Here is a 55831-nt window from a genome sequence, read left to right on the forward strand (position 1 = left end):
TCTGATAGGTATTTATCTACCCATCCCAAATAACACCGTTTTGACTGTAAGGAAAAGAATCTTCACTTCCATCATCCAGTTTTGGTGTTTGATATAGTAGACATCGTATTTATGCTTCCAAATAGCGTCTTCTACCGATGCGCCGTAAGGATATTTTACTTGAGCTAGGCCAGTGACCCCAGGTTTAACGGCGTGACGAAAGCGATAGTAAGGAATGGCTTTTTCCAACTCAGAGATGAACACTTCACGTTCTGGGCGAGGGCCAACCATCGACATCTCTCCCTTTAGTACGTTGATTAACTGAGGGAGCTCATCAATGCGAGTTTTACGAATAAAACAGCCGACTTTCGTTACGCGAGCGTCATTTTTGGTTGCCCATTGGGCTCCGTTCTTTTCTGCATCGTTCCGCATAGAGCGAAACTTAATCACTTCAAACTCTTCATTATACTGGCCGGTACGACGCTGTTTAAAGAATACCGGACCTGGCGATTCAAGCTTAATGAGTAGTGCCGTAATAAGCCCTACTGGAATAGCAACCCATGACAGCATGAAAACAAACAACAGATCGATGAAGCGTTTTTGCCAGCTGTTCTTACGATTAGAAAGGATAGAAAAAGCTTTTTGGTGTAAGAAGTAGCCGCTGTGCAAAAGCTCAGTTTCAGTATATCCGAGTGAACGGTCAAAATAGCTCACTAATGGCTCAACCCAAGCACCTAGCTCTGTCGCCGCGACAAGAAACGCTTGCTGTTCAGGATCTAGATGCGAGCTTTTGAAGTGGCAAAGCGTTTTGCTCTTGAAGTCTCTAAGAGAATAGTTATTAACCTGAGCGTTAATCTCAGGATGCCTCTTAAGTACTTGAGCAATTTTTGCTTCGTCTTCTTTTGGACAGTAGATATAAAGGCAAGCATTTGATTCACTTGCGGATAACTCGTCCAATGCTGATGTTATGCTGATAGAATTATGCTTAGTTAATTCAGAAGCTTCTCGTTCTTGAAGCGTGTCGCTCATACTGTCTGTCATAGGAATGGAATAAGTTGTTATCGACTAGCCAATTGCTTACAAGTCGGCGATTATAATTTATTTCGTATAGAAATTATATCCCTGAATCCAGAACATGCTCATAACTTTGTTAATTTTCTTGAACCTGAGTCCTTGTTCATGACTTGTTTTTGAATCTTAACGTAATTATATCAATGAACTCGAAAAACTATGTTTGCGATATATTATATTGCCTCGAAATTAAATGATTGTTCATTTCACTATATAACGCAGTTATATCCGAGGGTTATCAGTTGTTGATAAAGCGTTCTTTTCGACTCCTGTTCACCATGAATAAGGTGAACTTCTTTCGGAGGAGTTGGAATGCCAGAAACAAACTGTATTAAATCGTCCCTATCCGCATGTGCAGAGTAACCTGACATGGTATGTACTTGAGCCTCCACTCTAACGCGCTTTCCTTCAATCAAGATGCTCTCTTCTCCATCCTGAATTCGCCGACCTAACGTCCCTTCTGCTTGATAGCCTGCAAATAACACATCATTTCTTTTATCTGGCAGCAATGCTTCTAAATAATTGACGACACGTCCACCTTCACACATACCAGAGGCCGCAACCACGATAGCAGCTTCTGCCGTGCTCGCGAGTCGATTGACGAGCTTTAAATGGTCAGTGTGGCTTTCGACGGTAATACATTGATCAAACGCAAGAGGGTGTCGGTGATGCTCGAGCCGCTCTTTCGCTTCAGCTCCCCAAAGCTTTTTAAATTGCCTATAGGTAGTAGTTACCTTTTTAGCCAAAGGAGAATCGAGAATAATAGGCAGAGAATCTTGCAAGGCGTGCTCATGAATAAGCTTTTCTATATCAAACAGTAACTCTTGAGTTCTCCCGACGCTAAAAGCAGGTATAACAATTACGCCACCATCCTGAAGTGCGTGCTCAATAATAGAAAGCAATCGCCTACTGCGAGACTCAACATCTTCGTGAACTTTATTGCCGTATGTTGACTCGATAAACAAATAGTCAGCTTTTTCAGGCGATACCGGGTCAGGTAGGAGAGGCGTGTTGCGAGGTCCCAAATCCCCTGAGAACACAACAACTTCATTGTTTGATAAATGAAACTCAACATATGCAGACCCTAAAATGTGTCCTGCTGGTTGAAAGCGAAGATAGGTATGTTCTTCTATCTCTATCCATTGGGAGTAAGAGCAAGGGCGAATAAGCGTTCGAATAAAATCGAGCAAGCTTTCCCTTTGATGGCGCCTCATGCCTAATTGGAGCTTTAATCCATCTTCTAACATAAGCGGTACGAGCTCAGCGGTGGCTTCCGTACAGTAGATAGGTCCCTTATAACCTGCAGCCAATAGCCAAGGTAGCCGACCAACATGATCGATATGAGAATGGGTTAGAGCAACCGCTTTGAGATCAGAGATAGAAAAGTCGATATTCAAACTCTCCTGCTGAGCATTATCTTGACCTTGTAGCAAACCACAGTCGATCAGCACACTTCCATTTTGTAATACGAGCTCGTGACAAGAGCCTGTAACCGTATTTTTCCCACCGTGGTGCAGTACTTTCATAACGAAACGACGCCTTTTCCTTTGTTAACCCACGCTTACGAGTATTTGCTTTTATATAGCGACACCTCGCGACGTAAAGACGGCTCAGTCAATCGCGCAATGAACAAGGTAAGCAGAAAGTGGTGAATAAGTGAGCGCATTGTAGGCAAGGATAATGAGAGTAAGAAAACAGCAAAACCGAAAGTTTAGAGAGACTTAGATATTCGTCATAAATTTGACTGTGTAGCATTGCAACCTGTTGTGATGCAATTCATATTATTGCAACTATTTTCACTTAGGCTTCTGAGATTAACGCGCTAGCTACACAAACATCAGCTATGCCGGAAGGAGTTTAATAATTAGTAAGCCAACAAAAAAAAGCGTCACGTTTATGCCGAGTTAAGTGTCAGAAAAAAGACATTTTTTTGCAAGCTTTTTACACGTTCTACTTTTAGTTGCAACGTGTTTACTATACAATTCGTCTCCTGTTTGGAAACGCAACCATTAAACACTACGTCTAAAACTTGCTTCTAGGAGCCAGACCTAGGGGCGGTAGCGTGCCCAAATCGTCTGTTGGCCTCTTTCCTACTAGAAAAGAAACCAAGCAAGATAATTTTTAATAATAATAAGCACCTAAGTGCATTTCTGGCAAGATTGATTTATAAAAAACGAGAACTATTACAAATTTATGTAATTCCCTTTTGTCAGAGGGACGCTCAAAGCTAACAAAGTGGCGAGCAAATGTTGGTTAGGCATAGGTTACAATTTAAATCTCCATTTCTCATACCTATCAAAACCAAATACTAGGTTTATAGAAGTACATAACTACTGGCCCAAACCGTTAGTTAGTATGTTCAGCTTTGTATTTGGCCTGCCTATAAAAGGCTGAGAACCGATGACCGTCACGAGCTAGTGTCGGTGGAACTCAGTTACTTACATATTCAATATTAGAAATTAGCGTTTGCAATGCGTTACAACCCACGTTGGCTAATGTGGTTTTGTCACGCCAAAAAATCACCTGCTCATTCTTAGAGTTCGGCGTGTCTAGATACGAGCGAAGCAAGAATCAGCAGTATCGGACCTGTGATGCAATGGAATCCGTAAAGGGAATCAGTCGGATGCGTTATAGATTTACCTCAAACTTATTTAATAACACAGTTGGCTACCATGAATAATGCATATTTATTTGTATTTATTTTGTCGTTCGTTCTACTTTTTGTTATGCGCAAAGTTGCTAAGCGCGTAGGTCTAGTAGATAAACCCAATGCAAGAAAGCTCCACCAAGGAGTAGTACCCCTTGTAGGAGGCATCTCCATTTTCTCTACTATACTGGTCGGGTTCCTTCTGTTCCTACCAATGAATGACAACCTATCACTCTACTTATCTTGTTCGGCTGTGCTTATAGTGCTCGGCGCATTAGATGACTACTACGATGTAAGTTTCAAAATTCGTCTTATTATCCAAGCCGGAATATCCCTTGCGATGATTTACATCGGAGGCCACAGCTTACACGATTTAGGCTACTTAATGGGGAGCGAAACCATTGCCCTTAATGAAGTCGCTGGCGCAGTGATCACCGTTATTGCGGTAATAGGCGCAATTAACGCATTTAATATGGTTGATGGCATAGACGGCTTGCTGGGCGGGTTAGCCTCGGTCACCTTTACAGCATTAGGTATTGTATTTGCCTACAACGGAAACGAATATTTAGCTACGATCTGTTTATTGATCGTAACTGCGATGCTTCCTTATATCTTCCTAAACTTAGGTTTCCCACTTGGTCGTCGCTTTAAGATCTTTATGGGTGATGCAGGCAGTATGTTCATCGGCTTTACTGTGGTCTGGATGCTGATTCGCGGCACACAAGAGCCAGGAGCTGTAGCTTTTAAGCCAGTTACAGCGCTGTGGTTGATAGCTTTACCATTGATGGACATGGCAACCATTATGATCCGTCGTATTCGTAAAGGTCAGTCACCATTCCAACCAGACAGAGAACATCTACACCATATTTGTCAGCGTATTGGGCTGTCTCCAGGTGCAACGTTAATTTTCATCTGTTCGATGGCATCAATTTGTGCCGCTATCGGTTTGTGGGCTGATTTTGTTGGTATTAGCGAATCAATAATGTTTAGTGCTTTCTTGATTTTGTTTACATGCTACTTTTCGATAATTAGTCATATTTGGCGCATTTCTTCTTGGTTAAATAAATTGAAAAAGCGCCAAAGAATGACCAGTGAACAAATATGAATTATATTTATTTGTTCCAACATAATTTTATACTTTGTTAGGGAAAAATAGAGTGACTATAAAAAAAATTCTAACAGTTTTTGGTACGCGCCCAGAAGCTATAAAAATGGCACCTTTAGTTCATGCTTTATCAAGCGATCAACGTTTTGAATCTAAATGTTGTGTTACCGCACAGCATAGAGAGATGTTAGATCAAGTATTAGAATTATTTGAGATCAAGCCAGACTATGACCTTAATTTAATGAAGGTAGGGCAAACGCTTAATGATGTAACAGCTCGAATTGTGCAAGAGCTCAAGCCTGTATTTGAAGATTTCAAGCCCGACATTGTTCTTGTTCATGGTGATACAGCTACCACTTTTGCTGCCAGTCTTGCTGCCTATTACGAGCAAATTGAAGTAGGGCATGTTGAAGCAGGTCTTCGTACAGGAAATATATACTCCCCTTGGCCAGAAGAGGCTAATCGGCGTCTAACTGGGGTTTTGACGAAATATCATTTTTCTCCTACAGAGACATCGAGAGATAACTTGCTTCGAGAAAACTTTTGTTCCGAAGATATATATGTAACAGGGAATACAGTAATCGATGCATTATTAATGGTCAGAGAAAAAATTGAAACCAACAAAGAGCTAAAATCTCAGCTAGAGAAACAGTTTCCGTTCTTAGACGAGAGTAAAAAGTTGATTTTGGTTACAGGGCATCGACGAGAGAGTTTTGGCGGTGGCTTTGAGAGAATTTGTGAAGCATTAGCGCAAACTGCGACAAGTAATCCAGATGTCCAAATTTTATATCCAATGCACTTAAACCCAAACGTACGTGAGCCAGTAAATAGGATTTTAGGTAATATTGAAAATGTTTTACTGATAGAGCCTCAGCAGTATTTACCATTTATTTATTTAATGGATAAGGCGTATATCATCTTAACGGACTCTGGTGGTATTCAAGAAGAAGCCCCTTCACTTGGAAAGCCTGTATTAGTTATGCGCGATACAACAGAAAGGCCTGAAGCTGTTAAGGCAGGGACAGTAAAGTTAGTCGGTACAAATACGGATAAAATAATTACTGCGTTAGAAATCTTATTAAAAGATGAAGTTAAATATAAAGAGATGAGCTATGCACATAACCCATATGGGGATGGTCACGCTTGTCAAATGATTTTAGATATATTAGCAAAATAAAATTAAATATTGGAATGAAAAATGTCATTTGAAACAATTTCAGTTATTGGTTTAGGGTATATTGGCTTACCAACAGCAGCAATGTTTGCTTCTCGCAAGAAAAAAGTGATTGGTGTTGATGTTAATCAGCATGCAGTAGACACAATTAATCGCGGCGAGATCCATATCGTTGAACCGGATCTGGATATGTTGGTGAGTGCTGCAGTACAGCAAGAATATTTGAAAGCGGTAACAACGCCTGAACCAGCAGATGCTTTTTTAATAGCAGTACCGACACCTTTTAAGCCTTGTGAAAAAGGAGATATTCCAGAGCCAGATTTGACTTATATCGAGTCGGCTGCAAAAGCTATCGCTCCTGTTTTGAAGAAAGGTAACTTGATTATTCTTGAGTCGACGTCACCTGTCGGTGCTACAGAGCAGATGGCAGCATGGCTTGCTGAAGCTCGCAAGGATTTGACCTTTCCACAAACGGCAGGGGAATTTGCGGATGTAAATATTGCGCATTGCCCTGAACGTGTATTGCCGGGGAAAGTTGTCACAGAATTAGTTCAGAATGACCGAGTAATTGGCGGAATGAGCAAGCGCTGTTCTGAGCGTAGCGTTGAACTATATAAAACGTTTGTTATGGGTGAGTGTGTTGTAACCAATGCTCGAACGGCGGAAATGGCAAAGTTAACTGAAAACAGCTCTCGCGACGTCCAAATAGCTTTTGCTAATGAGTTATCAATGATATGTGATGAGTTGGATATTGACGTTTGGGAGTTAATATCTCTAGCTAACCGTCACCCAAGGGTCAATATTCTTCAGCCTGGACCGGGTGTTGGCGGTCACTGTATTGCAGTTGACCCTTGGTTTATTGTCTCCAAGACGCCAGAGACCGCTAAAGTTATTCATATGGCAAGAAGTGTAAATGATTATAAGCCTGAGTGGGTTATTAATAAAGTTAAGATGGCGGTAGCAGACTTCCTTAATGCAAACCCGACAAAGACAGCACAAGATGTCACTATTGCATGCTATGGCCTCGCATTTAAACCAGATATTGACGATTTACGTGAAAGTCCAGCGCTCGACATTACAAAGTCGATTGCAGATAGCCATGTTGGCAAAGTGTTGGCTATCGAGCCAAATATTAGCTCCATTAATATTGATAACATTAACCTAGTGTCACTTGATGAATCTCTCTCCAGAACAGACATTCATGTAATGCTCGTTGATCATAAACAATTCAAAAAAATAAAACTAAACGATGCTTTTGTTATCGATACGAAAGGTATTTGGTTATAAAAGTAAGATAAAAGTTACTCGAAGATACAAAGCTCCATAAAAATGGAGCTTTGTTTTTGGGGATGATTTTGAAAAAAAATATATATGCGATACTGTCCGCCGTAATGCCGGGAGCGTATCGTTTAATCGCGATTTACATGCTAAATATGTTGTTGCTCTCTGATGGGAGCGATTTGGTCGTCAGCCAGTTTGTTTTGGTGACGGGCTTATGTATGTTTAGCAGTTTAGGGATCTCAACGTCGTATATTAAACAGGCAGGGGGCGAAGAGCTGCATGCCCACGCAAACACGGTGTATATAACCCATCTTGCATCATTGCTGCTGATATCACTGTGTGTGGCGTTGGCAAGTGTGCTGTTTCACTTAGTCCCTGTTGAAAACGCGGCCGTTTTCACTCTTGCTCTCTTAGCAATCGGTGCTTATCAGCTTGAGCGACATTACTATCTTGCTAGTAATGAGTTGCATAAACTATTTCAGATGGACTGCCTATTGGTCGTTATCACTGCGATCGGCTTTGTCATTGGGCCAAACAGTAACGGTTTATTGCTGATTGCGGGGGCGAATGGGGTTGCCTTACTTATCAGCATCTTAATCAGCCGAAGGTATGCGATAAAAGACGTGCAATGGTATAATCCACAGACGTTAATCATGGGAGTGAAACTCGGTTATTCCAACCTGGTCAGTGGCGGGGTGATGTATATTCTTCCTACATTGATGTTAACGGTAGCCAGTGATCGTTTGGTGTCTATGCTGTCAATGGTGGTGGCAATTTCAGGCGCAGCGCTTGTATTACCACGTGCCGTCTTCAATACAAAAATTCAAAAAATTGCTTCAGATGCAAGGGATGGGAAGGTAGACAATGACTTCTATGCAAAAACAAATAAACAGATTGGCTTAATCTGTCTGCTGTCTCTCCCAGCCATTTTACTGCTTTCCCTCATTTATTTGTATATCAATGGTTATCACATCATGAATGAGGCTCCATTGATGCTTGGTGTTATTACAGTCATGCTGTTTGTTTTGGTTGTTGGTCAACTATCGCTGCTGGACTCCATGCTTGTTATTTTCCTCAATAAAGAAAATGTTGCCCTGAAATATAACACTATCACTTTCGTTGTCATGTTGCTTTGTTATGTGGGATTTTCGATATTTAAGGTCAGCAGCGATTATGCAATTATATCAATGGTGGCAATTATCTTACTGATATTAATTTGTTATGTCGTTCGTCTGTATAAGTTTAAAAAAGTAATCAATTAAAGGGGCTAGGATGAACTGGTTAAATATCAATGCAGGGGAGTTCCCTTCATACATCGCGGCGTTATCAAACCGTGCTGAGGCAATAATGCATGGACATGTAGTTGTGCATTATGATGGACGCCTTTGGCAAGGAAATAGCCCAATAAGTGAAAAAGAAGCGTCGACACTGATTGTTAGCGGATGGTTTATTTATCAAGATGAGCGCAATAATTTGGATACACTCCACGCTGATATTCTTAAGCTAGGCTTGTGCACTGTACTGAAAAATATTGAAGCTGGGGTCTTTATCGGTTGGTATGAAGACAAGTCTGGTAAGCAGTCTGTGTTCAATGATTACTTTGGTTTGTCTTCGCATTATTACACGACCGAAGACGAATTTAAGCTGTCACCTTCAGCCCAACAGATCGGGGGTAATATTGATCCTAAATGGCAGACCATTATTCAAAAGAAAGGCCATGCTTGGGGATGCCATACTAAGTATCAGAGTGTAAGTAAATTGCTACCAGGTATGATTCTTGACGTTGCATCCCGCGAAACAACAGGGTACGTCGACTATTCAAAAGTGAATTCTATTTCGCTGAGTGATATACCTCGTTATCTCGAAAAAATAGCGGCTTACTTTCAGCCAGTTGAGAAGTTTGTTGCGTTGTCGGCAGGCTTTGATTCTCGTCTATTGGCCATGAAAGGTGATCCATCTTCTTCTTATACTTGGGGGCCGGTTAACTCAAAAGATGTGCGCAACGCTGCCATTATTTCAAAGCAATTAGACACTCAGCACCAATCATTCTTATTCAAGCAAACATTAGTTAAAGATGAACATGTTGCGATAAATGAATGGTTATTTGATGGACAGAATCAAGCGATTAACCCACAGTTCATAGCAAATTATGAGTATGCGTCATCACTGATGGGACAAGCTTATGTGTCTCTGGACGGCTATTTAGGAGATGTTCTTCAGCGGGGGGTTTATCTTCACTATGGAGGTGTGGAAGGTGAGTTGAATAAGCTTTTTCCATGGTTAGTGGAGAAGAAAGAATCCTACCAAACCATTTTGGATAACCGTTATGCCTGTTTGAATAGTGAGGAGCGAGATTTGTTACATCGGGATATAGGTATGATCCAGTCCCTAAATTTGCATTGCGATCCGTTACAAAATGCGACTGCTTTCGAGTTTCTTTATGGTCGTGGTTTTACTGCTATGTCATGTGGAGGTGTGGTTTTAAACGGTTTGTTCAATATCGTGTTGCCGCTGTTTGCTACTCCTGTTGTTTTTAAATCTTGTATTGAGGCTGAAGTTCACGAAGTGTTGAATTATCGTGTATTTAAAGATATTTGGGCCACTGAGAATAGTCCTTTGTCTTCGTTAAATTCTGAGGGGTTGTATTCACCTAAAACGCCGCACACTCTTATTCCTTTCTTGAATTTAGCTGGCCGAGTTCTGACCAATTATGTGCCTAAATATTATAACTACGGTAAAGAGTAGTTGAGGAAGTTATGGATAAGAAGCCATCATTAAAGATCTTTAGTACCGCATTAAAATCAGGTAAAGGTGGGATTAGCACCGCTCTTGTTGGCTACGTCTCGACAATGCAAGACAGAGTTGATTTAAGTTTTATTGATACTCATGCGGAAGGCAGTAAATTATCTCGCTTTTGGAATGCCGTAAAGGAAGCGACCAAGGTGAAGCCTAGTGACTATTGTTGGTTCCACATTGGCCCTTGGTTCTCTATGGTTCGGAAGCTATTTCTTATATGTATCTGTCACTTGAAGCATGCAACCGTAATAAGTCACTTACACTCTCCACGTGTATATGACTACTTGTCTTCGAGACGATATAAATGGCTATTGGAGTTGATCGTCAAATTGTCTGATAAGGTCATCGTACTTACGCCATGGTGGAAGTCTTTATTGACTGAAGCTTTCCCTCAATATCAGGATAAGTTTGTAATTTCGTCAAACCCTGCGGATGAGCAGTTAGAATCGTTGGCTATGCAAGATATCCGAAGGAAACGCGGAGAAAAAATAAAAGTTCTTTCAATGGCACGTCTAGAGGTTGGGAAAGGCGTTGATAAGACCGTACTTGCGTTCAAGCATTTACCTGAAAATTATACTTTGACAATCGCTGGAACGGGTAATCAAGAGGCTGAACTGAAACAAATCATTGCAGAGAACCATCTTGAGCATAAAGTGTCTATGTTGGGATGGATAGATTATGAAGAAAAAACCAAGCTTTTATCTTCAACAGATGTATTTTGTTTACCGTCTAAGCTAGATTCATTCGGTATGGTATACATTGAAGCCATGGCGGCAAACTTACCGATTGTAGCTTTAAATTATCAGGCTATTCCTGATGTAGTGCCAGCATTCGCAGGCAAATTAATTGATAGTGACGACGAGTCAACAATTGCTCATGCCATTATACAAGCCAGTGATATGTGCTTTTCCGATGCTAACCCCAAACCATCTGAATTTGTAATGAAAAAATATAATTCAGAAAAAATTACCAAAGAGTTTTTAAAAAATGTCTGTTGTTGAAACTGTTAAGATTTATGACTTTGATGTGAAGTGTTATAACGGCGTTGAACATGCCGCAAACGATATTTTTGCGCATCATTTAAATTCTAGCTCGATTGGCGTGGCAATCAACCCTGAGAAAATTGTTTCATCGATGGAAAATCCATCTACCTATCAAGCATTAGAGATCGCAAACTTACGCTATTTAGACGGGATTGGAACAGTAAAGTTAGCGGAAAAAAAGTTGGGTTCATCCATATCACGCGTCCCTGGTTGTGAACTTTGGGAAGCCTTGATGAAAAAGGCTGGTGAAGAGCAAACCCCTGTGTATGTCCTTGGTGCTACGGATTCTGTTTTGAAGCGTACTGTGGAGAAACTTCAGCAAGAATATCGAGTTAATGTAGTTGGATCGCATGATGGCTATTTTGATGATGAAGAAGTGATGATTAATTCTATATTATCAGTGAATCCACGTATTGTAACCGTTGCGTTAGGTTCACCACGCCAGGAGCTTTTCATGAAGCGCTGCAAGGAAATGGGAGCAGACTTTTTTATGATGGGGGTTGGCGGAACTTACAACGTCTATACCGGCGCTGTAGCTAGAGCACCAAAGATGTGGTGTGATATGGGGCTGGAGTGGTTATATCGTTTACTAAAAGAGCCAAAACGTATTTTTCGTCAAGTTAAACTGATTTATTTTATTTTTCTTTCGTTGAGGAATAAGCTTTAAATTTATTCATCCAGCCTAGAAGTTGCTTATAGAGAGTATCTTGAATGTTGAATAAAAATAGACTCGCCTTATTCTTATTTACAGTTTTTTTTGTTGTCTCATATTTCTTGGTTCTACCTGCTATATTTATCTTTGAACAAGAGTATGGGCTATATCATGGCGTGTCATATCTTGACTACCTTTTGACACTTTGGTATAGCGTCCCATTTATTTTTTGTGTTTACTTTGGCTATTTTATTTTCGGTAGATTACTTAAAGGTAGTGATTGCAATCTTTTAAAAAAAGCAGTGAATACTCCTCGTAATCTAAAATTTTTCTTTTATTTCTCTATTGTTCCTCCATTAGCATGCCTAATCTTTTTGCTTCTGACGAAAGGTATCACTATTGGTCATGGTGGATATGGAGATCAACTTGAAGCAAATGCGGGTAATGGAGTGTACCTTCTATTTTTGTATTCATATTCTCCTTGCGCGTTAATTTACTTATTGTCTGGTAGGTTATCAAATTCTAGAATTTTAATAACACTTTCTATTATGATAATTTTTGGTTCGCTAGTTTTTTTGATTACTGGTGGTTCGAGAAATATAGCTGCTGGAGGTATTGTTTCACTTGCTCTTTATCTACTGTACTTTAAACGTATTAGTTTAAAAGTATTTGGTACTTTTTCTATAACTATGATGATAGGTGTTACACTACTGGCATTCTTCCGATACTCTAATAGCCTTTCTTCTTCAGAAGCGTCATATTTGTTTTTTTTGTATACTTTAGATAGTTTTTCACCTATTAATAGTTTGTATCAAGTTATTCACAAGTTTGAATATTCTTCTGATTTTGTGTTGGTTTTTTTTGATAATTTTTTCACGCAATTTTACACCTTTATACCAAGAGCGATTTGGGCAGATAAACCTATTTTGTTAATGACTAATGGAAAGTTTATTACGACTGAAGTGCTTGGTTTGAATGGTAGGTTTATTGTTTCCCCTTCTGTTATTGGCACTGCTGTTGTAATGTTGGGGTATTTTTATTTCTTTATAGGAGTCTTTGTCGGTATCGTATTAAGGATAAACGATCTTTTTATTTCGAGCTCATCTCCGTTATTTAAGGTAATAGGTTTTATTTTACTTCCCTCTGTCTTTTTGCTCTCTAGAGAGAATCTTGAGTTCTATATATATAAAGTTATAATGATCTCAGTTACAATATTTTTTGTTTATTTTGTTTTTAGGCTTTTCATTTGGATGCCTAGCAAGGTAAATAAGCGAAGATGTTCTTGATATTAAAATTTCAATCGTCAGATAAACACAAGGTAGTGATAATACAACAATGAAAAAAAAAATGAACATCGTTGGGCTGGTAGCGTGTTCGTTGCCTTTGTCTATCAGTGCAACCAATATAACCTTTCCTTTGGATAGCTTACCCTCCAATCAGAGCTTTACTGGATTAGTTTTTACTCCAAATGCACATTCATTAGAGTATGGAGATTTTTCGTTTACATTCGCGCAAGGTTTACCTTGGGAAAATAATATCCATGATCTCGATTCGCTTAAGTTCTCTTTTGGCTTACTGGAAGGCTTAGAAGCACATGCTCGTATTGTGACGAAAACTTATAACTGTAGAAGCTTTTTAGAGCCTGATTGCGGTGGGGTTCGTGACCTATCAATGTCATTCAAATACCAGCTACCTAAATGGTGGGATATTGACAGCTTAAATCTTGCTGTTGGTATTCAGGATTTGGGAGGAGCCGCAAACAAGTTTAATACCAACTACATTGTAGCTGACTATACAGCTGATTTTGCACCAGTTCGTTTTTCTGCTGGGTATGGTGTGTCAGATATTGATCTTGGGGTCATGAATGGAGTATTTGTCGGTGTAGAATACCAGCCACTAAGTTTTTTACAGTTTACTGGTGAATACGATGCTGTCGAGTTTAACTCATCAGTGAAAGTGTTCACGCCAGAAGATACCTTACCTTATGACATGACAGCCTCGTTGAGTTACCAGCTTTATTCTGGCCATGAGACGGATGAACAGACAATTTGGAATGCCGCATTGTCTATTCCGCTCATTGGCGATTATACCCGCTCTCGTGAGTATGCTCGTAGTAATATTTCTCTGAAGGAGAGGCTATCTCTAGAACAAGGTAAAGCTAATAACGCATCGGTCTCGGCCTTGATAAATTCGTTGTATAATGAAGGTTTCGTTAACGTTAAAGTGGGCACGGCCGAAGGTAGGGCCGTGGTGGCTTTAGAGAATCGTCGCTACAATCATAATCAAGCTGATGGATTAGGCGTGGCTCTAGGGATTGTGTCGAGCCACTTAGGTCAAAATACGGCGCAAGATATTGGCGCTGCATCTGATCAATTTGAAGTTGTGATGCTTGCTAACCAAAAACCAGTGGTCAGCGTTTTGTCTAACTCTAACTGCTATCAAAGTTTTGTCAATGGCAGCGCATCTTGTGATGACATGCAGTTTATCACGCGCGATTTGTCGGAAAGGTTAGACATGGTTACTTGGAAAACGGAGCGAGTCAATTCAGGCACTTTAGATTCGCAGATAGTACTTTCCCCTATGGTAAGGCATGGCGTAGCAACCGAGTACGGTGTGTATGATTACTCTTTTGCTATGTCTAGCAACTTATACACCTATCTATGGCCTGGCGCGGCAATTGATGTTCGTCATATTTTACCTTTAGCAGAAAGTGATGATTTTGAGGAGGGCGGGTATTTTGAAGACAGCGCGTATGAGAGCGAGATTGATCGTGCAATGGTACATCAGTTCTTCCGTTTACCGTATGTCGATATAGCAAACCAGGTATCTCTAGGCTTGGTTAAATCGGACTATATCGGTGCGCGCAGTGAATCAGCTTGGTTCTCTCAATCGGGCAACCATGAGTTGGGATTAGAGATGAGCTATTTCCAACATCAAGACGAAAAAGACAAAAATGGTTATGTGAACCCAGATCGCCAAATCTTTTTAACTCGTTACACATTCTCTATGCCAGAGTGGGGTTGGCAGTTTAACGCAACTGCTGGAGAGTTTTGGAAAGGTGATGTTGGCGCAAAATTCACGACATCACATTGGTTTGAAGACATAGAAGTATCGGCAAGTTATCAGGTGACAAAGTTTAACGATACAGATGAAGAGCAGTTTGTCACTGTGTCAGTAAAGCTGCCCTTAACGCCATGGCGTGATATGTCACCGGGAGTAATACAGATTCGTGGCAACGAAGCCTATGATTTCAACATTACGACACGAGTGGGTAATGATTATAACTACTTAGTGGCAGGCCAGGGTGATGAACTCGTTATGGATAATAGTATGCTTCGCCGTTACTTTAACCGAGGTCGTTATGGTCAAGAGTACTTTGAACAGAACAAGCTGCGCATCCGCAACGCTTATTTGCGTTACTTGGGGACTCAATTGAATTAATTTGTGTAGCTAGTTAGGCTTTTAGTAAATCACCGCACTCTACCGAGAGTGTCGGTGTTTTGATATGCTAGCGTCAGTTAAATAATAGGAAATAAAAATGAAAATTGCTGTCGCAGGCACGGGCTACGTCGGTTTGTCCAATGCATTGTTATTGTCACAAAACCATGAGGTTTTGGCGGTTGATATTATCCAAGAAAAAGTGGATTTGTTGAATAACAAGCAATCTCCAATTGTGGATGCCGAAATTGAGGATTTTTTAACAAACAAAGAGTTAAATTTTGTCGCGACGCTAGATAAAGAGCTGGCTTACAAAGACGCAGAGTTTGTTGTCATTGCCACACCAACGGATTATGACCCTCAAACGAACTACTTTAACACCTCTTCAGTTGAAGCTGTGATTAAAGATGTGATGGCGATTAACCCAGATGCGGTTATGGTGATTAAGTCGACTGTACCTGTGGGTTATACTGCGCGCATTAAAGAAGAACTCGGTTGTCAGAATGTAATGTTCTCTCCAGAGTTTCTTCGTGAAGGTAAAGCACTTTACGATAACCTCCACCCGTCTCGCATCATCGTTGGTGAGCGTAGCGAACGTGCAGAGAAGTTCGCTAATCTTTTGGTCGAAGGTGCGGTAAAAGAAGATATCTCGGTTCTGTTTACTAACTCTACAGAAGCAGAAGCGGTTAAGTTGTTTTCAAACACTTACCTTGCGATGCGCGTGGCTTACTTCAATGAACTGGATTCTTATGCTGAAGCACATAACCTTGATGCGCGCCAAATTATTGAAGGTGTAGGCTTAGACCCTCGTATTGGTAACCACTACAACAACCCTTCATTCGGTTACGGCGGGTACTGTTTACCGAAAGATACAAAGCAACTGTTAGCAAACTATCAGGATGTTCCAAATAACATTATTGGAGCTATTGTTGATGCAAACCGCACTCGTAAAGATTTTGTCGCAGAGTCTATTCTCAAGCGAGAACCAAAAGTTGTGGGCATTTATCGCTTAGTTATGAAAGCTGGCTCAGACAATTTCCGCGCTTCGTCTATTCAAGGCATTATGAAGCGTATTAAGGCAAAAGGCATCGAAGTCGTGGTATATGAACCAGTACTTCAGGAAGATGAGTTTTTTAACTCACGTGTAATCAAAGATATGAATGAGTTTAAACAAAGTGCAGATGTGATTGTCTCTAACCGTATGGTTGAAGAGCTTGCTGATGTGGCTGATAAAGTTTATACCCGTGACCTGTTTGGTAGCGATTAATTAGTATTTATACTCAAATAATATAATAGGCTCCCTTAAGGGAGCTTTTTTTAGTTGGTAATGGTTATGATTAAAAAATGTTTATTCCCAGCGGCGGGTTACGGCACACGTTTCCTTCCTGCAACTAAGTCGATGCCGAAAGAAATGATGCCTGTGGTGAACAAGCCATTGATTGAATACGGTGTCGAAGAAGCGATTGAAGCCGGTATGGACGGTATGTGCATCGTCACCGGTCGTGGTAAGCACTCGTTAATGGATCACTTTGATAAAAATTATGAGTTAGAGCATCAAATTAGCGGTACAAGTAAAGAAGCGCTGCTTGATGATATTCGTTCTTTGATTGATTCTGCGAGTTACACTTACATTCGTCAGCGTGAAATGAAAGGCTTAGGTCACGCTATTCTTACGGGACGTGAACTGGTAGGTGATGAACCGTTTGCTGTTGTGCTCGCGGATGACCTTTGTGTGAATGAGGACCAAGGCGTTCTAGCTCAAATGGTTGAGCTGTACAAACAGTTCCGCTGTTCAATCGTTGCCGTACAAGAAGTTCCGGAATCAGAAACGCATAAGTACGGTGTGATTGCTGGCGAGATGATCAAAGATGATATCTTCCGCATTGATAACATGGTTGAAAAGCCAGAGCCAGGCACTGCACCTAGCAATCTAGCGATTATTGGTCGCTATATTCTGACACCTGATATCTTTGAACTGATTGAAAATACAGAGCCAGGTAAAGGTGGTGAGATTCAAATCACCGATGCGCTGATGCAACAAGCTCAATCTGGTTGTGTTTTGGCATACAAATTTAAAGGTCAGCGCTTTGATTGCGGTAGCGTAGAAGGCTACATTGAAGCCACAAATTACTGCTACGAGAACCTTTATAAGAAGGATTCCAGTGCGGAGCTCGCGAAAAAACCAACCGTGAAAATTGCCGAGCCAGCGTAAGTCGGAACTTCCTATTAGGTACTCCGACGGTACAACACAAACAAAAAGGGATGCATGATGCATCCCTTTGTTATTTTTACTCTCAGTAAAAACGAGATTAAGCTTTTGCTTTAGCCGCTGCTTTAGCGATTGCCGCGAAGCTTTTCGCGTCTAGAGAAGCGCCGCCAACTAGAGCACCGTCGATGTCTGGTTGTGAGAAGTAAGCTTCAGCGTTTTCTGGCTTAACAGAACCACCGTATTGGATGATTACTTGTGCTGCAACTGCTTCGTCTTTCGCTGCGATTAGTGCGCGGATAGAAGCGTGGATGCGTTGTGCATCTTCAGCGGTTGCTGCTTTACCAGTACCGATAGCCCAGATTGGTTCGTAAGCGATGATTGCGCCGTTTAGAGCTTCAACACCGTAAGTGTCGATAACTGCGTTGATTTGACGTGCACATACAGCTTCAGTTTCGCCAGCTTCGTTTTGCGCTTCAGACTCACCGATACAGAAAACAGGTGTTAGGCCGTTTTCTTTTAGGAAGTTGAATTTCTTAGCGATAAACTCGTCAGATTCGTTGTGGTATTCACGACGCTCTGAGTGACCGATGATGATGTGAGTAGCACCGAAATCTTTCAGCATTTCTGGAGACATATCGCCAGTGAACGCACCGCTGTTGTTTAGGTCAGTGTTTTGAGCACCTAGGATGATCTTGTTACCGCCTTCAGCGATTACGCGCTCTGCTAGGTCGATGTAAAGTGCTGGTGGAGCGACCGCTACGTCAACACCTTCAACGCCTTCAAGTTCTGCGTTAAGACCAGTTAGCAGCTCAGTTACCATTGCTTTGCTGCCATTTAGTTTCCAGTTACCCATCACTACAGGACGACGCATAGGAATATCTCCCTTATCTTTTATGTAAATAGTCAATTAATGTAAAAAATCTACGTAGGAATATAACAGAATAATGTGAACAGATCATGATTGGCGTCATGTCTTGTCCGGCTTTCTTTACTGATTCGACCAAGCATCGATCCTGTTATTTTTGTTAAAAGCAACCGATTGGTGATCGCGTAGACAGAATGATAGTTCATTCCTCGGAAATTGCTGCTGAGATTGGTATTACTACGCGCTGGAATTAATTGTTGTAGAAAGGAATCAAAATGCCAAATCTCGTTTTAGAGTATTCAAACTCGGTGGAGGAACGCGTCAATGTTCAGGGGTTGCTGGAGGATTTACATAAAACGGCGTTAGAAAGTGGCCTTTTTGAACTCGCGTCAGTGAAATCTAGAACGCTCCGGTGCCACAATTGGTTAATAGGAGAGGAGGGTGATAGCCTCGACTTTATCCATATCAACTTTGATTTGTTATCTGGTCGCTCCCAAGAACAAAAGCGAGAACTGTCACGATCCTTGATGGCGACACTTCAAGAGCAAGCCAGTCACGTGCACAGTTTAACGGTCAATATCCGAGACATGGATATAGATAGCTTCCAAAAGGTAGTGAACTAGGTGGTGCTGGATTGCCCGAGAATAGCGAGGGGTTATTGTTACGAATTCTCAGCCTGGCTCTGCTTGTTATATGGACGTTGTGGGCACCCAAGCTATCGGTGTCCTTTCCAAACTATATCGACTCGGCTAATCTATAACCTTTCTACTTTGGGGTAAAATTTGATGTCGACTAAAGAGTTACTGTTTTCTTTTCAAGGACGTATAAACCGTAAAACCTACTGGATTTGGAACGTCATTTACTATGTGTCCATTCTAGGCTTTGGTGCCGGTATCAGCCAACTGCTTCCTACTCTCTCCTATGTGCTTCTTCCTATTTTCTTGGTGGTTCTGTTGCTCCCTGATTTGGCGATAACTACCAAGCGTTGGCACGACCGCAACAAATCGATCTATTGGCTAGCACTGAATATTCCGTTGATTATCGGACGAATTGCCACGCCAATGACCAGCCCAGCCGTGCAAGAGCCGTCGACCCCACAGATGTTCGTCGCTTCCATTTCTCTGATTTGTGGTTTATGGATTCTAATTGAATGTGGTCTCTTAAAGGGGACATCAGGACCAAACCAATATGGCCCTGAGCCGGAGTAATCGCTTCAAGTACCGCGCGTGCTGAAAGTAGATTCTTAGTCTCGCTACGGCTCGCTAGAATGACGAGCTCTTTTTATTTAGAGGCTCTTAAAGTCATCGTCATTCTGAACAACGAGGAACGAGTGTGATTCAGAATCTATCATCCGATTGTACGGTGGTTTAGGTGAATGGGAAAGAATAGGAGCTTGCTGTTACGAGATTTTTAGTCTCGCTAAGGCTCGCTAGAATGACGATCCTTTTTGGTTTGGAGGCTGTTAAAGTCATCATCATTCTGAACAGCGAGGGACGAGTGTGATTCAGAATCTATCGTCCGCTTGAGCCCTGGTTAAGCTGTGTGTGAAAGAGTAGGAGTTTGCTGTTACCAGATCCTTAGTCTCGCTAAGGCTCGCTAGAATGACGAACTCTTTTGATTTAGAGGCTGTTAAACTCACCGTCATTCTGAACTGCGAGGGACGAGCGTGATTCAGAATCTATCGTCCGGTTGAGCAGTGGTTAAGCTGAGCGGGAAAGAATAGGAGCTTGCTGTGACGAGATTTTTAGTCTCGCTAAGGCTCGCTAGAATGACGAACTCTTTTGATTTAGAAACTGTTAAAGCCATCGTCATTCTGAACAGCGAGGAACGAGGTGATTCAGAATCTATCGTCCGGTTGAGCAGTGGTGAAGCTGAGCGGGAAAGAATAGGAGCTTGCTGATACCAGATTCTTAGTTTCGCTGCGGCTCGCTAGAATGACGGACTCTTTTGATTTAGAGGCTGTTAAAGCCACTGTCATTCTGAACAGCGAGGAATGAGCGTGGTCCAGAATCTATCGTCCGGTTGAGCAGTAGTTAAGCTGAGCGGGAAAGAATAGGAGCTTGCTGTTACCAGATTCTTAGTTTCGCTAAAGCTCGATTGAGTGACGAGCTCCTTTGATTTAGAGTCTGTGAAAGCCACCGTCATTCTGAACAGCGAGGAATGAGCGTGATCCAGAATCTATCGTCCGGTTGAGCAGTGGTGAAGCTGAGCGGGAAAGAATAGGAGCTTGCTGATACCAGATTCTTAGTTTCGCTGCGGCTCGCTAGAATGACGGACTCTTTTGATTTAGAGGCTGTTAAAGCCACTGTCATTTTGAACAGCGAAGAATGAGCGTGGTCCAGAATCTATCATCCGGTTGAGCAGTGGCTAAGGTGAGAGCAAAAGAATAGGAGCCTTGTTGTTACGCGATTCTTAGTCTCGCTAAGGCTCGCTAGCATGACGAACGCTTTTGACATAGAGCTTATTAAAGTCACCGTCATTCTGAACAACGAGGAACGAGTGTGATTCAGAATCTACGCATAGAGCGCTCCGAGTTCGAAATAAACTGACTGAGCTTGCGAATTACAATGGAAAAGTAACAGCGAATAATGAAGGAGAATGAATCATCGATAAGACACCTTGCGTTTATATCCTAACGTCAAATAACAACGCCGTTCTCTACATAGGTGTTACCAGTCAGCTGCCCCAAAGAATATGGCAACATAAAAATGGAGTAGTGGAAGGATTTACTAAGAAATACAACGTTCATAAGCTCGTTTACTTTGAGTTATTCGACGATATGGCTAATGCTATAAACCGAGAAAAGCAGCTCAAGCAGTGGAAGCGTGAGTGGAAGTTAGCCTTGGTAAGAGAAACGAACCCTAACTTTCTCGATCTATCTACTGAGTATCAGTAAAAGTCATTCCTATCTTTAAACGCATTTAAGCTAACCACATCCGCTTTTTGTGTCGGTGCCGCTTCCCCTTCTAGCGCTGCTTTGAACTTCACGACCTGTTTTTGCAACTCGTTCATCAATACCACATTGGTGTGATGAGGGTTTTTACACGTGCTGATGACTCTATCAATGTGGCTTTGTTGAGCCCACAATCTTTCTTTCATATCTTCTGATGCGCTTTCGATCATCTCTTTCGCCATCTCATGACGAAATTGCTCAAAAGCTTCTGGATCTCGCTCTGCCATTCGAACCATTTCATCGAATGGAGGAAGCGTTTGGGACGGGATATGACGTAGATTAGACATCGATGCTCTCCAAATCCTTATGGAAATTGCCTTTAGTTACTAAAAGCCTATACCACTAGAAAGAGGAGAGAGGATGAATTCTTCAGCCGTCTCACTTATAAGAGAAGCTTTCAAGCTTGAGATTGAATAAGTGCGGCATGTCGATGTTTGGTTGTGGTGGTTACTGCAGTTGTTGGATGCGGTAAACGCAGCGTCTTTGGCCACTAATGATGTGCTCGGTACGCTCTACTTTGGTGTCACGTCCAAGTAAAGACTGAAAGACACTTAATTCTGATTGGCACAAGCTTGGGCAGCGAGTTGCGGCTTTACAAATCGGACAGTGATTTTCGATCAAGATGAATCCGTTCTCATCTTTCTCGAGCTCTGCCATATAGCCTTCTTGCTCTCTTAATGTGACGAGTGTTTCTAGTTTGCTTTGCAGAGAGTCGCATTGCTCAAGATGCTGACGATAACTTTGTAACGTGAGTTTTTCCCTTTCTGATGTGACTTTTTCCAGTCCATCTTTGCCAAAGATATGTTCGACAGCTTCTATAAACTGAATGGTCAACTCACCGTGACGGTCAGCAAATTGCTCATGACCTTTTTGAGTGAGAGACCAATGACGAGCAGGGCGACCAACTTTTACTTTTACGTCATGGATAGAAAGAATGCCATCATCTTCTAAACTTTGCAGGTGCTGACGAGCCCCCATGGTTGTCATACCTAGCTCAGAGGAGAGTTGTTTTGCAGTGACGGAGCCATCACGCTTAACGATTTGCAATATCCTATCTACGGTCTTCATATACCCACCATTTATACGTCAGTACATATTATGCGCGATAGGGTTAGTAAAGAAAAGTGTTGACTTAATTTGAGTGTGGATTTGTAGGGGCTATGTTCATATGAGCCAATATATGTCGTCATTCTGAACGGCGAGGGACGAGGTGATTCAGAATCTATCTTTTGGTTGAGCAGTGGTTAAGGTGGTCAGGAAAGAATAGGAGCTTGTTACTATTAGATTCTTAGTCTCGCTGGAGCTCGCTAGAATGACGAGTTCTTTTAATTTAGAGCTTATTAAAGTCACCGTCATTCTGAACAACGAGGAACGAGTGTGATTCAGAATCTACTGTCCGGCTGTGCAGTGGCTTAGTTGAGCGGGAAAGAAGCGGAGTTTGCTGTTACCAGATTCTTAGTCTCGCTGGAGCTCGCTAGAATGACGAGTTTTTTCGATTTAGAGCTTGCTATGGTAGCCGTCATTCTGAACAGCGAGGAACGAGGTGATTCAGAATCTATCGTCCGGTTGAGCAGTGGTTAAGGTGACCAGCAAAGAATAGGAGCCTGCTGTTACCAGATTCTTAGTCTCGCTGGAGCTTGCTAGAATGACGAGTTCTTTTGATTTAGAGCTTATTAAAGTCACCGTCATTCTGAACAACGAGGAACGAGAGTGATTCAGAATCTAGTGTCCGGTTGTGCGAAAAGAAAGGCTCACACTCAGATTGAGCGAGAGCCTCGAGAAATGCTTAAAGAATAATATCACGCACTTCTGGATCTTTACGATCTAAGTAGTGAGTCGATTTGATGCGGCGAATAGTTCGGCATCGACCGCGTACGAGCAGCGTTTCTGTGGTTGCAATATTGCCTTGACGAGAGATACCTTCCAGCAAGTCACCTTTAGTGATGCCTGTAGCTGAAAATACCACATTGTCGCTACGAGCCATGTCTTCCATTTTGAGGACAACATTCGCTTTTACGCCCATTTCATCGCAGCGTTTTAGTTCATCTGCGCCGTAAATGCGGTTTTCTTCAGTATCGCCTTTTACTTCGTGACGAGGAAGCAGGCGACCGTGCATATCACCGTCTAGCGCTCGAATTACCGCTGCTGATACTACACCTTCTGGCGCGCCACCAATACAGTACATCATGTCCACTTCACTGTCTGGCATACAAGTCAGAATAGAGGCAGCCACGTCACCATCAGGCACCGCAAAGACACGCACGCCCATTGCTTGCATTTCTGCAATAACGTTATCGTGGCGAGGTTTCGCAAGGGTAATAACGACTAGGGTATCAAGTGGCTTGTTCAGGGCTTTTGCTACGTTCTCTAGGTTTTCTTTTAACGGCTTATCTAAGTCAATTACGCCTTTTGCACCAGGGCCAACAACCAGTTTTTCCATGTACATATCTGGCGCTTTAAGAAAGCTGCCTTTCTCACCTGCGGCAAGTACGGCTAGTGCATTCGATTGTCCCATTGCCGTCATACGCGTTCCTTCAATCGGGTCGACTGCAATATCCACTTCATCACCACCAATACCCACTTGCTCACCAATGTACAGCATTGGCGCATCATCGATTTCACCCTCACCAATGACAATTTCACCACTGATATCTGTTTTGTTCAGTAGCGTGCGCATAACTTCAACAGCTGCGCCATCGGCTGCGTTTTTATCGCCACGGCCAAGCCATTTGTAACCAGCCAGAGCTGCACCTTCAGTCACACGGGAAAATGCCATTGCTAAATCGCGTTTCATGATGTCTCCAAGTAAGCAAGAGGGAAGAAAAATTTGCGCGGCGATTCTATCACAAGGTCGAGTAAACGTTTGCCTTTTTGCGAGGCTTTTACTTTATCTAACTTGAATTTGATCAATACTTAGGGCGATTTTCAGCGTAGCGGGACGCAAAATCCTTGCTCAAAAATGCTTCGGCGACAAGAAAAGTCAGCGTTTAGTGAGATTGCGCTGATTTTTTGACCGAATGATGCAAAATATCGAATATAGTGAGTGTTTCTCATCGCGACGCTGAGTAGAATGAACCTTATATAGGTTAGGTGTGCATCAATCTCGCACATCGTCCCAACGGAATAACATAGGTAGGCCAAGATGTCTTTTGAAGTACTAGAACAACTAGAATCTAAAATTCAAACTGCAGTTGACACAATCACTCTTCTTCAGATGGAAGTCGAAGAGCTGAAAGAAGATAAAGCTAAACTTGCGGAAGAAGCGAACGAGCTTCGCTCTCAACGTGAAGAGCTAGAGCAAAAAGCACAACAAGCACAGCAAGAGCACGCACAATGGCAAGAGCGCATTCGTGCACTACTTGGCAAAATGGACGAAGTGGAATAATTCAGCTTCTTCATTCCAAATTAAAAACACCCGCGCTAAGCGGGTGTTTGTGTTTTAGGGAAGTAGAAAATGTTAAGACAAGGCTAGGCGCTGATAGCTAAGAGAAGACCCTATAACTTAGACACCTAAGACTCGCTATGCTTCTTCATCCAACTCTAAATCAATATTCAATGGTTCAGGCGACAGGATAATTCCGGTGCTATCAGCATAAATATAATCTTCAGGTAAGAAGCTGACGCCGCCAAAGTTGACTGGTACATCCAATTCGCCAATACCCTGACTTGTCGCTCCAACAGGAATAGAAGCGAGGGCTTGAATGCCTAAGTTCATATCTTCAAGTTCATCTACTTCACGAACACAGCCGTAAACGACAATGCCTTCCCACTCGTTTTCTTCCGCAATGGTTGCGATTTCTGCATCGATAAGGGCTTTACGTAGGGAACCGCCACCGTCAATTAACAAAACGCGACCAAGTCCATCTTGCTCTAATGTCTCGCGGATCAACGAATTATCTTCAAAACACTTGATGGTGGTGATTTGCCCGGCAAATGAAGCGCGACCGCCAAAGTTACTGAACATTGGTTCAACCACATCTACCTGATCGAGGTAGATATCACAGAGTGCTGAGGTATTGTATTCCATAGCGTACCTTTCTAAACAGAAATTGGTTGTCTTTGAGTATATCTAGGCATTAAGTCAATGCAATGACAATCCTTTTTTAACTTACTAGAGTTTGAGCTACCACAATTGTTGCAAACAAAACGTTGGTGACTAGAGAGCATTTCACGATGACTGGCATCATTGGTGCTATTTGAGCAGGCTTTTGTGTATGCCAAACCGCTTTACCATGATCGGCCACGAAATAAATACTAAGTAAGAATGGCAAGCTAATCCAAACGGGTTTGTCTTGAATTAACAAGTAAGCCGCAAAGGCAAGGATAGCTCCGCCAAGTAAAATAAAGTGGTACTGTTTGGCTTTACGTTGACCTAAGCGTACCGCCACCGTGCGTTTACCACACTCTCGGTCGTTCTCTATATCACGCATATTGTTGATATTGAGTACTGCAACGGCGAGTAAACCGCAGCCTAAAGCAGGTAAGAATAGCGTGGTGTCTACGTGACCGGTATGCAAGAAGTAGGTACCGGATACGCCGAGTAAACCAAAAAACAAGAACACTGATATATCGCCAAGCCCCACGTAACCGTATGGTTTGCTACCCATGGTATAAGCAATGGCTGCGAGAATGGCCAGAATTCCCAGCCCGATAAAAGTAACAATGCTTTCCAGTGAACTTAGTGAATAGAAAACCAACACCAAGCCTGAAATGGCGGTCAGAACGATGTTAAAGATAATCGCTTGTTTCATCTGTTTAGCACTTACCGCGCCTGACTGCATCGCTCGTAATGGGCCGAGGCGTTTGTCGTTATCTGTACCTTGAACGGCATCGCCATAGTCGTTTGCCAGGTTGGACAGAATTTGCAGCAACGTCGCGGTTACGAAAGCCATGATGGCAATTGTCAGTGAAAAATGACCTGCCGAGTAGGCGAGCACGCTACCTGTTAAGATAGAGACCAATGCCAGAGGTAATGTTTTTGGACGAGCGGCTTCAAGCCAGATCTGTAGAGATTGTTTCATGGAAATTTCGTGCTAGTAACCAATGTGCCCAGTATAAGCACAAAGAGGCAGATACGCTATTGACCTAAAACAACTCAACTAGAAGTCAAAGGGCGATTCAGAATCTATCGTCCGGTTGTGCAGTGATGAAGGTGAGTGGGAAAGAAAGGCGTTTGCTGTTAGCAGATTCTTAGTCTCGCTTGAGCTCGCTAGAATGACGAGATCTTTTGATTTAGATGTTGTCAAAGTCACCGTCATTCTGAACAACGAGGAACGAGTGTGATTCAGAACCCATCGTCCGGTTGTGCAGTGGTTAAGGTGAATGGGAAAGAATAGGCGTCTGCTGTTAGCAGATTCTTAGTCTCGTTATAATGACGAGATCCTTTGATTTAAATGTTGTCTAAGTCACCGTCATTCTGAACAGCAAGGAACGAGTGTGATTCAGAATCTATCGTCCGTTTGTGAAGTGGTTAAGGTGAGTGGGAAAGAATAGGCGCCTGTTGTTACCAGATTCTTAGTCTCGCTTGAGCTCGCTAGAATGACGAGACCTTTTTGATTTAGGTGTTGTCACAGTAACCGTCATTCTGAACAGCGAGGAACGAGGGTGATTCAGAATCTATCGTCCCAATAGTGCCGTGGTTAAGGTGAGTTGGAAAGAATAGGCGTCTGCTGTTAGCAGATTCTTAGTCTCGCTTGAGCTCTTAGAATGACGAGATCCTTGATTTGGGTATTGTCAAAGTCACCGTCATTCTGAACAACGAGTGTGATTCAGAATCGATCATCCGATTGTGCGGTGGTTAAGGTGAGTGGGGAAGAATAGGCGTTTGCTGTTAGCAGATTCTTAGTCTCGCTTAAGCTCGCTAGAATGACGAGAGCTTTTGATCTAGATGTTGTCTAAGTCACCGTCATTCTGAACAGCGAGGAACGAGTGTGATTCAGAATCTATCATCCGATTGTGAAGTGTTACGGTGAGAGAGAAAGAATAGGCGTCTGCTGTTACTAGATTCTTAGTCTCGCTTGAGCTCGCTAGAATGACGAGATCTTTTTTGATTTAGGTGTTGTCACAGTAACCGTCATTCTGAACAGCGAGGAACGAGGTGATTCAGAATCTATCGTCCCAATAGTGCCGTGGTTAAGGTGAGTTGGAAAGAATAGGCGTCTGCTGTTAGCAGATTCTTAGTCTCACTTGAGCTCGCTAGAATGACGAGAACTTTTGATTTAGGTGTTGTCACAGTGGCCGTCATTCTATACAAAAAGCCCAGAAACAAGGTTCTGGGCTTTGGTAAAATAGATTGCGATTAAAGAATAAAGCGGCTTAGATCTTCATCTTCAATTGTGTCGCCTAAGCGTGCTTTCACATAAGCGGAATCAATAACGAATTTAGCGCCAGATTGCTCCGCTGCGTCGTAAGAGATTTCATCCATTAAGCGTTCCATAACGGTGTGTAAGCGACGAGCACCGATGTTTTCTGTGCTTTCGTTGACCGTCCATGCAGCTTCCGCGATTTGCGTGATACCGTCTTCTGTGAATTCGATGTCCACATCTTCCGTTTTCATCAACGCAACGTACTGCTCTGTTAGAGAGGCTTTTGGTTCTGTCAGAATGCGTTTGAAGTCGTTGCTGCTTAGTGCTTCTAGCTCAACGCGAATTGGTAGACGACCTTGCAATTCTGGGATCAAGTCAGATGGTTTTGCCACTTGGAATGCACCAGATGCAACAAACAGAATGTGGTCTGTTTTTACCATGCCGTGCTTGGTTGATACCGTGCTGCCTTCAATCAATGGAAGTAGGTCGCGCTGAACACCTTCGCGTGAAACGTCTGGGCCTGAGCTCTCGCCGCGTTTACAGATTTTGTCGATCTCATCGATAAATACGATGCCGTTGTTTTCAACGTTGAAAATCGCTGCTTCTTTTAGCTCTTCTTGGTTTACCAGTTTCGCCGCTTCTTCTTCCGCTAACGCTTTCATTGCGTCTTTGATTTTCAGCTTACGTTTTTTCTTAGTGTCGCCTGCCAGGTTTTGGAACATGCCTTGCAGCTGGTTAGTCATCTCTTCCATACCAGGAGGCGCCATGATCTCTACGCCCATCTGCGGTGCGGCTACGTCGATTTCAATTTCTTTATCGTCTAGTTGGCCTTCACGCAGTTTCTTACGGAAGATCTGGCGAGTGTGAGAAGACTCTTCCGTTTGCTCTGCTTGACCCCAGCTATCACGTGCTGGTGGCAGTAGCGCATCAAGAATGCGTTCTTCCGCTTGCTCTTCTGCTCGGAATTTCACTTTCTCCATCGCTTGTTGATGCGTCATTTTCACAGCGACATCTGTTAGGTCACGGATGATGGTTTCAACTTCTTTACCAACGTAACCCACTTCGGTGAATTTTGTCGCTTCAACTTTGATGAAAGGGGCATTTGCCAGTTTTGCGAGGCGTCGTGCGATTTCAGTCTTACCAACACCAGTAGGGCCAATCATCAAGATGTTTTTTGGCGTCACTTCGGCACGCAAGCTTTCTTCAAGCTGCATGCGGCGCCAGCGGTTACGAAGTGCAATCGCAACCGAACGCTTGGCTTTTTCTTGACCGATAATGTGGCGGTTCAATTCATGAACGATTTCGCGAGGCGTCATTTCAGACATATTCTTTCCTTACTTCGTTACGATTACGCGGTTGGTTTTTCAGGCTCTACTGTTGAGTCTAGCTCTTCTACCGTGTGGTGATGGTTAGTGAAGACACAAATATCACCCGCGATATTGAGAGCTTTTTCCGCGATCTCACGAGCATCTAGATCTGTGTTTTCTAGTAGGGCGGTTGCGGCAGCTTGTGCGTAAGCACCACCAGAGCCAATCGCAATCAGGTCATGTTCTGGCTGTACGACATCACCATTACCGGTAATGATTAACGATGCGGTTTCGTCGGCAACGGCAAGTAAGGCTTCGAGCTTGCGCAGAGCACGATCGCTACGCCAGTCTTTGGCTAGCTCAACTGCCGCTTTGGTTAGGTGACCTTGGTGCATTTGCAGTTTGCTTTCGAAGCGCTCAAAAAGGGTGAAGGCATCCGCAGTACCGCCGGCAAAGCCCGCTAGTACTTGGTTGTTGTATAGGCGGCGAACTTTGCGCGCATTACCTTTCATTACGGTATTGCCTAGAGATACTTGGCCATCACCCGCGATGACGACTTTATTATTTCGACGTACAGATACAATGGTAGTCACAGTCGACCTCTTGATTATTTCTCTTTGGATTTAATTCAGTATATGGGGGAGGAGAAATGGGGATTCAAGGGGGCAAAAAGAAAGGCCCTAGGATCTTAGCTCCTAGGGCCTGAGTTTAAAGATTTTCTTTCCAAATCGCACACGGCTCGATTTTCGCGCGTTGCAGTTTATGACGATCACGTTCTGCATCACGTTTGAACTTATACGGACCTAGCACCACGCGATACCATGAACTGCCTTCTTTCTTACGAATCTTGCTCGACATCCCTTGGAACGCGATTGCAAGCTTGCGCTCTTCGGCTTGTGCCTGAGTTTTGTACGCGCCACACTGCATGATGTAAGGAATTTTAGAAACTTCAATTTCTTTGGCCACAACTTCAACTTCACGTTTCGGTAGTGACTCAACATATTCCCATTTTTCTTCTGGTGGTGGCGGCAAGTCTTTTTTCGGCTTTGGTTTGCTTACAGTGGTTGTTGGCTGCTTCACAACTGGTTGTTTAGGTTCTGGGTCGCTACTCAAAAGGTAAAGACCATAGCCAAAACCGCCCACGAGCAAGATAGCGAGCAGGCCACTGCGCCAAGGTTTTTTTCTTCTCGGCGGCTGTTTTTTTGTCGACTTTTTTGGGGCGCCTCGCCCCCGTCTTACATAATCTCTATTTGCCACGGTTATTTCTGGTCATCAAGGATTCTTGCAAATATGTTAATCCAGAACGAGTTGAGAAAACACCCTATTGATAGAATCTTGATAGCTAAAGCGCGACAACGCCCGAGTGTAAGAGTGTGTTTCCGTTCTCACTTACATTTATTCAGGGATACACAAAAAGCAGGAGGGGTAAATAAAAAAGCGGCGCCTTAGCACCGCTTTGGGGATGAATACCTAATCTTTAGGTTAAGGGCGCTGTGGTGGCGCTGCACTTCCACGAATGACGAGATTAGTTTCAAGCAGACGCGAGCCTGAATGCACGTCGTGGCCTTTTAACATCTCGAGCATCATTAGCATCGCTTGTCGACCAATCTCATAGCGAGGTTGAGAGATGGTGGTCAACGGTGGATCGCAGTACTGAGCGAAGTTAATGTCATCAAAGCCCACAACAGAGAGATCTTGCGGTACTCGTAAGCCAAGCTTTTTCGCTTCTTGAATTGCGCCGATGGCCATTGTGTCACAGTGACAGAAAATAGCCGTTGGTGGTTCTGGCAATTCGAGCAGTTTACGAACGGCTTTTGCTCCGCCATCAAAAGAGAACTCAGTAATGACACTATATTGTGGATCTTTATTGATGCCGGCACGGCGCAGGGCTTGTTGGTAGCCTTGCTGGCGGAACTGACACAATATTGCTGTATCTGGTCCAGAGATTTGAGCAATGCGTTTATGACCTAATTGAGTCAGGTAATTCACCGCTTCAAATGCTGAGGTCAGGTTATCAATATGTACTGTCGGAAGCTCGAGCTCTGGCGCAAATTCACACGCCATTACCATCGGAGGTAAGTTCTTTTGCTCTGGCTTACTGACATCGAATGGTAGATCTGTACCAAGCAGTAGCATTCCATCTGCCTGCTTAGTAAATACGAGGTTAACGAAAGAGCTTTCGCGTTTCTTCTGTTGTCCGCTATCGCCCAGCAGGACTAGATAGCCATGTTCCATGGCTGCATCTTCAATACCGCGAATAATTTCAGAAAAATAAGGATCACAGATGTCGGGAACGATAGTAACAATGGTTTTTGATTCGTTTCTACGTAAGTTACGCGCTAATGAGTTTGGAGAATAACCCGCTTCAAGTACGGCATCTTCTACTCTCTTTCTTGTAGAAGAAGATACTTTCTCTGGATTCATTAAGGCTCGAGATACCGTAGCCGTAGACACTCCCGCAAGCTGGGCAACATCCTTCATTGTCGCCATAGTTTTTAACCTCTCATTTATTTTTTGCCAAGATGACGTTATTCCGGTTTGAAATCAGAGTAATCAAACCGAGTTAGAGCTGTATTTGCTCTTCGCTCAGTTCGTGTTAACGAGTGGGAAAATGGATTCTTCACCGCGATATCAATTTGTGGGAATAGTCATTGTTTTAATCTAAGCCTGTGCAAACAAGTCACTTTAGACTTTTCTAATTTGGATAGTCTATTCATTTCTAAAGTGAAAGTTACGGTCTGTTTAACAAAAATTGTAATCTTGGTGTGATTCTGGTCACATTAAATGGTAATTCATTACATAGTTAAACGTTTGCTAGCTGAGATCTTGTGGTTCTATGTCTAAATTCCAGCGTACTTTCTTAGCATTTGGCAACAACTCAATAGCAGGTTTGGCACTGGTTAATAACTTTTGCATCAATGAACGATGCTGAGTTTGCAGTAATAGTTGCCAACGGTATTTACCAGCCCGCTTGGCCAAAGGTGAAGGAGTAGGGCCTAACACCATGCAGGAATCATCGAACAGAGGGTGTGACTCTAACGTAAAGCGAACCTGACGCAGGAAGTCTTCAACTACCTCACTTTGGTTCGCCTCTGCTTTAAACAGAGTCAAGAAACTATAAGGCGGAAGCTGAGCCAATTTGCGTTCTTCCAGAGCAGTCATAGCAAAGTGGCGATAGTCTTTTTGAAGCAGGGCCTGCAGCAAGCTGTGCTCAGGATGGTGGGTTTGTAGGATAACCTCGCCAGGTTTACTTGCGCGGCCGGCACGACCTGCGACTTGAATAAACAACTGCGCTAGTCGCTCGGAAGCGCGGAAGTCACTACTATAGAGAGAGCCATCAACATCCAAAAGAGCAACGAGCGTTACATTTGGAAAATGGTGCCCCTTAGCCAGCATTTGGGTGCCAATCAGAATTTGATGTTCACCTTTACGAATCGATTCAAGGGCATCTTCCAAACTACCTTTGCGACGTGTGCTGTCTCTGTCGATGCGAATGGCGTTGTATTCTGGAAATAACTGAGCCAATTGTTGTTCGAGTTGTTCCGTTCCTACGCCGACGGTAACCAATTGGGTTGAACCACACCCCTGACATTGATGAATCACCGGTTGTTGTGAGCCGCAGTGATGGCAGCGTATTTCGTTGCTGTAATGGTGGAACGTATAGTACGCATCACAGCGTTTACATTCTGCAATCCAACCGCATTCATGGCACATCAAAGCGGGCGAAAAGCCTCGGCGGTTAAGAAACAACATTACTTGATTGCCAGCTTTTAAATGCTTGCGCATCTCGGCAATCAGTTGGGCAGATAAGCCACTTTCTAAATACTGACCTTTTACATCTAACACTTTATTGGTGGTTGGCACGGCAGAGCCAGCTCGTTGGGTTAGTGTTAAATGGTGATACTTGCCTGACAAGGCATTGTGCAATGTCTCCAGTGCAGGTGTGGCTGAGCCCAGAACAATCGGAACTTGTTCTTTATGAGCGCGCATTACAGCAACATCGCGTGCATGATAACGCAAGCTATCTTGCTGTTTGTAAGAGGTGTCATGTTCCTCGTCCACAATGATAATCCCGAGATCAGCAAAAGGCGCGAGTAGGGCAGAGCGTGTGCCGATAATGATTCCGGCCGCTTTGTCGCGTGCAGAAAGCCACGCATTCAGACGCTCCGTCTCGTTTAACCCGGAGTGGATGACGTCAACTGGCACATTAAAACGGCGTTTAAAGCGGTTGATGGTTTGTGGTGTTAAGCCAATCTCTGGTACTAAAACCAAGGCTTGTTTACCTTTCTCTAAGACCGGCTTGATAAGGTTTAAGTAAACTTCTGTTTTACCAGAGCCAGTTACTCCCTCTAATAAATAGCAAGCAAAGCCTGTTTGGCTATTTACACTTGCAATAGCGAGTGCTTGTTCGTGGTTGAGCTTTGGCTTCTCGACGTCGCATTCAACGTGCTGTCCCCACTGGGTGATTACAGGCTTCTTCTCGATACGTTCAATCCAGCCTTTCTCTTCTAAAGACTTTAGTACTGTTGAGGCTATCTCTTGGTCGACAAATTCCTGGTGAGGCAAAGCGCCGTTAACCAACATTTGCAAGACCTTCTGTTGTTTGACTGCTCGACGATCAAGCCCTTGCATCAGCTTGTCTTTACCGGATTCGGTAATTTGCCACTCTTGTAGCGTCGCAAAATCTGCAGGCTTTCCTTTACGTAGAGCTGCTGGCATCGCATTGTGTAGCGTATCTCCAAGTGGGTATTGGTAGAACTGGCTGCACCAAGTCAGCAACGAATAAAGCTTTTCAGACCATATCGGCTGAGAATCAAGAACTGCTTTGATTGGCTTGAGTTGATCTTTGGGAAAGTCCGAGTGATTAACCATCGCGGTGACGATGCCAACTAACGTTTGGCGTCCAAAAGGTACGGAAACGCGTCCACCAATGATCGGAAACAGGTGCCCCGGAATGGCGTAATCAAATTGTTTGTCGAGCGGAACGGGTAATGCCACTCTAGCAATGGTTGGACGCATAAATTCTTAGCTATTAAAAAAGAGGGAAAGGAAATGAGAGTCTATTAAAATCGGTATGGAAATTCGAGTAAAGCAATGCGATTCAGCGTGAATCGTGCCTCTATGATTAGTCTGGCTAAAAAAGTGGCGAAAAAGTTGCCAAATGTGTTGATCCGAGCAATGTGATTCTTTACTATATCGCGCCTTGAGATATGGCTTCGGCAATTAGTTGATGCGGTATCCCATTTTATTATTAATTGCGTGTGGTGTGCGGCTTAGATTCGTATAGCGACACGGCCTACTATTGAGGTTATCCCATGAAAGCTGGTATCCACCCAGAATACAAAGCAGTAAAAGCGACTTGTTCTTGCGGCAACTCTTTTGAGTTCAACTCTACTCTAGGTAAAGAGTCTATCCACCTAGACGTATGTGACAAGTGTCACCCATTCTACACTGGTAAGCAACGTATCGTTGATACAGGCGGCCGTGTTGATCGCTTCAACAAGCGTTTCGGTGCACTATCAAGCGGTAAGAAATAATAGCAGCCGCTATTACGATTACAGTTTAGAAAAGGACGCTTCGGCGTCCTTTTTGTTTTAATGGCTACCAAGCGAAGAGGAATGTATGGGGTTTGGAATATTCCCGATTATTTTTCACTCAGCGCTTGCAACCTAAAGTGTGATCTGTATAATGCAGTGCACTGGTTAAGCCAGTTGTGAACCAATGAGCAGTGAGGAGCGAGCAAATCTAAGGATTTGTGAGGTAATGTATACTCAGCTTATGTTCGCGGTTAATACAATTAGCTATCTTTTCTTCGGAAAAACTATCCTCAAAGGTGACTTTGGCATATAGGGATAGTTAATCGAAAATTAACTGACAATGCGTCCTAATCTTGGATGCTACGGTTTCACATAAATCAATCGGCATTCTCTCGTCTTGACGAGTTTGAGTGGCGATATTGTTTGTGTAATTTATTAAATTTGGAGCTCTGTCTCATGCAGAACCAACGTATCCGTATCCGCCTAAAAGCTTTCGATTACAAACTAATCGATGCTTCTACAGCGGAAATCGTTGAAACAGCTAAGCGCACTGGCGCACAGGTTCGTGGTCCAATCCCACTGCCAACTCGTAAAGAGCGTTTCACAGTTCTTATCTCTCCACACGTTAACAAGAAAGCACGTGACCAGTACGAAATCCGTACTCACAAGCGTCTAATCGACATCGTTGAGCCAACAGACAAGACTGTTGATGCTCTAATGCGTCTAGACCTTGCTGCGGGCGTTGACGTTCAAATTAGCCTAGGTTAAGGGAGATTAGAAGTATGATTGGTCTAATCGGTCGTAAAGTGGGCATGACCCGCGTATTTACTGAAGAAGGCGTTTCTATCCCAGTAACAGTTGTTGAGGTTGAAGCTAACCGTGTTTCTCAAGTGAAAACTCTTGAAACTGACGGCTACGCAGCAATCCAGGTTACAGCTGGTTCTAAGAAAGCTAACCGTGTAAACAAAGCTGAAGCAGGTCACTTTGCTAAAGCTGGCGTTGAAGCTGGTCGCGGTCTTTGGGAATTCCGTTTAGAAAACGGCGAAGAGTTCGAAGTTGGTTCAGAACTAACTGTTGAACTATTCAACGAAACTAAGAAAGTAGACGTTACTGGTACATCTAAGGGTAAAGGTTTCCAAGGCGCTGTTAAGCGTTGGAACTTCCGTACTCAAGATATGACTCACGGTAACTCATTGTCTCACCGTGCTCCTGGTTCTATCGGTCAATGTCAGACTCCAGGTCGCGTATTTAAAGGCAAGAAAATGGCAGGTCACATGGGTGCTGAGCGTGTAACGACTCAAAACCTAGAGATCGTACGTGTTGACGCTGAGCGCAACCTGCTTCTTATTAAAGGTGCAGTCCCAGGCGCAACTGGCGGCAACGTGATCGTTAAACCAGCTGTTAAAGCATAACGTCTCAGGAGTAAGTAATGGAACTAATGGTTAAAGGTGCCGATGCACTAACTGTTTCCGAAACTACTTTCGGACGTGAGTTTAACGAAGCTCTTGTACACCAAGTAGTTGTTGCGTACGCAGCAGGTGCTCGTCAAGGTACTCGTGCTCAAAAAACACGTTCAGAAGTTTCTGGCGGTGGCGCTAAGCCATGGCGTCAAAAAGGTACTGGCCGTGCGCGTGCTGGTACAATCCGTAGCCCAATCTGGCGTACAGGTGGTGTTACTTTTGCTGCGAAACCACAAGATCACAGCCAAAAAGTAAACAAAAAAATGTACCGTGGTGCTATGAAGAGCATTCTTTCTGAGCTTGTTCGTCAAGAGCGTCTAATCGTTGTTGATAACTTCTCAGTTGAAGCACCAAAGACTAAAGAGCTAGTTGCTAAGCTTAAAGAGCTTGAGCTAACTGACGCTCTAATCGTGACTAGCGAAGTAGATGAGAATCTATTCCTAGCTGCTCGTAACCTATACAAAGTTGACGCACGTGATGTTGCTGGTATCGATCCAGTATCTCTAATCGCGTTTGACAAAGTTGTAATGACTGCAGAAGCAGTTAAGCAAGTAGAGGAAATGCTAGCATGATCACTGAAGAGCGTATCCTAAAAGTTCTACGTGCACCGCACATCTCTGAAAAAGCAACTATGGCAGCTGAGAAAGCGAACACTATCGTTTTCAAAGTAGCTAAAGATGCGACTAAAAAAGAGATCAAAGCAGCTGTAGAAAAGCTATTTGAAGTTGAAGTTAAGTCTGTAAATACTCTTATCACTAAGGGTAAGACCAAACGTCAAGGTCTACGCCAAGGTCGCCGCAGCGACGTTAAGAAAGCGTACGTTACTTTGAAAGAAGGTCAAGATCTTGACTTCGTTGGCGGCGCGGAATAACAGGAGTAGTTAAAAATGGCTATTGTTAAATGTAAGCCGACTTCCCCTGGTCGTCGTCACGTTGTTAAAGTTGTTAACGCTGACCTACACAAGGGCAAGCCATACGCACCTCTTCTAGAGAAAAACTCTAAGAACGGTGGTCGTAACAACAAGGGTCGTATCACAGTACGTCACATCGGCGGTGGTCACAAGCACCACTACCGTGTAGTTGACTTCAAACGTACTAAAGATGGTATTCCAGCGACAGTTGAGCGTCTTGAATACGATCCAAACCGTAGCGCAAACATTGCTCTAGTTCTTTACAAAGACGGTGAGCGTCGCTACATCCTAGCACCTAAAGGTGTTGTAGCTGGTGATGTTATTCAGTCTGGTGTTGATGCACCAATCAAAGCTGGTAACACTCTACCAATGCGTAATATCCCAGTAGGTTCAACAGTACATAACGTTGAACTTAAGCCTGGTAAAGGTGGTCAGCTAGCTCGTTCGGCTGGTGCTTACGCTCAAATCGTTGCTCGCGACGGTGCGTACGTAACTATCCGTCTACGTTCTGGCGAGATGCGCAAAGTTCTTTCTGAAGGCCGTGCAACAATCGGTGAAGTTGGTAACTCTGAGCACATGCTACGTGAACTTGGTAAAGCAGGTGCATCACGTCATCGCGGTATCCGTCCAACGGTTCGTGGTGTTGTAATGAACCCGATTGACCACCCACATGGTGGTGGTGAAGGTCGTACTTCTGGTGGTCGTCACCCAGTATCTCCTTGGGGTATGCCTACTAAAGGCTTCAAGACTCGTAAGAACAAACGCACTGACAAGTACATCGTACGTCGTCGTAACAAGTAATCTATATAAAGAGGAATCGCCATGCCACGTTCTCTCAAGAAAGGTCCTTTTATTGACCTACACTTGCTGAAGAAGGTAGAGAAAGCGGTGGAAAGCGGAGACAAAAAGCCTATTAAGACTTGGTCCCGTCGTTCAATGATCATCCCTACGATGATCGGTTTGACCATCGCTGTCCATAATGGTCGTCAGCACGTACCAGTATTTGTAACTGATGAAATGATCGGTCACAAACTGGGTGAATTCGCACCAACACGTACTTACCGCGGTCACGCTGCGGATAAGAAAGCTAAGAAGCGCTAAGGAGTAGATAATGGAAGCAATTGCTAAACATAACTTTGCTCGCATTTCGCCTCAGAAAGCTCGCTTAGTTGCGGATCTAATCCGTGGTAAATCTGTTGACCAAGCTCTAGAAATCCTAACGTTCAGCAACAAAAAAGCTGCTGCACTAGTTAAGAAAGTTCTAGAGTCTGCTATCGCTAACGCGGAGCACAACGAAGGTGCAGATATTGACGATCTGAATGTCGCAAAAATCTTTGTAGATGAAGGCCCAACCATGAAGCGTATTATGCCTCGTGCTAAAGGTCGTGCGGATCGTATCTTGAAGCGTTCAAGCCACATCACTGTTGTTGTAGCAGATCGCTAGAGACTAGGAGAGTAAGCAATGGGTCAAAAAGTACATCCAAATGGTATTCGTCTAGGCATCGTTAAGCCTTGGAATGCTACATGGTTTGCTAACACCAAAGATTTCGCTGACAACCTAGACGGCGACTTCAAGGTACGTCAGTTCCTTACAAGTGAACTGAAAAAAGCGTCTCTATCACGTATCGTTATCGAGCGTCCTGCTAAGAGCATCCGTGTGACTATTCACACTGCTCGTCCAGGCGTTGTTATCGGTAAGAAAGGTGAAGACGTTGAGAAGCTACGCGCAGCTGTAGCTAAAATTGCAGGTGTACCAGCGCAAATTAACATCGCTGAAGTACGTAAGCCTGAACTAGATGCGCAACTTGTTGGTGACAGCATCGCGTCTCAGCTAGAGCGTCGTGTTATGTTCCGTCGTGCTATGAAGCGCGCAGTACAAAACGCAATGCGCCTAGGCGCTAAAGGTATCAAAGTGGAAGTAAGCGGTCGTCTAGGCGGCGCTGAAATCGCACGTTCAGAGTGGTACCGTGAAGGCCGTGTGCCTCTACACACTCTACGTGCTGACATTGATTACGCAACTTCTTCGGCTCACACTCAATACGGTGTGATCGGCATTAAAACTTGGATCTTCAAAGGTGAAATCCTAGGTGGTATGCCAGCAGCTAACGCTGTAGAGCCTAAAGGCGACAAGCCTAAGAAGCAGCGTAAAGGCCGTAAGTAAGGAGTCGACAGATGCTACAACCTAAACGTACTAAGTTCCGTAAGGTTCAGACTGGTCGTAACCGTGGTCTAGCTAAAGGTACTGATGTAAGCTTCGGCGAATTCGGTCTTAAAGCTGTTGGCCGTGGTCGTCTAACTGCTCGTCAAATCGAAGCGGCACGTCGTGCAATGACACGTCACGTTAAGCGTCAAGGTAAAATCTGGATCCGTGTGTTCCCAGACAAACCAATCACAGAAAAACCACTTGAAGTTCGTCAAGGTAAGGGTAAAGGTAACGTTGAGTACTGGGTAGCCCAAATCCAACCTGGTAAGGTTATGTACGAAATGGGTGGTGTACCTGAAGAATTGGCACGTGAAGCGTTCCGTCTTGCGGCACGTAAACTGCCTTTCAAAACTACATTTGTAACTAAGCAGGTGATGTGATGAAAGCACAAGATCTACGCGAGAAAAGCGTTGAAGAGCTTAACGCTGAGCTAATGAATTTGCTACGCGAACAGTTCAACTTGCGCATGCAAGCTGCGACTGGTCAACTACAGCAAACTCATACTCTGAAAGCTGTACGCCGTGATATCGCACGTGTGAAAACTGTTTTGACTGAGAAGGCAGGCGCATAATGAGCGAAGTAAAACGTACTCAACAAGGTCGTGTTGTTAGCGACAAGATGGACAAGTCTATCACTGTTGCTATCGAACGTTTCGTAAAACACCCAATCTACGGTAAATACGTAAAACGTACGACTAAAGTACACGCACATGACGAGAACAACGAGTGTGGCCTAGGCGACACAGTTGAAATCGCAGAGTGTCGTCCACTGTCTAAGACTAAGTCTTGGACTTTGGTAAAAGTTCTAGAAAAGGCGAAGATTTAATCTCGTTAATTCTATGAAACTAAAGCGGCTCCAAAATATTTTTGGAGCCGTTTATTTTTTGACTACCCAATCACAAAAAAGGGTGGTACAATTCGCGTCCCTTTTAAAGAGGCAGCCCGACCCGTGATGGGTCTAGTTATTAATATTTAGCGGAGCACTAACATGATCCAAATGCAAAGTATGCTGGACGCAGCTGATAACTCAGGCGCACGCAGCGTAATGTGTATTAAGGTTCTGGGTGGCTCTCACCGCCGTTATGCACATATCGGTGACGTCATCAAAGTTACTGTGAAGGAAGCAATCCCTCGCGGTAAAGTTAAAAAAGGTGATGTTCTGAAGGCGGTGGTAGTGCGCACCCGTAAAGGCGTACGTCGTCCTGACGGTTCTGTCATTCGCTTCGACCGAAATGCTTGCGTATTGCTAAACGACAATACTGAGCAACCAATCGGTACACGTATCTTTGGTCCTGTGACACGCGAACTTCGTGGCGATAAGTTCATGAAGATCGTTTCACTGGCTCCAGAAGTTCTGTAAGGAGCACGTAGAAATGGCAGCTAAAATCCGTCGTAATGACGAAGTAATCGTTCTTGCTGGTAAAGACAAAGGCAAGAAAGGTAAAGTAACTAAGGTTCTAGCAACTGGTAAAGTTATCGTTGAAGGTATCAACCTAGTTAAGAAACATCAGAAACCTGTTCCAGCTATGGGTATCCAAGGCGGTATCGTAGAGCAAGAAGCAGCTATCGACGTTTCTAACGTGGCTATCTTTAACGCAGCTACTGGTAAAGCTGACCGTATCGGTTTCCGTTTTGAAGACGGCAAAAAAGTTCGTTTCTTCAAGTCTAACGGCGAAACCGTTTCTAACTAATAGAAGTAATTTGGAGTTCTACTATGGCGAAACTGCATGATTACTACAAGTCGTCTGTAGTCGCTGAACTGACCAAACAGTTCGGTTACACAAGCGTCATGCAAGTCCCTAGAATCGAGAAAATCACCCTAAACATGGGTGTTGGTGAAGCAATCAACGATAAGAAACTGCTAGAAAATGCAGCGTCTGATATGGCAACGATCTCTGGTCAAAAGCCACTTATCACAAAAGCGCGCAAATCTGTTGCAGGTTTCAAAATCCGTGAAGGCTACCCTATCGGTTGTAAAGTAACCTTGCGTGGCGAACGTATGTGGGATTTTCTTGAGCGTTTAATTAACATCGCTCTTCCACGTGTACGTGACTTCCGTGGTGTTAGCGCTAAGTCTTTTGACGGTCGCGGTAACTACAGCATGGGCGTTCGCGAGCAAATCATCTTCCCGGAAATCGACTTTGATAAAGTTGATCGAGTACGCGGTCTAGACATCACTATTACGACGTCTGCTGGTACTGATGAGGAAGGCCGTGCTCTGCTGGCTGCCTTTAACTTCCCATTCCGTAAGTAAGGTGAAGGGTTACTGTTATGGCTAAAAATTCAATGAAAGCACGTGAAGCAAAACGTGCGAAGCTAGTAGCTAAGTTCGCTGAAAAGCGTGCAGCGCTAAAAGCTATCATCAGCGATGTAAACGCATCTGAAGAAGATCGTTGGAACGCGGTTCTTACACTGCAATCTCTTCCACGTGATTCAAGTGCATCACGTCAGCGCAACCGTTGCAACCAAACTGGTCGTCCACACGGTTACCTACGTAAGTTCGGTCTAAGCCGTATTAAGGTTCGTGAAGCTTGCATGAAAGGCGAGATTCCGGGTCTTCGTAAGGCTAGCTGGTAATTGCCACTTAATCATTTGGAGTAAATCATATGAGCATGCAAGATCCGATTTCGGATATGCTGACCCGCGTTCGTAACGGTCAGGCAGCAAACAAAGTTGCTGTAAAAATGCCTTCTTCAAAGCTTAAAGTTGCAATTGCTGCACTACTAAAAGCTGAAGGTTACATCGTTGACTTCGCTGTTGAAGGCGAAGCAAAACCTGAGCTAGAAGTTACACTTAAGTACTTCCAAGCTAAACCAGTAATCGAGCAACTTAAACGTGTTTCTCGTCCAGGTCTACGTGTTTACAAGAAGAAAGATGAACTTCCTTCTGTAATGGGTGGTCTTGGTATTGCTATCGTTTCTACTTCCAAGGGTCTTATGTCAGACCGCGCTGCACGTAAAGCAGGTCTTGGTGGTGAAATCATCGCTTACGTAGCTTAATAAGGAGTAGACTATGTCTCGTGTTGCAAAAGCACCTGTCGCTATTCCAGCTGGCGTAGAGGTGAAACTAAACGGCCAAGAAATCACTGTAAAAGGTGCGAAAGGCGAACTAACTCGCGTTCTTAACAACGCAGTTGTAATCGCTCAGGAAGAAAATAACCTGACTTTCGGTCCTAAAGAAGGTGTTGCTAACGCATGGGCTCAAGCAGGTACTGCTCGCGCTCTAGTTAACAACATGGTTGTTGGTGTTACTGAAGGCTTTACTAAGAAGCTAACTCTTAAAGGTGTAGGTTACCGTGCTGCTATCAAAGGCAACGCTGTAGGTCTAACACTAGGCTTCTCACACCCAGTTGAGCACGAGTTGCCAGCGGGTATTAAAGCTGAATGTCCAAGCCAAACTGAAATCGTGATCACTGGTGCTGACAAGCAACTAGTTGGTCAAGTTGCGGCTGACATTCGTTCTTACCGTGAGCCTGAGCCATACAAAGGCAAAGGTGTTCGTTACGCAGATGAAAATGTGCGTACTAAAGAAGCTAAGAAGAAGTAAGGTAACACTATGGATAAGAAAGCATCTCGCATCCGTCGTGCTACACGTGCACGTCGTAAGATTGCAGAACTGGGTGCGACTCGCCTAGTTGTACACCGTACTCCTCGTCACGTGTACGCACAGGTTATCGCGGCTAACGGCTCTGAGGTTATCGCAGCAGCTTCTACTGTAGAAAAAGCGATCCGTGAGCAAGTGAAATACACTGGTAACGTTGATGCAGCTAAAGCAGTGGGTAAAGCTATTGCTGAGCGCGCTCTAGAGAAGGGCGTAACTGCAGTTGCATTTGATCGTTCTGGTTTCCAATACCACGGTCGAGTAGCGGCGCTAGCAGAATCTGCTCGCGAAGCTGGTCTGAAATTCTAAGGTAGGGTTGGAAGATGGCTAAAGAACAACAAGTTCAAGCGAATGATTTGCAAGAAAAGCTAATCGCAGTTAACCGTGTTTCTAAAACGGTTAAAGGTGGTCGAATCATGAGCTTCACTGCACTAACAGTAGTTGGTGACGGTAACGGTCGTGTAGGTTTCGGTTACGGCAAAGCTCGTGAAGTACCTGCAGCGATTCAAAAAGCAATGGAAAAAGCGCGTCGTAACATGACTACGATCGCTCTAAACGAAGGCACTCTTCACCACCCAGTGAAAGGTCGCCATTCGGGCTCTAAAGTTTACATGCAGCCTGCTGCAGAAGGTACTGGTGTTATCGCAGGTGGTGCGATGCGTGCAGTACTAGAAGTTGCTGGTGTACACAACGTACTATCTAAAGCGTACGGTTCTACGAACCCTATCAACATCGTTCGTGCAACGATCGATGCACTAGGTAGCATGAAGTCACCAGAAATGGTTGCTGCTAAACGTGGTCTAACTGTTGAATCTATTTCGGAGTAAGAACACCATGGCAACTATTAAAGTAACTCAAACTAAAAGCTCAATTGGTCGTCTGCCAAAGCACAAAGCTACTTTGCGCGGTCTAGGTCTTCGTAAAATCAACCACACAGTAGAACTTGAAGATACTCCGTGTATTCGCGGTATGATCAACAAGGTTTACTACATGGTTAAAGTTGAGGAGTAATCAGAATGCGTTTGAATACTCTAGCACCGGCTGCTGGCGCGAAAACTTCTGCGAAGCGAGTAGGTCGTGGTATCGGTTCAGGCCTAGGTAAAACTGGTGGCCGTGGTCACAAAGGTCAAAAATCACGTTCTGGCGGCAGTGTTCGTCCAGGTTTCGAAGGCGGTCAGATGCCTCTGAAACAACGTCTACCAAAATTCGGTTTCACTTCTCGTAAGAGCCTAGTGTCTGCTGAAGTTCGTCTAGCTGAGCTAGCGAAAGTTTCTGGTGACGTAGTTGATCTAAACAGTCTTAAAGCTGCTAACATCATCACTAAGAACATCGAATTTGTAAAAGTTGTTCTTTCTGGTGAAATCAACAAAGCAGTGACTGTTAAAGGTCTACGTGTGACTAAAGGCGCTAAAGCTGCAATCGAAGCTGCAGGCGGTAAAATCGAGGAATAATCTCGAGGAACGAGGTACAGATGGCTAAGAAACCAGGACAAGATTTTCGTAGTGCTCAGAGCGGCTTAAGTGAACTAAAGTCGCGCTTGTTATTCGTAATTGGTGCACTTTTAGTATTCCGAGCCGGCTCTTTTGTGCCGATTCCTGGTATTGACGCTGCTGTACTTGCCGATTTGTTCGAACAGCAAAAAGGTACCATCGTTGAAATGTTTAACATGTTCTCCGGTGGTGCTCTTGAGCGTGCATCTATATTAGCATTGGGCATCATGCCGTATATTTCGGCATCTATTGTTGTCCAATTGCTAACTGTAGTTCATCCAGCGTTAGCTGAACTCAAAAAAGAGGGTGAAGCAGGCCGTCGTAAGATAAGCCAATACACACGCTACGGCACGCTTGTACTTGCAACCTTCCAAGCTATAGGTATTGCAACTGGCCTACCAAACATGGTCGACAATCTGGTTGTTATCAACCAAACCATGTTTACGCTAATTGCTACCGTAAGTTTAGTAACCGGTACCATGTTCTTGATGTGGTTAGGTGAACAAATTACAGAGCGCGGAATTGGTAACGGTATTTCGATACTGATTTTTGCAGGTATTGTTGCTGGATTGCCTTCTGCAATCGGTCAAACAATCGAGCAAGCGCGTCAAGGTGAATTGCATGTACTTCTTCTGTTGCTAATCGCGGTATTAGCTTTTGCAGTAATTTACTTCGTTGTTTTCATGGAACGTGGTCAACGCCGAATCGTCGTTAACTATGCGAAACGTCAACAAGGTCGTAAAGTGTTTGCTGCGCAAAGCTCGCACTTGCCTCTTAAAATTAACATGGCAGGTGTAATTCCAGCGATTTTTGCATCAAGTATTATCTTGTTCCCAGGAACATTGGCTCAGTGGTTTGGTCAAAACGGTGAGAGCAGCGCGTTCGGTTGGTTAACTGACGTGTCTTTGGCTCTTAGCCCTGGTCAACCGTTGTATGTAATGCTTTATGCAGCAGCAATTATCTTCTTCTGTTTCTTCTACACGGCGTTGGTTTTCAACCCGCGTGAAACAGCAGATAACTTGAAGAAGTCTGGTGCATTCGTACCCGGTATCCGCCCAGGTGAGCAGACAGCGAAATACATTGATAAAGTAATGACACGTTTAACCCTTGCTGGTGCACTGTACATTACCTTTATCTGTCTGATTCCCGAGTTCATGATGGTCGCGTGGAACGTACGTTTCTACTTCGGCGGTACATCGCTACTAATCGTAGTTGTTGTAATTATGGACTTTATGGCACAGGTACAGACTCATCTGATGTCTCAACAGTATGATTCTGTGTTGAAGAAAGCGAATCTGAAAGGCTACGGCCGTTAATCCGGCGGTAGACTCAGTTTCATTTACGGAGTTTAGCAATGAAAGTTCGTGCTTCCGTTAAAAAAATCTGCCGTAACTGTAAAGTAATCAAGCGTAACGGTGTCGTTCGCGTGATTTGCAGTGAGCCAAAGCACAAACAGCGCCAAGGCTAATTAGCAGAAATTTTTACTTGAAAATGAAGGTTGGGTCGAGTATATTCCTCGGCCTACCTTTTGCGTGCAAAAGAAGTAGTATTCCGCAGCGTATCCATAACGGGCTTTGCTGCGGCTAATTCTTTTATAGAAACACTTAGGAGTGAATAATGGCCCGTATAGCAGGCATTAACATTCCTGATCAGAAACATGCAGTAATCGCTCTAACAGCGATCTACGGCATCGGTAAAACTCGCTCTCAAGCTATCCTAGCTGAAGTGGGTATTGCTGAAAATGTTAAGATCAGTGAACTAACTGAAGAGCAGATCGATCAACTGCGTGATGGTGTAGCTAAGTACACTGTAGAAGGTGATCTACGTCGTGAAGTATCTATGAACATCAAGCGTCTTATGGACCTTGGCTGTTACCGTGGTCTTCGTCATCGTCGCAGTCTACCACTACGTGGACAGCGTACTAAAACCAACGCTCGCACCCGCAAGGGTCCGCGTAAGCCGATCAAGAAATAATCGGGAAGGTAGAGTACAATGGCTAAACAACCAACTCGCGCTCGTAAGCGCGTACGCAAGCAAGTTGCAGATGGCGTTGCGCACATCCATGCTTCTTTCAATAACACAATCGTAACCATTACTGACCGTCAAGGTAACGCTCTTGCATGGGCTACTGCAGGTGGTTCTGGTTTCCGTGGTTCTCGTAAGTCTACTCCGTTCGCTGCACAGGTTGCTGCTGAGCGTTGTGCTGAAATGGCTAAAGAATACGGCCTAAAGAACTTGGAAGTTATGGTTAAGGGTCCTGGTCCAGGTCGCGAATCTACTGTTCGTGCACTAAACGCCGCTGGTTTCCGCATCACAAACATCGTTGATGCTACACCAATCCCTCATAACGGTTGTCGTCCACCTAAGAAACGTCGCGTATAACGTTTCTAGGACAATTGGAGAAGAATCATGGCAAGATATTTGGGTCCTAAGCTGAAGCTTAGCCGTCGTGAAGGCACTGACTTATTCCTTAAGTCTGGTGTTCGCGCGATCGATACCAAGTGTAAAATTGATAACGCACCAGGTGTACACGGCGCTCGTCGCGGTCGTCTATCTGAGTATGGCGTTCAGCTTCGTGAGAAGCAAAAAGTACGTCGTATGTACGGCGTTCTAGAAAAACAATTCCGTAACTACTACAAAGAAGCTGCTCGCCTAAAAGGCAACACTGGTGAAAACCTACTTCAGCTTCTTGAAGGTCGTCTTGATAACGTAGTTTACCGCATGGGCTTTGGCGCAACTCGCGCAGAAGCACGTCAGCTAGTTAGCCACAAAGCTATCCTAGTAAACGGTAAAGTTGTAAACGTTCCTTCTTTCAAAGTAGCGGCTAATGACGTTGTTTCTATTCGCGAGAAAGCTAAACAGCAAGCTCGTATCAAAGCAGCTCTAGAAGTTGCTGAACAACGTGAAAAACCAACTTGGATTGAAGTAGATGGTGGCAAGATGGAAGGTACATTCAAGCGTATGCCTGAGCGTTCTGATCTATCAGCTGACATCAACGAACAATTGATCGTCGAGCTTTACTCTAAGTAAGGTTTAAACTAAAGAGAGGACACAATGCAGGGTTCTGTAACAGAATTTCTTAAGCCACGTCTAGTTGACATCGAACAAATCAGCTCGACTCACGCAAAAGTAACTCTTGAGCCATTAGAGCGTGGCTTTGGTCATACTCTGGGTAATGCACTTCGCCGCATCCTTCTATCTTCTATGCCAGGTTGTGCTGTAACAGAAGTAGAAATTGAAGGCGTACTTCATGAGTACAGCACGAAAGAAGGCGTTCAAGAAGATATTCTTGAAATTCTTCTAAACCTTAAAGGTTTGGCTGTGCGCGTTGCCGAAGGCAAAGATGAAGTGTTCATTACTTTGAACAAATCAGGCTCGGGCCCTGTGGTTGCAGGTGACATCACCCATGATGGTGATGTAGAGATCGCTAACCCTGAACACGTAATTTGTCACCTAACGGATGACAACGCTGAGATCGCAATGCGTATCAAAGTTGAACGTGGTCGTGGTTATGTTCCAGCTTCTGCGCGTATCCATAACGAAGAAGACGAGCGTCCTATCGGTCGCCTACTAGTAGATGCTACTTACAGCCCAGTAGACAAAATTGCCTACGCTGTAGAAGCAGCTCGTGTAGAACAGCGTACTGATCTAGACAAGCTTGTTATCGATATGGAAACAAACGGTACTCTAGAACCTGAGGAAGCAATCCGTCGTGCAGCTACAATCCTAGCTGAACAATTGGATGCATTCGTAGATCTTCGTGATGTACGAGTTCCTGAGGAGAAGGAAGAGAAGCCAGAATTCGATCCGATCCTACTGCGTCCTGTAGACGATCTTGAACTAACAGTTCGCTCTGCTAACTGTCTGAAAGCAGAAGCGATTCACTACATCGGTGATCTAGTACAACGTACCGAGGTTGAGCTACTTAAAACGCCTAACCTTGGTAAAAAGTCTCTTACTGAGATTAAAGACGTACTTGCGTCACGTGGTCTGTCTCTGGGCATGCGCCTAGAAAACTGGCCACCTGCATCAATCGCTGAAGATTAATCGATACTAGTTAGAAGGATTAGGTCATGCGCCATCGTAAGAGTGGTCGTCAACTCAACCGCAACAGCTCACATCGCAAAGCGATGTTCAGCAACATGGCTAGCTCTCTAGTACGTCATGAAGTTATCAAGACTACTTTGCCAAAAGCAAAAGAGCTACGTCGCGTAGTTGAGCCTTTGATTACACTAGCTAAGACTGACAGTGTTGCTAACCGTCGTCTAGCATTTGCACGTACTCGTGACAACGAAGTAGTTGCAAAACTATTTAACGAACTAGGTCCACGTTTTGCTGCTCGTCAGGGCGGTTACACTCGTATCCTAAAAGCTGGCTTCCGTGCTGGTGATAAAGCTCCAATGGCTTACATTGAGCTTGTAGATCGCCCAGCTGCTGAAGAAGCTGCTGAGTAATCAGTTCGTAAGAACGAGAAAGCCGAGCATTAGCTCGGCTTTTTTGTATCTGTAATTCAGTAAACCTTTATATCCAGCCTGCATTTATTTCAACCCATGCAGACTGGCAATTTAAAAAGTGATTATCACTTACTCTTATTTACTAGTATTCCACAACCCGCCCAACGAACTTAGAAGCCCTTCGCTAGCGCCTTGCTTGTTCAAGTAATCCAAGATGACTGGAGCAAACTGACTGATCATAGATGGGTCTAAACCTAACGTATCGAATGCACTTTTTACTGCACTGATATTCTCAATATTTCCTAGTAAGCTTTGTGCTCCTTGCAAGTTTGAAAGTCCAGGAATCAAAGACTGTAATTCACTACTATTTTCTTGCGAAAGCTGGCTTTGAGCCAAAGCGAGTAGCGCACCACTGCCTCCGGCTGCTTGCTCAGTGGATACTGGTAATTGGCTAGTTAGCATGTCTGTTAATGGAGATGACTCGGTGTTCAAGCTGCTGCCGACCATGTCCATCAGACCACTTTCTTTACTTTTTTGAGTGACTGAATCTAAGAATGCGTGCGCACTACCAATGTTGATTGATAGGAGTGCTAGAGTTAGGAGTGTTTTACGCATAGTACCTCCAAAGGTTGAGCGTTTTTTAAAAGTGATTTTATTTTTAAAGGCTATCAGAGTGAAAGGTTCAGAGGTGAGAAAGTCTATTCAGTTTAGACAAAAAAACGGCGCTAGTGCGCCGTTTTATTTAATCATAATTGAAAATGGTTTCAATTAGATAATATCTAATAGTTCTACTTCGAAAACTAAAGCTGCAAATGGAGGGATAGCCGCACCAGCGCCACGCTCACCGTACGCAAGATCTTGTGGTACGTATAGCTTCCACTTAGAGCCAACAGGCATTAGTTGTAGTGCCTCTACCCAACCTTTGATCACACCTGTAACAGGGAATTCAGCAGGTTGACCGCGAGATACAGAGCTATCGAATACAGTACCGTCAGTTAGCTCACCGTGGTAGTGAACGCGAACTGAGCTTTCTGCTGTAGGAACTGCACCAGTACCTTCAGAAATGATTTCGTACTGAAGACCAGAGTCTAGAACGTTAACTTCAGGTCGTAGAGCGTTGTCTTTTAGGAACGCTTCGCCTTCTGCTGCCGCAATTTTTGCTGCTTCTTGGCGAGCTGTTTCTGCACGAGTGTGAAGTTCTTGTAGTGCTTTGTTGATTTCATCAATTTCGATTGATGGCATGTCACCAGTTAGTGCTGTTGCAATACCCGCTGCGATAGCATCAACGCTAAGACCTTCAAGACCAGAGCCTGCAAGTTGCTGACCCATTTGCAGACCAATGCCGTAGCTTGCTTTTTGTTCTGCAGTTTCAAATTTAATTTCAGACATGAATGTCGCTCTTATTAGGAGTGATAAAGGTAACAGGATATCAGTTTCGAGCTTAGGTTTAAATGATTGCGACTGAATGCTTAATTGAGGCGGCCAGGTTGTGACTTATCTCTTACTCCAAGTGAAATTTCTGCTAATTTAATCCCAATTCCATTTTAGTTTGGTGAAAAACATATACTCTCCGCGTCGGTATTTTTATACTGGCCGTAGAAGTATTAAGGGACTCATTACAATGAATCGTCGCAGAAAGAAAAAGCAGCAAGTCGACTATGTCGAGTTGGTTAAACAAAAATTCGCTGCTATCGACTGGAAGCAGCCGTTCAACAAAGAGCAATGGTTGGAGCGTATACAGCCTGTTAAGCAGTTTTGGTTGCGCCTGCCTAAATTTCATCAGCGTGCTTTGATGGTCTTAGTGCCATTGATTCTGGTACTCCTTGTTATTCCTTTGCCGAATAAAACAGACCAGCCAGTTGAGCAGACTGAGGTCGATCATCAACGCGTAGCGATTGAGCTGAACGCGCAGAGTTTAAGCCAGCAGCGAACCTCTCAGAACTCTGGACCGAAATCTGAAGACTGGAAAGAGTACACGGTTAAAAATGGTGATACATTAGCGCAGGTTTTCAGAAGTAATCAGCTCTCTATGGCGGATCTTAGCGCTCTGGTCAAAATAGAAGGCAGTGATAAGCCGCTAAGCCAAATAAAGCAGGGACAATTGATTCGCTTTAAGCTTAGTGACGAAGGCGAGTTAGATATGCTACAGCTGGAAAAAAGCGGGCGGTCCGTTATGTTTTTCCGTTTATCGGATGGGACCTTTGGACGTAACAAGTAAACGCTTCAAATGAAAAGACGCGAAGATATCGCGTCTTTTTAGTCAGTTTTTCATAGCGATTAGTTTTCATAGTAACCAATCGAGTTGAAGCTTATAGCGCTACGGATTCTTTCCGCATATCCACATGAGGGATACCATCTTCAAGATAGCACTCTGAGATAACCTTGAATCCATGACTAGCATAAAACTGGATGAGGTGTTCTTGAGCACCTATATCTATTGTCTGTCCTGGCCATAATGTTTCGCATTGTGCCAAGGCCTTGTCCAATAACTTATGACCTAAGCCACCGCCTCGCGCGGTCTGCTTTGTCACCACTCGACCAATACTCACATTGTCATACGTAGTGCCTGCGGGCAGTAATCTTGCGCAAGCAACCAGTTCATCACCGTGATAGCCTATTAGATGATAAACGCCTTCCAGTGTGTCCTTACCATCAAGTTCAGGGTAAGGGCAGGTTTGTTCAACAACGAATACATCCACACGCAATTTCATCATTTCATACAGCTGCGTGGTTGTTAGCTGAGCAAAGGGCAAAGTAATCCAAGTGAGCATGTTGTTATCCGTAATGAGAATAGAGTGACTGACTTTACTTTGTTTTGAGCTCATACTCATTAACAAAGGTTAATTAGCACTGGTTTTCCCACCAAATCTGGTGATAATGTGCCCTCTTTCCATCTCACCTGAGGATATCCCCGTGAGCAAACAAACATTCGATCAAGTTGGGCTTAACCCAGCGTTACTCGCCACACTTGATTCCCTGAACTATACCCACATGACGCCAATTCAAGCTTTGAGCTTGCCTGCAATCCTAAAACATCGTGATGTCATCGGGCAGGGTAAAACGGGCTCAGGTAAAACCGCTGCATTTGGTTTAGGGGTTTTATCGAACCTCAACGTCAAACGCTTTCGTGTCCAGTCATTAGTATTGTGTCCAACACGTGAGCTTGCAGATCAAGTAGCGAAGGAAATTCGTACTTTAGGTCGCGGCATTCATAATATTAAAGTGCTTACTCTCTGCGGTGGGATGCCAATGGGGCCACAAATTGGTTCGTTAGAGCATGGTGCGCATATCCTAGTTGGTACTCCTGGTCGTATTTTGGATCACCTTGAAAAAGGCCGAATTGATCTTAGCGAACTGAATACCTTGGTGCTAGATGAAGCTGATCGCATGTTGGACATGGGTTTCCAAGACGCATTAGATGCAATCATCGATGCAGCGCCAAAGCAGCGTCAAACTCTACTTTTCAGTGCTACTTTTCCAGAAAAAATTGAGCAAATTGCGCAGCGTATAATGCAGACACCGGAAGTGATTAAGGTGGAATCGACGCATGATACTTCAAGCATTGCGCAGTACTTCTATAAAGTTGAAGGCTCGGAAGCGCGTGATGAAGCATTGGCGAATTTGCTGCTGACTCACCAACCAGAGTCCGCGGTTGTTTTTTGTAATACCAAAAAAGAAGTGCAAAGTGTCGCAGATGAGTTGCATCACAAAGGATTCAGCGTTATCGATATCCACGGGGACTTAGAGCAGCGTGAACGCGACCAAGCATTGGTGCAGTTTGCTAACAAGAGTGTGTCTATCCTTGTTGCAACAGACGTTGCAGCGCGTGGTTTGGACGTTGATAATCTTGATGCTGTCTTTAACTTTGAGCTATCGCGCGATCCTGAGGTTCATGTGCACCGTATTGGTCGTACAGGTCGTGCGGGTAGTAAAGGTTTAGCGTTTAGCTTTTTTGGTGAGAAAGACGGTTTACGTGTAGCTCGTATTGAAGAATACCTAGAGATGGACGTGGTACCAGCAACATTGCCTGCCAAATCAAATCAGCAGCCATACCAAGCGAAGATGGTGACGATTAACATTGATGGCGGTAAGAAACAGAAAGTACGACCGGGTGATATTTTAGGTTGTCTGACAGGAAAAAATGGTATTCCAGGCTCTCAAGTCGGAAAGATCCATCTGTTCCCTGTGCGCGCTTATGTTGCCGTCGAAAAGTCTGTGGCTAAAAAGGCTCTACAAACCATTAGTAACGGCAAGATGAAAGGGCGCCAGTTCCGGGCGCGAATTCTTAAATAGCTCAAATAGCAGAGAAAAAGCTCTTCGTTTGAAGAGCTTTTTTCTTTTTTGAGTTTATTTGAGAGTGTGATCTTTGGTTAAGCGTGCTTTGATTCGACTCAAACTGATTGGTGTAATGCCCAGGTAGGCCGCAATTTGACTATCGGTAATACGTTGCTTTAAATCTGGGTAATGAGCGCAAAATAATTGATATCGTTCTTCTGGAGAGTAGAGCAACATAAAGCGTTCTTTGTTCTCTTTATTAACCAGTTGGTTTTCGAGTAGCTTTAAGTAAATGGCGTGCTTTTCTGCTCGCCAGTGATGCAACGTTTCAATTGGCAAGCAAAATAGCTGACAAGCGCTCAGCGTTTCCAATAAGTAAGGCGAAGGTTGGTCCTTTATTATGCTCTCAAACCCGATAACCCAGTCCTTCTCCCAATAAAATTCTTTACTGAATTCTTTGCCGTGCTCAGTAAGATAGCTTGCGTGGCATAACCCCTCAATGATGAAGTAAAGGTGTGAGCTAAACTCCCCTTGGTGATTAAGAATGTGGCGTGTAGGCAGTTCGAGTAACTCACCATTTTCAATAAGTTGGTTTGCTTCTGTCTCTAAAAAGCCATGTTTGACTAAGTCTGAAAAAAGATCGCTGTGCATGTGATAACTCAGAAACGGTTTTCTTTATTTTAACGGGTTTTATTGGTAACAAAAAAGCGGCTCATGAGAGCCGCTTAGTGTTGTTGTCAAATCAACCTTATTTATTCAGATCGATTTGATAAATTGCGAAACCAATGTCGTCTGTTGACACGCGTTTCATTGGGTATTGTCCTTTCTCTTTGATGAACTGCGCCGCTTTATCGCTAGGGGAGGTTTCGAAACGAATATCTAGCTTGTTATCGGACTTAATCGGTGCGAAAGACCAGTTGTTGTCAGCGCTTGGTGTCACTTCTCCTTTTTCTTCACTCACGCGAGAAATATAAGTGGCGACGACAGAGCGGTTTTCATCTGGTGCGTCAAATGCAATGAAATCTGGGCCTGTACCAGGGAAAGTATTGCTATATGCACGGTAGTTATTGGTTGCGATGATGAAATCTTGCTTCGGATTGACAGGCTTACCATTGAACGTCAGATTCACAATGCGCTGAGAATCTGGATTAATCACTTTACAATCCGCATCGTACTTCGGCGGTTGGGTAACGTCGATTTGGTAGTTAACCCCATCAATAACATCGAAGTTGTAAGTACGGAAATTATCCCAATCAATCAAAGATTGCGGTTTAGGATTGTTGATGTCGATGTGGTTGAATTGACCCGCACTGCACTCTAGCCATTCGCGAACTTCTTTACCTTTCACTTTCATCGCAACCAAGGTGTTTGGATATAAGTAAAGATCGGCCGCATTACGGAAGGTGAGCTGACCGGATTCTACTTCTGTAAAGTTATTCGGATCGTTCTTACGACCGCCGACTTTAAATGGTGCTGCCGCACTCAGTACTGGAATGTCAGAAAGGTCTGGGTCGCCTTGAATAAAGCCTTCTACGTAGTCTTTCTGAGCAAGGTTAACGATTTGAATGGTGGGGTCGTCCTGCACTAATGCCAAGAAGCTGTACATGACATCACTTGCTTTGCCGATTGGTTGGTTTACAAATTCACGAGTGCCTTTGTGATCTTCTTCTAACGCTTTCACAATATCTGCATCGGCTTTAGCTAATGACTTCTTATTTACTTTATCGAAGATAGGGCGTGCTTCTGCTTGGCCTTCGACGACTTGCCATCTGCCGTCTTTCTCTTTCAGCATCAAATCCATCACACCTACATGACTTCCCCAGCGACCAGGCATCACTGACGTCACACCATTGATGGTCCCTTTATCTATATCAACACCAGGTAGGTTTGCGAAGTCTTTCCCTGGGAAGACGGCGTGAGAGTGACCAAAAGCAATCGCATCAATACCTTCAACTTCTGTGAGGTAGTAAACAGAGTTTTCAGCGCCTAGTTTGTATGGATCAGTAGAAATGCCCGAGTGTGGAATCGCCACAATAACGTCTGCGCCTTCTTTCTTCATCTGAGGAACCAGCTTTTTCGCTGTCTCAGTGATGTCTTCAGCGAAGACTTTTCCTTCTAGATTCTTCTTATCCCATACCATGATTTGTGGCGGGACGAAGCCGATGTAACCCACTTTGATTTCGTGGCTTTGACCATCAGTGTCTTTGAACGTGTGCGTTTTAATTAGATAAGGTTTGAAGTAGTGCTCGCCTGTCTTCTTGTCGAAAACGTTAGCACTAACATAAGGGAAGTTCGCACCGTCGATAGAGTTTTTCAGGAACTCAAGGCCGTAGTTGAATTCGTGGTTACCAATGTTACCCACATCGTAATCCAACTGGTTCATCGCTTTGTATACCGGGTGGATTTCGCCAGCGTTAATCCCTTTCGCCGCCATGTAATCGCCCATTGGGCTGCCCTGAATTAAATCACCGTTATCTACTAGTACCGTGTTTTCTGTCTCGGACTTAGCTTGTTTCACTATTGTCGCTGCGCGACTTAAACCGATTTGCTGTGATGGTTGGTCTTTGTAGTAATCGTAATCCATCACGTTGGTGTGAATGTCGGTGGTTTCGATAATACGAAGCTTGATGGTATCGGCCATTGTTGGGCCAGCAAGCGTTAGCATGCCACTTAATACTGCGAGGGAAATAGGATGAACTGCCACTTTCATTTGGTGCTCCAATTCAATGATAAGGGGAAATCGCACTGCGTAATGTATCAAACACAGATGCAACTCGATGATAAAGATACAGAAAACTGTGAACATTAATCAGTTTACTGAACCTTATTCATATTAACCGCCGACTTTTTCACGCTTTTGAATGAGACCAAACAAAAACTTCTTAGCAGATTTTTGAATAAAAAATGAAATTTTAGAATTTCAGGTAATATAAACGCCCCGCCATAATGCTTGCATAACGATATCAATGGACGATGAGCAAGCACATGGCAACGAACGATTCAGTCACTTCTTTTCCTAAACCAAAGCCCCGGTTAGTTTCTGACAACCCAGTCGCTGGTGTTACTCGTTTTGCAAAG

The 55831-nt window shown here is 43.8% G+C and carries 65 protein-coding genes (1 of these 65 cut by a window edge); 47 read left to right on the forward strand and 18 right to left on the reverse strand.

Going from position 1 to position 55831, the window contains the following annotated elements; translation table 11 throughout:
- Positions 1-12: 12 nt before the first annotated feature.
- On the reverse strand, positions 13-1020 hold the full coding sequence (locus R7Z50_RS18465; RefSeq protein WP_017820724.1) for a sugar transferase: 1008 nt from the start codon (positions 1018-1020) through the stop codon (positions 13-15).
- 239 nt (positions 1021-1259) lie between these two features.
- Positions 1260-2576, reverse strand: coding sequence for an MBL fold metallo-hydrolase (locus R7Z50_RS18470; RefSeq protein ID WP_318149194.1), 1317 nt, complete (start codon positions 2574-2576; stop codon positions 1260-1262).
- Between the two features lie 1146 nt (positions 2577-3722).
- Between R7Z50_RS18470 and wecA the strand changes: the two genes are divergently transcribed.
- The 11 genes from wecA to galU all read left to right on the forward strand — a co-directional run bounded on the left by wecA (position 3723) and on the right by galU (position 17398).
- Positions 3723-4802 carry a UDP-N-acetylglucosamine--undecaprenyl-phosphate N-acetylglucosaminephosphotransferase gene (gene wecA / locus R7Z50_RS18475; RefSeq protein ID WP_318149195.1) on the forward strand — a complete coding sequence of 360 codons (1080 nt, stop codon included), beginning with the start codon at positions 3723-3725 and terminating at the stop codon, positions 4800-4802.
- Positions 4803-4854: 52 nt separating this feature from the next.
- Positions 4855-5979, forward strand: a complete 1125-nt coding sequence (gene wecB, locus R7Z50_RS18480; protein ID WP_318108384.1) for a non-hydrolyzing UDP-N-acetylglucosamine 2-epimerase — start codon at positions 4855-4857, stop codon at positions 5977-5979.
- Between the two features lie 21 nt (positions 5980-6000).
- The gene (wecC, locus tag R7Z50_RS18485; protein WP_213905888.1) at positions 6001-7263 is read left to right on the forward strand and encodes a UDP-N-acetyl-D-mannosamine dehydrogenase; all 1263 of its coding nucleotides are present in this window, start codon (positions 6001-6003) and stop codon (positions 7261-7263) included.
- 62 nt (positions 7264-7325) lie between these two features.
- Positions 7326-8519 (forward strand): hypothetical protein, encoded by a 1194-nt coding sequence (locus R7Z50_RS18490; RefSeq protein WP_213905889.1) that lies wholly within the window; start codon positions 7326-7328, stop codon positions 8517-8519.
- 10 nt (positions 8520-8529) lie between these two features.
- A complete protein-coding gene (locus R7Z50_RS18495) occupies positions 8530-10002 on the forward strand; it encodes a hypothetical protein (protein ID WP_213905890.1) in 1473 nt (490 codons plus the stop codon).
- A gap of 11 nt (positions 10003-10013) precedes the next feature.
- Positions 10014-11054: a glycosyltransferase family 4 protein gene (locus R7Z50_RS18500; protein ID WP_213905891.1), complete on the forward strand. Its 1041-nt coding sequence runs from the start codon at positions 10014-10016 to the stop codon at positions 11052-11054.
- A complete protein-coding gene (locus R7Z50_RS18505; protein ID WP_318108378.1) occupies positions 11041-11763 on the forward strand; it encodes a WecB/TagA/CpsF family glycosyltransferase in 723 nt (240 codons plus the stop codon). The genes R7Z50_RS18500 and R7Z50_RS18505 overlap by 14 nt, the downstream gene beginning before the upstream one ends.
- 44 nt (positions 11764-11807) lie before the next feature.
- Positions 11808-13034, forward strand: coding sequence for an O-antigen polymerase (locus R7Z50_RS18510; protein WP_318149196.1), 1227 nt, complete (start codon positions 11808-11810; stop codon positions 13032-13034).
- Between the two features lie 49 nt (positions 13035-13083).
- Positions 13084-15189, forward strand: a complete 2106-nt coding sequence (locus R7Z50_RS18515; RefSeq protein WP_318149197.1) for a YjbH domain-containing protein — start codon at positions 13084-13086, stop codon at positions 15187-15189.
- 97 nt (positions 15190-15286) lie between these two features.
- A complete protein-coding gene (locus R7Z50_RS18520) occupies positions 15287-16453 on the forward strand; it encodes a nucleotide sugar dehydrogenase (RefSeq protein ID WP_213905895.1) in 1167 nt (388 codons plus the stop codon).
- 66 nt (positions 16454-16519) lie between these two features.
- Positions 16520-17398, forward strand: a complete 879-nt coding sequence (galU, locus tag R7Z50_RS18525; RefSeq protein WP_021487153.1) for a UTP--glucose-1-phosphate uridylyltransferase GalU — start codon at positions 16520-16522, stop codon at positions 17396-17398.
- A 97-nt stretch (positions 17399-17495) separates the two neighbouring features.
- Here the strand turns inward: galU and tpiA are convergent, their stop codons facing one another.
- A complete protein-coding gene (gene tpiA / locus R7Z50_RS18530; RefSeq protein ID WP_005384863.1) occupies positions 17496-18266 on the reverse strand; it encodes a triose-phosphate isomerase in 771 nt (256 codons plus the stop codon).
- A 269-nt stretch (positions 18267-18535) separates the two neighbouring features.
- On the opposite strand from tpiA, the gene R7Z50_RS18535 reads away from it, so the two are divergent.
- The 3 genes from R7Z50_RS18535 (at position 18536) to R7Z50_RS18545 (ending at position 21156) form a co-directional block, all read left to right on the forward strand.
- Positions 18536-18883 carry a 5-carboxymethyl-2-hydroxymuconate Delta-isomerase gene (locus R7Z50_RS18535; protein WP_053303354.1) on the forward strand — a complete coding sequence of 116 codons (348 nt, stop codon included), beginning with the start codon at positions 18536-18538 and terminating at the stop codon, positions 18881-18883.
- Positions 18884-19045: 162 nt separating this feature from the next.
- Positions 19046-19468, forward strand: coding sequence for a DUF805 domain-containing protein (locus R7Z50_RS18540; RefSeq protein WP_186584499.1), 423 nt, complete (start codon positions 19046-19048; stop codon positions 19466-19468).
- Between the two features lie 1421 nt (positions 19469-20889).
- Positions 20890-21156, forward strand: a complete 267-nt coding sequence (locus tag R7Z50_RS18545; protein WP_373417398.1) for a GIY-YIG nuclease family protein — start codon at positions 20890-20892, stop codon at positions 21154-21156.
- Here R7Z50_RS18545 and R7Z50_RS18550 read toward each other — a convergent pair.
- The 3 genes from R7Z50_RS18550 to glpX all read right to left on the reverse strand — a co-directional run bounded on the left by R7Z50_RS18550 (position 21150) and on the right by glpX (position 24007).
- A complete protein-coding gene (locus R7Z50_RS18550) occupies positions 21150-21500 on the reverse strand; it encodes a DUF3135 domain-containing protein (RefSeq protein WP_054701041.1) in 351 nt (116 codons plus the stop codon). The genes R7Z50_RS18545 and R7Z50_RS18550 overlap by 7 nt on opposite strands.
- 160 nt (positions 21501-21660) lie before the next feature.
- On the reverse strand, positions 21661-22281 hold the full coding sequence (locus R7Z50_RS18555; protein ID WP_005379532.1) for a helix-turn-helix transcriptional regulator: 621 nt from the start codon (positions 22279-22281) through the stop codon (positions 21661-21663).
- Between the two features lie 718 nt (positions 22282-22999).
- Positions 23000-24007, reverse strand: coding sequence for a class II fructose-bisphosphatase (glpX, locus tag R7Z50_RS18560; RefSeq protein WP_315956771.1), 1008 nt, complete (start codon positions 24005-24007; stop codon positions 23000-23002).
- Between the two features lie 348 nt (positions 24008-24355).
- Here glpX and zapB point away from each other — a divergent pair, with 348 nt between their 5' ends.
- Positions 24356-24598, forward strand: coding sequence for a cell division protein ZapB (gene zapB / locus R7Z50_RS18565; protein WP_005379536.1), 243 nt, complete (start codon positions 24356-24358; stop codon positions 24596-24598).
- A gap of 135 nt (positions 24599-24733) precedes the next feature.
- Here the strand turns inward: zapB and rraA are convergent, their stop codons facing one another.
- The 7 genes from rraA to priA all read right to left on the reverse strand — a co-directional run bounded on the left by rraA (position 24734) and on the right by priA (position 33844).
- Complete coding sequence (gene rraA, locus R7Z50_RS18570; protein WP_005379537.1) at positions 24734-25240, reverse strand: ribonuclease E activity regulator RraA; 507 nt, start codon at positions 25238-25240, stop codon at positions 24734-24736.
- A 76-nt stretch (positions 25241-25316) separates the two neighbouring features.
- Entirely contained in the window at positions 25317-26234 is a 918-nt protein-coding gene (locus tag R7Z50_RS18575; protein WP_005383178.1) for a 1,4-dihydroxy-2-naphthoate polyprenyltransferase, read from the reverse strand.
- Between the two features lie 1277 nt (positions 26235-27511).
- Positions 27512-28843 carry an HslU--HslV peptidase ATPase subunit gene (gene hslU, locus R7Z50_RS18580; RefSeq protein WP_025768349.1) on the reverse strand — a complete coding sequence of 444 codons (1332 nt, stop codon included), beginning with the start codon at positions 28841-28843 and terminating at the stop codon, positions 27512-27514.
- 23 nt (positions 28844-28866) lie between these two features.
- Positions 28867-29418: an ATP-dependent protease subunit HslV gene (hslV, locus tag R7Z50_RS18585; protein ID WP_005383176.1), complete on the reverse strand. Its 552-nt coding sequence runs from the start codon at positions 29416-29418 to the stop codon at positions 28867-28869.
- A 115-nt stretch (positions 29419-29533) separates the two neighbouring features.
- Complete coding sequence (gene ftsN / locus R7Z50_RS18590; protein ID WP_017820300.1) at positions 29534-30082, reverse strand: cell division protein FtsN; 549 nt, start codon at positions 30080-30082, stop codon at positions 29534-29536.
- A 225-nt stretch (positions 30083-30307) separates the two neighbouring features.
- Positions 30308-31336, reverse strand: a complete 1029-nt coding sequence (cytR, locus tag R7Z50_RS18595) for a DNA-binding transcriptional regulator CytR (protein WP_254901949.1) — start codon at positions 31334-31336, stop codon at positions 30308-30310.
- Positions 31337-31639: 303 nt separating this feature from the next.
- Positions 31640-33844, reverse strand: coding sequence for a primosomal protein N' (gene priA, locus R7Z50_RS18600; RefSeq protein WP_186584494.1), 2205 nt, complete (start codon positions 33842-33844; stop codon positions 31640-31642).
- Between the two features lie 296 nt (positions 33845-34140).
- On the opposite strand from priA, the gene rpmE reads away from it, so the two are divergent.
- From rpmE to rplQ, 29 genes are all read left to right on the forward strand, one after another.
- Entirely contained in the window at positions 34141-34362 is a 222-nt protein-coding gene (gene rpmE / locus R7Z50_RS18605; RefSeq protein ID WP_005379546.1) for a 50S ribosomal protein L31, read from the forward strand.
- 456 nt (positions 34363-34818) lie between these two features.
- Positions 34819-35130, forward strand: a complete 312-nt coding sequence (gene rpsJ, locus R7Z50_RS18610; RefSeq protein WP_004410492.1) for a 30S ribosomal protein S10 — start codon at positions 34819-34821, stop codon at positions 35128-35130.
- A gap of 14 nt (positions 35131-35144) precedes the next feature.
- Entirely contained in the window at positions 35145-35774 is a 630-nt protein-coding gene (gene rplC / locus R7Z50_RS18615; protein WP_005379555.1) for a 50S ribosomal protein L3, read from the forward strand.
- Between the two features lie 17 nt (positions 35775-35791).
- Positions 35792-36394 carry a 50S ribosomal protein L4 gene (rplD, locus tag R7Z50_RS18620; protein WP_005379556.1) on the forward strand — a complete coding sequence of 201 codons (603 nt, stop codon included), beginning with the start codon at positions 35792-35794 and terminating at the stop codon, positions 36392-36394.
- Complete coding sequence (gene rplW / locus R7Z50_RS18625; RefSeq protein WP_004398471.1) at positions 36391-36693, forward strand: 50S ribosomal protein L23; 303 nt, start codon at positions 36391-36393, stop codon at positions 36691-36693. Before rplD ends, rplW begins: the two co-directional genes overlap by 4 nt.
- A gap of 15 nt (positions 36694-36708) precedes the next feature.
- Complete coding sequence (rplB, locus tag R7Z50_RS18630) at positions 36709-37533, forward strand: 50S ribosomal protein L2 (protein ID WP_005383168.1); 825 nt, start codon at positions 36709-36711, stop codon at positions 37531-37533.
- Positions 37534-37554: 21 nt separating this feature from the next.
- Complete coding sequence (rpsS, locus tag R7Z50_RS18635; protein ID WP_004394525.1) at positions 37555-37833, forward strand: 30S ribosomal protein S19; 279 nt, start codon at positions 37555-37557, stop codon at positions 37831-37833.
- Positions 37834-37843: 10 nt separating this feature from the next.
- Complete coding sequence (rplV, locus tag R7Z50_RS18640; RefSeq protein WP_005383164.1) at positions 37844-38176, forward strand: 50S ribosomal protein L22; 333 nt, start codon at positions 37844-37846, stop codon at positions 38174-38176.
- Positions 38177-38194: 18 nt separating this feature from the next.
- Complete coding sequence (rpsC, locus tag R7Z50_RS18645) at positions 38195-38893, forward strand: 30S ribosomal protein S3 (protein ID WP_005383161.1); 699 nt, start codon at positions 38195-38197, stop codon at positions 38891-38893.
- 11 nt (positions 38894-38904) lie between these two features.
- Entirely contained in the window at positions 38905-39315 is a 411-nt protein-coding gene (gene rplP / locus R7Z50_RS18650; RefSeq protein WP_005379577.1) for a 50S ribosomal protein L16, read from the forward strand.
- The gene (gene rpmC / locus R7Z50_RS18655) at positions 39315-39506 is read left to right on the forward strand and encodes a 50S ribosomal protein L29 (RefSeq protein ID WP_005379576.1); all 192 of its coding nucleotides are present in this window, start codon (positions 39315-39317) and stop codon (positions 39504-39506) included. The genes rplP and rpmC overlap by 1 nt, the downstream gene beginning before the upstream one ends.
- Positions 39506-39760 (forward strand): 30S ribosomal protein S17, encoded by a 255-nt coding sequence (rpsQ, locus tag R7Z50_RS18660; RefSeq protein ID WP_005379575.1) that lies wholly within the window; start codon positions 39506-39508, stop codon positions 39758-39760. Before rpmC ends, rpsQ begins: the two co-directional genes overlap by 1 nt.
- A gap of 162 nt (positions 39761-39922) precedes the next feature.
- Positions 39923-40294, forward strand: coding sequence for a 50S ribosomal protein L14 (gene rplN / locus R7Z50_RS18665; protein ID WP_004410450.1), 372 nt, complete (start codon positions 39923-39925; stop codon positions 40292-40294).
- A gap of 13 nt (positions 40295-40307) precedes the next feature.
- Positions 40308-40625, forward strand: a complete 318-nt coding sequence (gene rplX / locus R7Z50_RS18670; protein ID WP_005379574.1) for a 50S ribosomal protein L24 — start codon at positions 40308-40310, stop codon at positions 40623-40625.
- A gap of 23 nt (positions 40626-40648) precedes the next feature.
- Positions 40649-41188 carry a 50S ribosomal protein L5 gene (gene rplE, locus R7Z50_RS18675; protein ID WP_005379573.1) on the forward strand — a complete coding sequence of 180 codons (540 nt, stop codon included), beginning with the start codon at positions 40649-40651 and terminating at the stop codon, positions 41186-41188.
- Between the two features lie 17 nt (positions 41189-41205).
- Positions 41206-41511, forward strand: coding sequence for a 30S ribosomal protein S14 (rpsN, locus tag R7Z50_RS18680; protein ID WP_004410442.1), 306 nt, complete (start codon positions 41206-41208; stop codon positions 41509-41511).
- 29 nt (positions 41512-41540) lie between these two features.
- On the forward strand, positions 41541-41933 hold the full coding sequence (gene rpsH / locus R7Z50_RS18685; RefSeq protein WP_005379572.1) for a 30S ribosomal protein S8: 393 nt from the start codon (positions 41541-41543) through the stop codon (positions 41931-41933).
- 13 nt (positions 41934-41946) lie between these two features.
- A complete protein-coding gene (gene rplF, locus R7Z50_RS18690; protein WP_005379570.1) occupies positions 41947-42480 on the forward strand; it encodes a 50S ribosomal protein L6 in 534 nt (177 codons plus the stop codon).
- Between the two features lie 9 nt (positions 42481-42489).
- Positions 42490-42843, forward strand: a complete 354-nt coding sequence (gene rplR, locus R7Z50_RS18695) for a 50S ribosomal protein L18 (protein WP_005379568.1) — start codon at positions 42490-42492, stop codon at positions 42841-42843.
- 14 nt (positions 42844-42857) lie between these two features.
- Positions 42858-43361 (forward strand): 30S ribosomal protein S5, encoded by a 504-nt coding sequence (rpsE, locus tag R7Z50_RS18700; protein WP_004745894.1) that lies wholly within the window; start codon positions 42858-42860, stop codon positions 43359-43361.
- A 7-nt stretch (positions 43362-43368) separates the two neighbouring features.
- Positions 43369-43545, forward strand: a complete 177-nt coding sequence (gene rpmD, locus R7Z50_RS18705) for a 50S ribosomal protein L30 (RefSeq protein WP_005379565.1) — start codon at positions 43369-43371, stop codon at positions 43543-43545.
- A gap of 5 nt (positions 43546-43550) precedes the next feature.
- Positions 43551-43985, forward strand: a complete 435-nt coding sequence (rplO, locus tag R7Z50_RS18710) for a 50S ribosomal protein L15 (RefSeq protein ID WP_005383155.1) — start codon at positions 43551-43553, stop codon at positions 43983-43985.
- A 20-nt stretch (positions 43986-44005) separates the two neighbouring features.
- On the forward strand, positions 44006-45340 hold the full coding sequence (gene secY / locus R7Z50_RS18715) for a preprotein translocase subunit SecY (RefSeq protein WP_005379562.1): 1335 nt from the start codon (positions 44006-44008) through the stop codon (positions 45338-45340).
- Positions 45341-45378: 38 nt separating this feature from the next.
- On the forward strand, positions 45379-45492 hold the full coding sequence (gene rpmJ / locus R7Z50_RS18720; RefSeq protein WP_000868186.1) for a 50S ribosomal protein L36: 114 nt from the start codon (positions 45379-45381) through the stop codon (positions 45490-45492).
- 149 nt (positions 45493-45641) lie between these two features.
- Positions 45642-45998: a 30S ribosomal protein S13 gene (gene rpsM, locus R7Z50_RS18725; protein WP_005383154.1), complete on the forward strand. Its 357-nt coding sequence runs from the start codon at positions 45642-45644 to the stop codon at positions 45996-45998.
- Between the two features lie 18 nt (positions 45999-46016).
- Positions 46017-46406: a 30S ribosomal protein S11 gene (rpsK, locus tag R7Z50_RS18730; RefSeq protein WP_001118870.1), complete on the forward strand. Its 390-nt coding sequence runs from the start codon at positions 46017-46019 to the stop codon at positions 46404-46406.
- 27 nt (positions 46407-46433) lie between these two features.
- On the forward strand, positions 46434-47054 hold the full coding sequence (gene rpsD, locus R7Z50_RS18735) for a 30S ribosomal protein S4 (RefSeq protein ID WP_005383146.1): 621 nt from the start codon (positions 46434-46436) through the stop codon (positions 47052-47054).
- Between the two features lie 24 nt (positions 47055-47078).
- Positions 47079-48071, forward strand: a complete 993-nt coding sequence (locus R7Z50_RS18740; RefSeq protein WP_005383143.1) for a DNA-directed RNA polymerase subunit alpha — start codon at positions 47079-47081, stop codon at positions 48069-48071.
- 26 nt (positions 48072-48097) lie between these two features.
- Entirely contained in the window at positions 48098-48478 is a 381-nt protein-coding gene (gene rplQ, locus R7Z50_RS18745; RefSeq protein ID WP_005383141.1) for a 50S ribosomal protein L17, read from the forward strand.
- Between the two features lie 135 nt (positions 48479-48613).
- Here rplQ and R7Z50_RS18750 read toward each other — a convergent pair whose 3' ends face one another.
- Both R7Z50_RS18750 and R7Z50_RS18755 read right to left on the reverse strand, forming a co-directional pair.
- Positions 48614-49093 carry a DUF2780 domain-containing protein gene (locus R7Z50_RS18750; protein ID WP_017820297.1) on the reverse strand — a complete coding sequence of 160 codons (480 nt, stop codon included), beginning with the start codon at positions 49091-49093 and terminating at the stop codon, positions 48614-48616.
- A 153-nt stretch (positions 49094-49246) separates the two neighbouring features.
- Positions 49247-49867 (reverse strand): FKBP-type peptidyl-prolyl cis-trans isomerase, encoded by a 621-nt coding sequence (locus R7Z50_RS18755; protein ID WP_005383137.1) that lies wholly within the window; start codon positions 49865-49867, stop codon positions 49247-49249.
- Positions 49868-50099: 232 nt separating this feature from the next.
- On the opposite strand from R7Z50_RS18755, the gene R7Z50_RS18760 reads away from it, so the two are divergent.
- Positions 50100-50696, forward strand: a complete 597-nt coding sequence (locus tag R7Z50_RS18760) for a LysM-like peptidoglycan-binding domain-containing protein (RefSeq protein ID WP_017820296.1) — start codon at positions 50100-50102, stop codon at positions 50694-50696.
- A gap of 91 nt (positions 50697-50787) precedes the next feature.
- Here R7Z50_RS18760 and R7Z50_RS18765 read toward each other — a convergent pair whose 3' ends face one another.
- Positions 50788-51249 carry a GNAT family N-acetyltransferase gene (locus R7Z50_RS18765; RefSeq protein ID WP_017820295.1) on the reverse strand — a complete coding sequence of 154 codons (462 nt, stop codon included), beginning with the start codon at positions 51247-51249 and terminating at the stop codon, positions 50788-50790.
- A gap of 142 nt (positions 51250-51391) precedes the next feature.
- Here R7Z50_RS18765 and dbpA point away from each other — a divergent pair, with 142 nt between their 5' ends.
- The gene (gene dbpA, locus R7Z50_RS18770; protein WP_005379583.1) at positions 51392-52771 is read left to right on the forward strand and encodes an ATP-dependent RNA helicase DbpA; all 1380 of its coding nucleotides are present in this window, start codon (positions 51392-51394) and stop codon (positions 52769-52771) included.
- A gap of 54 nt (positions 52772-52825) precedes the next feature.
- Here the strand turns inward: dbpA and R7Z50_RS18775 are convergent, their stop codons facing one another.
- A complete protein-coding gene (locus R7Z50_RS18775; protein WP_017820293.1) occupies positions 52826-53404 on the reverse strand; it encodes a Crp/Fnr family transcriptional regulator in 579 nt (192 codons plus the stop codon).
- A 97-nt stretch (positions 53405-53501) separates the two neighbouring features.
- Positions 53502-55463, reverse strand: a complete 1962-nt coding sequence (cpdB, locus tag R7Z50_RS18780) for a 2',3'-cyclic-nucleotide 2'-phosphodiesterase (RefSeq protein WP_318149198.1) — start codon at positions 55461-55463, stop codon at positions 53502-53504.
- Between the two features lie 275 nt (positions 55464-55738).
- Here cpdB and cobA point away from each other — a divergent pair, with 275 nt between their 5' ends.
- Positions 55739-55831, forward strand: partial view of a uroporphyrinogen-III C-methyltransferase gene (gene cobA, locus R7Z50_RS18785; RefSeq protein ID WP_031780800.1) — the start only. It continues 783 nt past the right edge of the window; the window shows 93 of its 876 coding nt (coding positions 1-93); its start codon is at positions 55739-55741; its stop codon lies beyond the right edge, outside the window.

The organism is Vibrio sp. 1249-1, assembly GCF_033340495.1.

Bases quoted from the DNA above. Each gene is read 5' to 3' on its own strand.
- R7Z50_RS18765 (WP_017820295.1), bottom strand. From the start codon at position 51,249: ATGCTCACTTGGATTACTTTGCCCTTTGCTCAGCTAACAACCACGCAG.
- rpsM (WP_005383154.1), top strand. From the start codon at position 45,642: ATGGCCCGTATAGCAGGCATTAACATTCCTGATCAGAAACATGCAGTA.
- hslU (WP_025768349.1), bottom strand. From the start codon at position 28,843: ATGTCTGAAATGACGCCTCGCGAAATCGTTCATGAATTGAACCGCCAC.
- wecC (WP_213905888.1), top strand. From the start codon at position 6,001: ATGTCATTTGAAACAATTTCAGTTATTGGTTTAGGGTATATTGGCTTA.
- rpsJ (WP_004410492.1), top strand. From the start codon at position 34,819: ATGCAGAACCAACGTATCCGTATCCGCCTAAAAGCTTTCGATTACAAA.
- rpsD (WP_005383146.1), top strand. From the start codon at position 46,434: ATGGCAAGATATTTGGGTCCTAAGCTGAAGCTTAGCCGTCGTGAAGGC.
- rplX (WP_005379574.1), top strand. From the start codon at position 40,308: ATGGCAGCTAAAATCCGTCGTAATGACGAAGTAATCGTTCTTGCTGGT.
- rplO (WP_005383155.1), top strand. From the start codon at position 43,551: ATGCGTTTGAATACTCTAGCACCGGCTGCTGGCGCGAAAACTTCTGCG.
- rpsS (WP_004394525.1), top strand. From the start codon at position 37,555: ATGCCACGTTCTCTCAAGAAAGGTCCTTTTATTGACCTACACTTGCTG.
- R7Z50_RS18520 (WP_213905895.1), top strand. From the start codon at position 15,287: ATGAAAATTGCTGTCGCAGGCACGGGCTACGTCGGTTTGTCCAATGCA.
- R7Z50_RS18465 (WP_017820724.1), bottom strand. From the start codon at position 1,020: ATGACAGACAGTATGAGCGACACGCTTCAAGAACGAGAAGCTTCTGAA.
- secY (WP_005379562.1), top strand. From the start codon at position 44,006: ATGGCTAAGAAACCAGGACAAGATTTTCGTAGTGCTCAGAGCGGCTTA.
- R7Z50_RS18755 (WP_005383137.1), bottom strand. From the start codon at position 49,867: ATGTCTGAAATTAAATTTGAAACTGCAGAACAAAAAGCAAGCTACGGC.
- R7Z50_RS18470 (WP_318149194.1), bottom strand. From the start codon at position 2,576: ATGAAAGTACTGCACCACGGTGGGAAAAATACGGTTACAGGCTCTTGT.
- R7Z50_RS18535 (WP_053303354.1), top strand. From the start codon at position 18,536: ATGCCAAATCTCGTTTTAGAGTATTCAAACTCGGTGGAGGAACGCGTC.
- rpsC (WP_005383161.1), top strand. From the start codon at position 38,195: ATGGGTCAAAAAGTACATCCAAATGGTATTCGTCTAGGCATCGTTAAG.
- R7Z50_RS18495 (WP_213905890.1), top strand. From the start codon at position 8,530: ATGAACTGGTTAAATATCAATGCAGGGGAGTTCCCTTCATACATCGCG.
- R7Z50_RS18760 (WP_017820296.1), top strand. From the start codon at position 50,100: ATGAATCGTCGCAGAAAGAAAAAGCAGCAAGTCGACTATGTCGAGTTG.
- R7Z50_RS18515 (WP_318149197.1), top strand. From the start codon at position 13,084: ATGAAAAAAAAAATGAACATCGTTGGGCTGGTAGCGTGTTCGTTGCCT.
- rplF (WP_005379570.1), top strand. From the start codon at position 41,947: ATGTCTCGTGTTGCAAAAGCACCTGTCGCTATTCCAGCTGGCGTAGAG.
- rpmD (WP_005379565.1), top strand. From the start codon at position 43,369: ATGGCAACTATTAAAGTAACTCAAACTAAAAGCTCAATTGGTCGTCTG.
- rpmC (WP_005379576.1), top strand. From the start codon at position 39,315: ATGAAAGCACAAGATCTACGCGAGAAAAGCGTTGAAGAGCTTAACGCT.
- rpsH (WP_005379572.1), top strand. From the start codon at position 41,541: ATGAGCATGCAAGATCCGATTTCGGATATGCTGACCCGCGTTCGTAAC.
- rplW (WP_004398471.1), top strand. From the start codon at position 36,391: ATGATCACTGAAGAGCGTATCCTAAAAGTTCTACGTGCACCGCACATC.
- R7Z50_RS18550 (WP_054701041.1), bottom strand. From the start codon at position 21,500: ATGTCTAATCTACGTCATATCCCGTCCCAAACGCTTCCTCCATTCGAT.
- rpsE (WP_004745894.1), top strand. From the start codon at position 42,858: ATGGCTAAAGAACAACAAGTTCAAGCGAATGATTTGCAAGAAAAGCTA.
- R7Z50_RS18555 (WP_005379532.1), bottom strand. From the start codon at position 22,281: ATGAAGACCGTAGATAGGATATTGCAAATCGTTAAGCGTGATGGCTCC.
- zapB (WP_005379536.1), top strand. From the start codon at position 24,356: ATGTCTTTTGAAGTACTAGAACAACTAGAATCTAAAATTCAAACTGCA.
- rpmJ (WP_000868186.1), top strand. From the start codon at position 45,379: ATGAAAGTTCGTGCTTCCGTTAAAAAAATCTGCCGTAACTGTAAAGTA.
- rraA (WP_005379537.1), bottom strand. From the start codon at position 25,240: ATGGAATACAATACCTCAGCACTCTGTGATATCTACCTCGATCAGGTA.
- rpsN (WP_004410442.1), top strand. From the start codon at position 41,206: ATGGCTAAAAATTCAATGAAAGCACGTGAAGCAAAACGTGCGAAGCTA.
- galU (WP_021487153.1), top strand. From the start codon at position 16,520: ATGATTAAAAAATGTTTATTCCCAGCGGCGGGTTACGGCACACGTTTC.
- R7Z50_RS18750 (WP_017820297.1), bottom strand. From the start codon at position 49,093: ATGCGTAAAACACTCCTAACTCTAGCACTCCTATCAATCAACATTGGT.
- R7Z50_RS18500 (WP_213905891.1), top strand. From the start codon at position 10,014: ATGGATAAGAAGCCATCATTAAAGATCTTTAGTACCGCATTAAAATCA.
- wecA (WP_318149195.1), top strand. From the start codon at position 3,723: ATGAATAATGCATATTTATTTGTATTTATTTTGTCGTTCGTTCTACTT.
- rpsQ (WP_005379575.1), top strand. From the start codon at position 39,506: ATGAGCGAAGTAAAACGTACTCAACAAGGTCGTGTTGTTAGCGACAAG.
- R7Z50_RS18575 (WP_005383178.1), bottom strand. From the start codon at position 26,234: ATGAAACAATCTCTACAGATCTGGCTTGAAGCCGCTCGTCCAAAAACA.
- rplD (WP_005379556.1), top strand. From the start codon at position 35,792: ATGGAACTAATGGTTAAAGGTGCCGATGCACTAACTGTTTCCGAAACT.
- rplE (WP_005379573.1), top strand. From the start codon at position 40,649: ATGGCGAAACTGCATGATTACTACAAGTCGTCTGTAGTCGCTGAACTG.
- rpsK (WP_001118870.1), top strand. From the start codon at position 46,017: ATGGCTAAACAACCAACTCGCGCTCGTAAGCGCGTACGCAAGCAAGTT.
- R7Z50_RS18510 (WP_318149196.1), top strand. From the start codon at position 11,808: ATGTTGAATAAAAATAGACTCGCCTTATTCTTATTTACAGTTTTTTTT.
- rplR (WP_005379568.1), top strand. From the start codon at position 42,490: ATGGATAAGAAAGCATCTCGCATCCGTCGTGCTACACGTGCACGTCGT.
- tpiA (WP_005384863.1), bottom strand. From the start codon at position 18,266: ATGCGTCGTCCTGTAGTGATGGGTAACTGGAAACTAAATGGCAGCAAA.
- R7Z50_RS18740 (WP_005383143.1), top strand. From the start codon at position 47,079: ATGCAGGGTTCTGTAACAGAATTTCTTAAGCCACGTCTAGTTGACATC.
- rpmE (WP_005379546.1), top strand. From the start codon at position 34,141: ATGAAAGCTGGTATCCACCCAGAATACAAAGCAGTAAAAGCGACTTGT.
- priA (WP_186584494.1), bottom strand. From the start codon at position 33,844: ATGCGTCCAACCATTGCTAGAGTGGCATTACCCGTTCCGCTCGACAAA.
- glpX (WP_315956771.1), bottom strand. From the start codon at position 24,007: ATGAAACGCGATTTAGCAATGGCATTTTCCCGTGTGACTGAAGGTGCA.
- rplP (WP_005379577.1), top strand. From the start codon at position 38,905: ATGCTACAACCTAAACGTACTAAGTTCCGTAAGGTTCAGACTGGTCGT.
- rplC (WP_005379555.1), top strand. From the start codon at position 35,145: ATGATTGGTCTAATCGGTCGTAAAGTGGGCATGACCCGCGTATTTACT.
- R7Z50_RS18505 (WP_318108378.1), top strand. From the start codon at position 11,041: ATGTCTGTTGTTGAAACTGTTAAGATTTATGACTTTGATGTGAAGTGT.
- R7Z50_RS18775 (WP_017820293.1), bottom strand. From the start codon at position 53,404: ATGCACAGCGATCTTTTTTCAGACTTAGTCAAACATGGCTTTTTAGAG.
- rplV (WP_005383164.1), top strand. From the start codon at position 37,844: ATGGAAGCAATTGCTAAACATAACTTTGCTCGCATTTCGCCTCAGAAA.
- R7Z50_RS18540 (WP_186584499.1), top strand. From the start codon at position 19,046: ATGTCGACTAAAGAGTTACTGTTTTCTTTTCAAGGACGTATAAACCGT.
- R7Z50_RS18490 (WP_213905889.1), top strand. From the start codon at position 7,326: ATGATTTTGAAAAAAAATATATATGCGATACTGTCCGCCGTAATGCCG.
- rplQ (WP_005383141.1), top strand. From the start codon at position 48,098: ATGCGCCATCGTAAGAGTGGTCGTCAACTCAACCGCAACAGCTCACAT.
- cpdB (WP_318149198.1), bottom strand. From the start codon at position 55,463: ATGAAAGTGGCAGTTCATCCTATTTCCCTCGCAGTATTAAGTGGCATG.
- rplB (WP_005383168.1), top strand. From the start codon at position 36,709: ATGGCTATTGTTAAATGTAAGCCGACTTCCCCTGGTCGTCGTCACGTT.
- rplN (WP_004410450.1), top strand. From the start codon at position 39,923: ATGATCCAAATGCAAAGTATGCTGGACGCAGCTGATAACTCAGGCGCA.